Here is a 57,671-nt window from a genome sequence, read left to right as displayed (position 1 = left end):
CAGGCTCTCGCGGAAGACCAGCCCCTCGACCTCGACCTCCTGCGGCTCGTAGGCCGCCAGCCGGCCCAGCACCACCTGGGCGTCGTGGATGGCGTTGCGGCCCATCCAGGCCCGGGCCGAGTGCGCCGCCTTGCCGTGCACGGTCACGTCCACCCGCAGGGTGCCGTTGCAGCCGCCCTCCACCAGCCCGGACGTCGGCTCCAGCAGCACCGCGAAGTCCCCGGCCAGCAGGTGCGGCGCCTCACGGGAGATCCGGCCCAGGCCGTTGCGCGCGGACTCGACCTCCTCGCCGTCGTAGAACACGAACGTCAGGTCGCGGCTGGGCTCGGGGACCGCGGCGGCCAGCGCCAGCTGGACGGCGACCCCGCCCTTCATGTCGCACGTGCCGCGCCCGTAGAGGAGGTCGCCCTCGTACCAGGTGGGCAGGTTGGGCTCGGCGGCCAGCGGCACCGTGTCCAGGTGCCCCGCGAGCACGACCCGCTCGTCGCGGCCCAGCTCGGTGCGGGCGACCACCGAGTCGCCGTGCCGGGTCACCGTGAGCCAGGGCAGCCGGGACAGCGCCGCCTCGACGGCGTCCGCGATCGGGCCCTCGTTGCCGCTCACCGACTCGATGTCGCACAGCGCGCGGGTGAGGTCGACAGGGTCCTGGGACAGGTCGAGCTGGATGTCAGACGCACTCATGGGCATCGACCCTAGTGCCCGCTCAACCGCCGAGCCCGGCCGGTCGATACCCCAGGCATGCCTGACATCGACTGGGACCGCGTGCACGCGACGAGCCGGACCGCGGCGACCCCGACGAGCTTCGGCTGGCGGGGGCGGCTGGCACTGACCGCTCCGCCCTTCGTCTGGCTGCTGGCCTTCGGGCGGCAGTTCGTCGGCGGCGGCCTGCCGAGCGCGAACAACGCGTTCGCGTTCCTGTTCGGCGGCGCCGTCCTGCTCGGTGGCCTGTGCTGGGCCACCCAGGTCTGGGCGCCGTCCCGGGTGCTGGTTCCGCCGTCCGAGCCGGGCGGGCCGCCCGCGCCGCCCGACCTCGCCCTGGAGCCCCTGCGCCGTCCGCCGCACGCCACGCTCGGCTACCTGCAGGACACCCCGGGCGACGGTCCCGAGCCCAGCGGGCCGGTCCGCTGGTGATCGTCGGCCCCGTATCCTGGTGCATATGACCGACCCCCGCGCCGCCTGGGCCTACGGCCTCGCCACCACCTCGGACGACGGTCAGGTGCTGGACGTCTGGTACCCCGCCCCCGCGCTCGGCGAGGCTCCCCCGGACGCCGGACCGCACGACGTCCCGGCCGACCTGGCCGCGCTGGCCGGGATCGACCCGGCGCGTGGCGTCCGGACGTCGGTGGTGCGCACCGTCATCGACCTGGACGCCGCCCCCGCCGACCCCGCCGACGCCTACCTGCGCCTGCACCTGCTCTCGCACCGGCTCGTCCAGCCGCACGGCCAGAACCTGGACGGCCTCTTCGGCGTGCTCACCAACGTCGTGTGGACCAATGCCGGGCCGTGCGCCGTCGAGGGCTTCGAGGCGACCCGGCGGCGGCTGATGGCCCAGCACGGCCGGGTCACCGTCTACGGCATCGACAAGTTCCCCCGGATGGTCGACTACGTGGTGCCCAGCGGCGTCCGGATCGCCGACGCCGACCGGGTCCGCCTCGGCGCGCACCTGGCCAGCGGCACCACCGTGATGCACGAGGGCTTCGTGAACTTCAACGCCGGCACCCTGGGCACCTCGATGGTCGAGGGCCGCATCGTCGCCGGCGTGGTTGTCGGGGACGGGTCCGACGTGGGCGGTGGCGCCTCGATCCTGGGCACCCTGTCCGGCGGCGGCAAGGACGTCGTGTCGGTCGGTGAGCGGTGCCTGATCGGCGCCAACGCCGGCATCGGGATCAGCCTGGGAGACGACTGCGTCGTCGAGGCCGGCCTGTACGTGACGGCCGGCACCAAGGTGACGATCGTGGACGGCGAGCTGGCCGGGCGCGTCGTGAAGGCGCGCGAGCTGTCCGGCAGCGCGAACATGCTGCTGCGCCGCAACTCCACCACCGGCCGGGTCGAGATGGTCGCGCGCCCGGGGACCACCGTCGAGCTCAACGCCGTCCTGCACGCGAACTGACGGTCCCTCGTGCCCCTGTCCCACCGCGGTCGCGTCACCCGCAACGTCGTGCTCGCCGGCGTCACGGTGCTGGCGGTCGGCGTGGGCGCGTTCGCCCTGCGCGGGGGCAGCCACCCCTTCGGGTCGCCGTCCTGCCAGGCCACCGCGTCCGGCACGACGTTCGAGTACACCCCCGAGCAGATGGCCAACGCGGCCACGATCGCCGGCATCGCCATGAAGCGCGGGCTACCGGCCCGGGCAGCCACCATCGCGCTGGCCACGGCCCGCCAGGAGTCGAAGTTCATCAACGTCGACTACGGGGACCGGGACTCGCTCGGGCTGTTCCAGCAGCGGCCCTCCCAGGGCTGGGGCACCAAGGCGCAGGTGAGTGACCCCGTGTACGCCACCAACGCCTTCTACGACGTGCTGACCAAGATCGAGGGCTACCGGTCCATGGAGATCACCAAGGTCGCCCAGAAGGTGCAGCGCTCGGCCTACCCCGAGGCGTACGCCGACCACGAGCCGGAGGGCCGGGTGCTCGCGTCCGCGCTGTCCGGGAACTCCAAGGCGGCCCTGACCTGCCGGCTGGACCCCGACTCGACGTCTGGCGGGGCGGCCGCCGTAGCGCCGTACCTGAAGGCCCTGGGGCGCGAGCAGGTCGCCGTCCAGTCGTCCCGGCTGACCGGCAAGGTGCCCGGCGTCCGGCTGGACGCGCCCGGCGTCACGACCGCGTGGTCGCTCGCCCAGTGGTCGGTCGCCGGTGCGGACCGGCTCGGCATCGAACGCGTCTACGTGGACGGCAAGGTCTGGGACCGCGCCAAGCCGGACGACGGCTGGACGGCGTCCAGCGACGGCGGCGACGGCGTCGTGGTCACCTTCGCCCCCTAGCAAACCCGACGCACCATTCGCGCTTCACGTGGTTTTCGAGGCCGAATAGCCACGGGTAGCGCGAATGGTGCGGGATGGGGCTTGGGGTGGGGCTGGGTGGGTCAGCGGGAGGAGACGGGCTGCCAGTCGCGCTCGGTGGCTCCGACGTACAGCTGGCGCGGGCGACCGATCTTGGTCTCCGGGTCCTCGATCATCTCGCGCCACTGGGCGATCCAGCCGGGCAGCCGGCCGAGTGCGAACAGCACGGTGAACATCCGGGTCGGGAAGCCCATCGCCTTGTAGATCAGGCCGGTGTAGAAGTCCACGTTCGGGTACAGCTTGCGCTCGACGAAGTAGTCGTCGGCCAGCGCGATCTCCTCCAGCCGCAGGGCGATCTCGAGCAGCTCGTCGCCGCCGGCGAGCTGGTCCAGCACCTGGTCCGCCGTCTTCTTGATGATGGCCGCGCGCGGGTCGTAGTTCTTGTAGACCCGGTGCCCGAAGCCCATCAGCCGGACGCCCTGCTCCTTGTTCTTGACCTTCTTCATGAACGCGTCGACGTCGTCGTCGGAGTCCTTGATGCCCTGCAGCATCTCCAGGACCGCCTGGTTCGCCCCGCCGTGCAGCGGGCCGAACAGCGCGTTGATGCCGGCCGAGATTGAGGCGAACAGGTTGGCCTGGCTCGAGCCGACCAGCCGCACCGTGGACGTCGAGCAGTTCTGCTCGTGGTCGGCGTGCAGGATGAAGAGCTGGTCCAGCGCCTTGGTCAGCGTCGGGTCCACCTCGTACGGCTCGGCCGGGAAGCCGAACGTCATCCGCAGGAAGTTGTCGGTCAGCGACAGCGAGTTGTCCGGGTACAGCATCGGCTGGCCGACGCTCTTCTTGTACGCGTACGCCGCGATGGTCGGCAGCTTCGCCAGCAGCCGGACGGTCGAGATCTCGACCTGCTCGGGGTCGAAGGGGTTGAGGCTGTCCTGGTAGAAGGTGGACAGCGCCGAGACCGCCGAGGACAGCACCGGCATGGGGTGCGCGTCGCGCGGGAACCCCTCGAAGAAGCGCTTGAGCTCCTCGTGCAGCAGCGTGTGCCGGCGGATCCGCTGGTCGAAGTCGTCCAGCTCGGCCTGCGTGGGCAGCTCGCCGTAGATCAGCAGGTACGAGGTCTCCAGGAACGAGGACTTCTCGGCCAGCTGCTCGATCGGGATGCCCCGGTAGCGCAGGATGCCGGCGTCACCGTCGATGTAGGTGATCGCCGACCGGCAGGACGCCGTGTTCACGAAGCCCGGGTCGAGCGTGACGTGCCCGGTGTTCTTCAGCAGCGGGGAGATGTTGTACGCGTCCTCGCCCTCGGTCGCCGTCTCACCGGACAGGGTCAGCTCGCCGCCGGCGTGCTTGAGAATGGCATCGTCCGCCATGGTTCGTCCGCTCCTTCGTCCTCGTCGACCAGCCCACGGGTCACGTCGGGCCCAGCCGGCGGCCGACGCCTCGGGCGGCCGCACACGTCCCCGACGCTACCCGGCGGTACCCGACCTCCACCAATCAGGGCTCGCCCGAACGGAACAGCCGGGATCAACCGCTGCGGCTCGTCAAGCGCTGCGCGGCCGCCTCGACGCGCTCGTCGGAGGCGGTCAGCGCCACCCGCACGTGCTGGGCGCCGGCGGCACCGTAGAAGGTCCCCGGCGCCACCAGGATGCCGAGGTCGGCGAGCCCGGCCACGGTTGCCCCTGCCGGCTCGTCCCTGGTCGCCCACAGGTACAGCCCGGCCTGCGAGTGGTCGATCCGGAACCCCGCCTGCTGCAGGGCCGGCGCGAGCCGGTCACGACGGGCCCGGTACCGCGCCTTCTGCGCGGCGACGTGCTCGTCGTCGCCCAGGGCCGCGAGCATGGCGCGCTGCACCGGCCAGGGCACGATCATCCCGGCGTGCTTGCGGACCTCGAGCAGGCGCCTCACCAGCGCCGGGTCGCCCGCGACGAACGCCGCCCGGTACCCGGCGACACTGGACTGCTTGGACAGCGAGTAGACCGCGAGCAACCCCTCGTGCGAACCGCCGCAGACCTCGGGGTCCAGGACGCTGGGCACCGACCCCACCCCGTCAGCGGACCAGTCCAGCTCGGCGTAGCACTCGTCGCTCGCCACGATCGCGCCGCGCTCGCGAGCCCAGCGGACCACCTTGGCCAGGTGCTCGCGGCCGAGCACCCGGCCGGTCGGGTTGGACGGCGAGTTCAGCCACACCAGCCGCACCGGGCCTGCCGAGGACGCCGGGCCGAGCTGCGCCGTCCCGTCGGCCGGAACCGGTGTGGCACCGGCGATCCGGGCGCCCACGTCGTACGTCGGGTAGGCCACCTCGGGGTGCACCACGAGGTCGCCCGCACCGAGCCCCAGCAGGGTCGGCAGCCACGCCACCAGCTCCTTGGAACCCACGGTGGGCAGCACGCCGTCCGGGTCGACGTCTGGGACGCCGCGCCGGCGCGCGAACCAGCCCGCGACGGCCTCACGCAGGTCCGGCGTCCCCCAGGTCTGCGGGTAGCCAGGCGCGTCGGACGCCGCCCGCAGCGCGTCCTGCACCACCTGCGGGGTGGGGTCCACGGGGGTGCCGACCGACAGGTCGACGATGCCGCCGGGGTGCGCCCTGGCCCTCGCTGCGGCAGGCGCGAGCGAGTCCCAGGGGAAGTCGGGGAGCTGCACCCTTACTCGTCGTGCTCCTGCGGCGGCAGGGCGGTGATGATCGAGTGGTCCTTGGCGATGACACCGAGCTTGGCCGCACCACCAGGCGAGCCGAGGTCGTCGAAGAACTCCACGTTCGCCGTGTAGTACTCCTTCCACTGCTCGGGGACGTCGTCCTCGTAGTAGATCGCCTCGACGGGGCAGACCGGCTCGCAGGCGCCGCAGTCCACGCACTCGTCGGGGTGGATGTACAGCGAACGCTCGCCCTCGTAGATGCAGTCGACCGGACACTCCTCGATGCAGGCCTTGTCCTTGAGGTCGACGCAGGGCTGGGCGATGACGTACGTCACGTGCGATCCTCCTCGAACAGACGGCGCGTGCACGCCGTGGTACGCGGCCCGGTTGTCGACCAGGTCCGCACCTAGTATCGCGGACACGGTAGCCGTCGCGAACAGGGAGGGGTGGCGTGTCCGGTCGCATCGTCCCCCGACTGGGTCCCGAGCAGGTCGGCCAGCGGGTCGTCGTCCGGCGTCGGATCGGCAACGGACGGGTCGCGGACGTGCTCGGTGAGCTGCTGTCCTGGGACGCCGACGGCGACGGGACGGCCCGCATCCGCAGCCGGCACGGCGAGGTCGTCGTGCCGCTCGCGGACGTCGTGGCCGGTAAGCCCGTGCCGCCCCCGCCCGAGCGGCGCGGCGCGCCGCACCGGGCCATCGGATGGGAGGGGCTGGAGGACGTCATGGTCGACGGGTGGCGCCCGCTCGAGCTGGACTGGCTCGGCGTGCGCGGCCAGGGCTGGCGCCTGCGCGCCGCCGACGGCTTCACCGGCCGGGCCAACTCGGTGCTGGCCGTCGGCGACCCCGGCCTGCCCCTCGAGCAGGCCGTCGACCGGGCCGAGCAGTGGTACGCCGAGCGCGGACTGGGCGCCCGCTTCGCCCTGCCCTGGCCGCTGGCCGAGCGCGACAGCAAGCTCGACGCCCTGCTCGCCGAACGGGGTTACGAGGTGGACACCCCGACGCTGGTGATGAGCGCCGCCACCCGCGACGTCGCCGCTGCCGTCGCCCAGCCGGGCGGGCCGGGGTTCTCGGTGGGCCCCAGCTCCGGGGTGCCCGCCGGGTTCGAGCTGCACGACGCCGCCGAGCCCGACGACGGGTGGCTGTCGGTCTACCACTACCGCGGCCAGGAGCTGCCCCCGGTGGCGCGCCGGCTGCTGCTGTCCGCACCCGAGCAGGTGTTCGTCACGGTGCGCGGCACCGATCCACCGCTCGACCAGGTGGTCGCCGTCGGCCGCGGTGCGTCGTCCCGCGGCTGGACCGGGGTCACCGCGATGGAGGTGGTGCCCGCCCAGCGCCGCCGGGGCCTGGCCACCCTGGTGCTCGGCGCCCTGGCCGAGTGGGCGATGCAGCGCGGTGACCGGTCCATGTACCTGCAGGTCGCCGAGCAGAACCGCGGCGCGCGCGGCCTCTACGCCGGTCTCGGGTTCGCCGACCACCACGGCTACCACTACCGGGTGGCGCCACCGTCCTGACGGGGGCGAGCCGGCTCAGCGCAGGTGGGTGTACGCGCCGCGGTGGTAGAGCAGCGGCCCGTCCGGGCTGTCCGGCAGGTCGATGGACATCACCTCACCGACCACGATCGAGTGGTCACCGGCCGGGTGCAGGTCCGTCGTCCGGCACTCGATGGCCGCCAGCGCCGGGTCGACCAGCGCGACCCCGGTGACCGGGCCGCGGCGGTGCGGCACCCGGTCGAGCTGGCCGTGCAGCGGACGCCCGCGGGTGGACAGCCACTGCGAGATCGTCCGCGCCGACTCGTCCAGCAGGCTCACGCCCCAGTACCCGGACTCGGTGACAGCGTCGTGGAAGCGCGCCTCCCGCTCCACGCAGACCAGCACCAGCAACGGCTCCAGCGACACCGACGTGAAGGCGCTGGCGGTCATCGCGTGGTCCACCCCGGCCACCCGCGCGGTCACCACCGTGACCCCGGTCGCGAACCGGGCCATCGCGCGCCGGAACCGCGCGACGTCAGCGTCAGCCCGCAGGGGCTGCGGATCGGACGGCGTTCCCACGAGGCTCACTCCCCGACCCTAACCGCGGGCGGCGCGGGCCACCCGCCCAGGGAGCAGCAGCAGGGCCGCCAGCAGTACCAGACCGGCGAACAGCCACGCGTAACCGCGCCCGTTCGCCGGAACCAGCACGTCCTCACCGGCCGAGCCGCTCGAGACCCATGCCAGCACCAGCAGCCACCCACCCAGAGCCGCCAACCGGGCCGCGAGCGAAGGGCCCAGCGCGCGCAGGAAGGCACCGACGCACGCGGTCAGCGCGAGCGCCAGACCCAGCCCCACCGGCCAGCGCACGCCGCCCGGCCCGGTCACGGCGCCCTGGTGGGTCACCGTGGCGACGAACGCGGTCACCGCGGTGAGCAGCAGGCAGCCGAGCACGACCGCGGCAGCGCGCAGGGCAGCCGGGACGCCAGCACCCCGGCCCGACGTCGCACGCTGCCAGGGCACGCGGTCAGGGTACGCGGCGCTCCCCGTCGCCCCCGGCGCCCCCGGCGGGCCGGTCGGTCCGGTCGGCCGGGTCCTGCGTCAGGTCGATCACGACGTCGGCGAAGGCCACGCCGGGGCGACCGAGGTCGCCGTGGCGCGCGGCCGCCGCCTCCAGGACGTCGGTGATCTGCGGGCCGATCAGCTCGTGCCGCTCGAGCAGCGCGTCCCGCAGGGCCTCGACCAGGTGCTTGTTGTTGCTCATGAGGTCGCGCACGGCCCGCTTCTGCTCCTGCAGCAGGTCCTCGACCATGCGGCGCCCCTCGGAGTCCCCGAGCACGCGGCCGACCAGGTTCGAGTCGCTGAGCGCCGAACCGGAGATCGCGTTGTAGGACACCAGGGTGTCCACCATGCCGGCCGCGCCGACCATCTGGGCGGCGACGTTGGTGGCGTAGAGCAGGTCACCGCCGGGGCCGGTCGAGACGTCCCCGAAGAACAGCTCCTCGGCGACCTGGCCGCCGAACGCGACCTGGATCAGCCCGCGCAGCTCGGCCCGCGAGCGGGTGTACACGTCCTCGGCGTCACCGTGGGCGAGCAGGCCGAGGGAGTCCCGGCGCTTGATGATGGTGAGCACCTCGAGCCGGCGGGTGGGTGCGACCAGCCAGGCCATCGTGGCGTGCCCGGCCTCGTGGGTGGCGATGAGCCGCTCCTCGTGCGCGGTGTAGCCCACCGGCTGCCCGAGCCCGATCTCGGTGATCATCCGGGCGTGCTCGACGTCCGCCCAGGTCATCGCCGTCCGGCCGCCCTCGACGGCCCGGACCAGCGCCTCGTCCAACAGCCCTTCCAGCATCGCCGGGCTGTAGCCCTGGGTGATCGCGGCGAGCGCGTCCCGGCGGTCCTCGCCGTCCAGGGCAGCGTCGTGCGCCTTGCGGGCCAGGAAGTGGTCGACGATCTGGCGGCGGCCGGCCTTGGACGGCAGGTCGAAGGTGAGCCGCTGGTCGAACCGGCCGGGGCGCATCAGGGCCGGGTCCAGCCGGTCCGCCGTGTTGGTCGAGGCCAGCAGCATGATGTTGGCCCACGGCACGCCCGGGCCCTTGAGCTGGTGGTTCATCGGCAGCACCAGGTTGACCAGGTCGGTGAGCTTGCCGCGCAGCTTCTGCCCGCCCGTCGGCTGGTCGAACGACTGCATCTGCACCAGCAGCTCGTTGACGGTCATCTGCCCGTCACCGGGCCCGGTGAACGCGCTGTGCACGGTCCCCGCGGTCGAGCTGGACATCGGCAGGCCGGTCAGTCCCCCGCAGCCGAGCAGCTGGCTGGACGTCGCGGGCGCCGCGGTCATCGCGGTCGACGGGCGGCTCAGCGCGATCGCGTCGAACTCGTCGATGAAGCCGATGGCCCCGCCGTACTGGCGGGACGCCTTGCGCAGCGCCTTGAAGAAGCTGCGGATCTGGCGCTGCGAGGCGCCCTGCATGCTGGACTGGAACGACGTCGCGGAGGCCATCAGGAACGGGACGCCGGCCTCCTTGGCCAGCGCCTTGGCCGTGTGCGTCTTCCCGGTCCCGGGGGGCCCCTCGAACAGGACGCCGCGGCGCGGGCGACCGCCCATCTGCGCGGTGAACGTGCGGTGCGCCAGGAACAGGTTGAGCGTGCGCACGACCTCGGCCTTGACGACGTCGATGCCCACGACGTCGTCCAGGCCGACGTCGATCTGCTCGGGGCGCATGACCACGTGCGGCGAGCGACCGGTCATGGTCAGGCTCAGCACCGTCGCCAGGATGAGCACGAAGAAGAACAAGCCGGTCATCAGGTAGATCGGGTCCACCTGGGGCAGCTGCAGCATGCCGACCGGGTCGCCGGACAGCAGCCGCCACCACAGCCAGACCAGGACCACGCCCAGCAGCACGGCGACCTTGCGCAGCCGGCGAAGGCGCGTGCGCTCGCGGGTGACCGCGACGTCCGCGCCGCGCAGCGGCACCGTCCCGGACAGGTCTGCCAGCAGGTTCGTGTGCTCCGTCGTCCCAGCCACGGCCAGCCCCTTCGTCCGCGCGCTGACTGTCCAGCACGGTGAGAGGGCCAGCCTCGCCCATCGGAGGGCGGTTGGCGCGCCCGCTCACCCGCATGGGGTCGGTTCGCTCACCGAGCGTGACGTGCGATCAGGCCCCAGTCAGCGCTGCGGCAGGCCCAGGCCGGCGAACAGGTCGTCGGCCGGTCCGGCGACGCTGCTCTCGGCGATCGTCGCTCGCGGTCCCCGGACCCGGCGGAAGCCCTCACGCGCGGATAGCCGCTGCGCGACGTCGTTCGACAGCGCGAACCACGGCGGGCGCACCACCACCTGGGTGGCGTGGGCCTCGAGGGCCGCCGTCACCGCAGGCAGGTGCTCCGGGGCCTCCACGACCACGTCCAGCAGGTCGTCGTCGACCACGGCCGGCGGGTGCTCGGCGTAGTCCGGGGGGAGCATGCCGGCCGGCAGCCGGCCGTCCTGCGCGGCGGCCAGCACCGCGCGACGCTCCGCGCGGGCCCACGACGTGGCGACCTGCACCCAGTGCACGGCGAGCACCTGCCACCCGGGGCGGGCCCCGTCGTCCGCGGCGAGCTCGACCGCCCGCATGGTCACCCGGTGGGCCATCACGTGGTCCGGGTGGCCGTACCCGCCGTCCGGGTCGTAGGTCACCACGACCTGGGGGCGGACCTCCCGGAGGACGTCGGCGAGCAGGCCGGCGGCCTCGTCGAGGTCGGCGAGGGCGAACGCGTCGGGGTGCACGTCGCCGGCGACCCCGGCCACCCCGGGAGCCAGCCAGACCATCCCCGAGTCGCGCCAGCGCCCATCCCCGAGCAGTCGGTGGTCCGGGACGCCGAGGGCGGCCATGGCCCGGACCAGCTCGCCCGCCCGGTGCGCGCCGAGCGTGTCGTCGCGGTCGCTGGCGAGGTGGCGCAGCTCGGCGGGGATCACCTCGCCCTCATCGCCGAGGGTGCAGGTGACCAGCGTGACGCCCACTCCCTCGGCGGCGTAGCGCGCCATCGTGACGCCCGTGGTCAACGTCTCGTCGTCCGGGTGGGCGTGCACGAGCAGGAGCCGGCGGCCGGGCTCCTCGCCCACCACCGGCTCCTCCTCGATCGGGTAGTCGGCCGTCACCCGAGCGCGGGCTCGGCGTCCCTGGTCTGTGCGGCCTTCGGGTCGTGCTCCGGGAAGTGGCAGGCCACCGTGTGCCCCGGAGTCAGCTCGCGCAGCAGCGGGATCTCGGTGGCGCAGCGGTCCTGGGCCTTCCAGCAGCGGGTGCGGAACACGCAGCCCGAGGGCGGGTCGCTCGGCGAGGGAAGGTCGCCCTGCAGCAGGATCCGCTCACGCGTCTTGTCGAGGTCCGGGTCCGGCATCGGCACCGCGGACATCAGCGCGTTCGTGTACGGGTGCAGCGGACGGCCGTAGAGGTCCTCCGCGTCCGCGAACTCGACCAGGTGGCCGAGGTACATGACGGCGACCCGGTCCGAGATGTGCCGGACGACGGACAGGTCGTGCGCGATGACGATGTAGGACAGGCCGAACTCGTCCTGGATGTCCTCGAGCAGGTTGACGACCTGGGCCTGGATCGACACGTCGAGCGCGGAGACCGGCTCGTCCGCGACGATGATCTTCGGTCGCAGGGTGATCGCCCGGGCGATGCCGATGCGCTGGCGCTGCCCACCGGAGAACTCGTTCGGGTAGCGGTTGTAGTGCTCGGGGTTGAGCCCGACCCGCGCCATGATGTCCTGCACGGACGCCTTGACGCCGCCCTGCGGGACGACCCCCTGGACCTCGTACGGCGCCCCGATGATCGAGCCCACCGTGTGCCGGGGGTTCAGCGAGTTGTACGGGTCCTGGAAGATCATCTGCATCTTGCGACGCATCGGGACCATCTGCTTGCGCGACAGGTTGGTGATGTCGCGGCCCTCGTACTCGATCTTCCCGCCGGTCGGCTCGAGCAGCTTGAGCATGGTGCGGCCGGCGGTCGACTTCCCGCAGCCGCTCTCACCGACGAGACCGATCGTCTCGCGCTCGCGCAGACCGATGCTCACGCCGTCCACGGCCTTGACGTCACCTACCTGCCGGCGAAGGAGTCCCTCCCTGATCGGGAACCACTTCTGCAGGTCGGTGATCTTCAGGATCGGGTCGCTCACGCGCCCTCCTTCTGCGTGTTGGGCGCCACGGAGGCGAGCCGCTCGGCCGCGAGGCGCTGCTTGTCCGGCGCGGACAGGTGGCAGCGAGCGGAGTGGCCCTCGGCGACCTCGTCGAGCACCGGTCGCACGGTGTCGCAGCGGCCGTCGGTGACGAACTGGTGGTACTGGCAGCGAGGACGGAACACGCAGCCCTGCGGGAGGTTGATCAGCGACGGCGGCTGGCCGGGGATGGGCGACAGCCGTCCCCCACCCGCCTCGTCCAGCCGGGGCAGTGAGCTGAGCAAGCCCCAGGTGTAGGGCATCTGCGGACGGTAGAAGATGTCCCGCACCGTGCCGCGCTCGACCACCCGCGCGCCGTACATGACGGCCACGTCGTCGGCGGTCTCGGCGACGACGCCCAGGTCGTGGGTGATCAGGATGATCGCGGTGCCGAACTCGCTCTGCAGGCTCTTGAGCAGCTCGATGATCTGCGCCTGGACCGTCACGTCGAGCGCCGTGGTCGGCTCGTCCGCGATCAGCAGGTCCGGGTCGTTGATCAGCGCCATCGCGATCATCACGCGTTGGCGCATGCCGCCCGAGAGCTGGTGCGGGAACTCGCCCGCGCGGCGCTCGGCGTTCGGGATGCCGACCTTCTTGAGCAGCTCGACGGCGCGCTTCTTGGCATCGGACTTGTTGATGTCCCGGTGCACCTGGACGGCCTCGACCAGCTGCGAACCGATCGTGAAGAACGGGTGCAGCGAGCTCAGCGGGTCCTGGAAGATCATCGCCATCCGCTTGCCACGCAGCTCGCGCAGGCGCTCGGGGCTGGCGGTGACGATCTCCTCGCCGTCCAAGCGGATCGAACCGCTGACGTGGGTCCGCCGGGGGTTGTGCAGGCCCATGATGGCCGCGCTGGTCACACTCTTGCCGGAGCCGGACTCGCCGACGATGGCCAGCGTCCGACCCTTGTCGACGTCGAAGGTGACGCCGTCCACGGCGCGGACGACGCCGTCCTCCGTCGTGAACCGGACGTTGAGGTCCTCGACCTCCAAGAAGGCGCTCATGACAGTCTCACTCTCGGGTCGATCACCGCGTAGAGCAAGTCCACGACGAGGTTGGCCACGATGACGAAGGTGGATGCGAGCAGGACCATCCCGACAATCAGGGGCAGGTCGGACGTGACCGCCGCGTCGAGCGACAGCTTGCCCAGGCCGGGGAGGCCGAAGATCTGCTCGGTGATGACCACACCGCCCAGCAGCGTGGCCAGGTCGAGGCCGGCGGCCGTGACGATCGGCGTCAGGCCCGACCGCAGGGCGTGCTTGCCGATGACGACGCGCTCGGTCAGACCCTTGGCCCGCGCGGTCCGGATGTAGTCCTCACCCAGGGTCTCGAGCATCTGGTTGCGGGTGAGCCGCGAGTAGAACGCGGCGAACACCAGCGCCAAGGTGATCCACGGCAGGATGAAGGACTTGAACCAGGCCGTGGGGTCGTCCGCGAAGGGGGTGTAGGCGGCGTAGTCCATGATCTGGAACTTGAAGAAGACGAAGTACTGCAGGACGAGGCCGATGAAGAACGTCGGGAACGAGTACCCGATCAGTGCCGCACCGGTGGCTGCTCTGTCCTGCCATCGACCTCGTTTGAGGGCGGCGAGGATGCCGACGGAGACGCCGGTGATCAGCCAGAGGATGCACGCGCCGACGGCCTCGGTGGCGGTGACCGGCAGACGGGTCTTGATGAGGTCGGTGACGCAGGCCTGCTTGGTGAAGGAGTAGCCCAGGCTCGGCGCCGGGCACTCGAAGGCCACCGCGCCGGTGCCGTACGTACGGCCGACGAAGATGCCCTTCACGAACTTCAGGTACTGCTCGTAGATCGGCTTGTCGTACCCGAGCCGGATGCGGTTCTGGGCGATGACCTGCGCGTTGCACGACTTGCCGCAGGTGAGCGAGGCGGGGTCGGCCGGCAGGATCGTGAAGATCCCGAAGACGAGCATGCTCAACGCGATCAGCATGAGGATCATCGCGATCAGTCGTCGGATGATGTAGGTCCCCATGGAAGCCTCCGGATTCTGGGCAGCGGTAAACCGGGCGCGTGGCCCGGTCCGGTCCCCGGGGGCGGGTGGGTTGCACCCGCCCCCGGAAACCTGGTCGAACGGTGAAGCGGTCTCGGCTCAGGAGCCTTTCAGCTCAGGAGCTGAAGATCACTTCTTGACGTACAGGTCCCCGTAGCTCCAGGAGCCGTAGGGAGCCCACACGTAAACCTTGCCACCGTCACCGGAGACGTTACCCACCTTGGAGCCAGCAAGGCGCTGCTCGCGGCCGAACCGGGTCGGGAGGACCCAGGCCTGCTGCATGGCCTCCTTGTTGAGCTCCTTCCACAGGTCGCCCTGCTTGGCGCGGTCGGTCTCACCCTTGGCAGCGTCGGACTTGGCGGTGAACGCCTTGTCGTCCGCACGGGAGAGGTCGAAGCCACCGGCCTTGGTGAACAGCTCCGGGATGACCGTGGAGGCGTTCAGCCAGTCCGGGCCCCAGCCAGCGGAAGCAAGAGCCTCTTCCTTGGTCGGGTCCTGGACGATCGAGTAGTACTCGCCCGGGGGCAGAGCCGACAGCTTCAGCTTGATCCCGGCGCGGGCGAGGGACGACTGCAGCGAGGCAGCGGCCTTGTCGGCGACCGGGGTCTTGCCGTACTGGTAGGTGAGCGTCGGCATCGGAGCACCCGACTCGGAGATCAGCTTCTTGGCGAGGTCGGGGTTGCCGGTGTCCGGAACCTGACCGCCGTACATGCCGTCCCACATACCCGACTTGGCGTAGTCGGCGGGCAGGTTGGGCTTGATGACACCGTCGGCCAGGTCACCGGCGAAGGCACCGCCGGAGATGGTGCGCATGGCCGCACGGTCAGCAGCCACGACGATCGCCTGACGCTGCTTGACGTTCGGGACCTTGTTGACGTTGATCGCGATGTAGCGCGAGTACGGGTCGAACTCGTTGACCCGACGCGACTCGAAGCGAGCGTCGTTGAACACCGAGGTGAGCGACGCGGTGTCGAGGTTGTCACGCGAGATCGCGGTCTGGTCCTCGCCCGAGTCGGCCATCATGCGCTGGTCGATCGTGGTGGTCTCGATCGAGAACTTCACGACGACCTTGTCCGGCAGGGCCGGACGGTAGCTGTCGCTGGCGGCGCTCCAGTTGGTGTTGCGCTCCAGGACCAGCTGCTGACCCTTGGTGTACTCGGCGATCTTGTAGGGACCGTTCGAGACGACGGCGTCGTCGTACTTCTCGCCCTTGTCCTTGGCCTTCGGCACCGGAGCGAACGCGGAGAGGGTGACGGTGTAGTTGAAGTCACCGGCCGGCTTCGCGAGGTGGAAGGTGATGGTCTTGCCGTCGGCGGAGCACTCGACAGCCTTGTCGAAGGCCCCGGTGTCGTTCTTCGAGGTCTCGTACGGGCCCTTGTAGGTCGAGTTGCCGTCCTTGTCCTTCGGGATGTCCAGGAGGCTGATCGCGTAGGTCGGACCGTCGGTGATGACGGTCTGCGCGAAGGTACGGGACACGCCGTACTTGACGTCGGCGCAGGTGACGTCCGAGCCGTCCTCCCACTTGACGCCGTCACGCAGCGTGAAGGCCCAGGTCTTGCCCTCTTCGGTCGCCTTGCCGGTGTCCGTCGCGAGGTCACCGACGAGCTGGCCGGCGGCGTCGCCGTTCGGGCTCATCTTGTACGCGGTGAGCGTGCGAGCGAAGTACGCGCTCGAGAAAGCAAGGTCCTCACCGGTGTAGTTCCGCTGAGGGTCGAGGTGGTTGAACTGCTCAGCGTTCGTGAGGATGGTCAGGGTGCCACCCTTGTTGCCGCTGTTGTTCGACCCGGTTGCACTGTCTCCGTCGTCGCCCCCGCCGCACGCGGCCAGCGCCAAAGCGCCAACCGAGGCCAGGGCCACAAAGCGAAGACCGGTCTTGGCCTTGCCCATGTTTTCTCCTCCTGGTCGATGAGCCGAGACTTTTGCTCGGCCCGTCCGGCCCGCCGCGTGCGGTAGGCCGCTCCCGGCGAGTAGCCGGGGAGTTTGTGGATGGTTCGGGCTCTCGCCGCTAGGAGCGGCCCGCCCTCGGGTCGAGCGCATCTCGGATCGAGTCGCCGAGAAGGTTGAACGCGAGCACCAGCAGGAACAGCGCCATACCCGGGATGAACAGGTACAGCGGCACGACCTGGTAGTACTTCACCGAGTTCGACAGCATGTTGCCCCAGGTCACCGTCGGCTCCGCGACGCCGACGCCCAGGAACGACAGCGCGGCCTCCGCACTGATGTACGACGGCAGCAGCAGCGAGGAGTAGACGAGGATCGGCACCCAGAGGTTCGGGAGGATCTCCTTGAAGAGGATCCGCCGGGTCGAGGCCCCGATCGAGACCGCGGCCTCGACGAACTCCCGCTCCCGCAGGCTCAGCACCTGGCCGCGGATGATGCGGGCCAGGTACGGCCAGCCGAAGATGCCGAAGACGGCGATCAGGTAGATCAACCGGGCGGAGTTGCCGTCGATGCCGAAGCGGCTGTCCAGCGCGTTCAGCACCAGCGGGCTCAGCGAGATCAGCAGCACCAGCTGGGGAACGCACAGGATGAGGTCCATCGTGCGGCCCAGCAGGGTGTCGAGCCAGCCGCCGCTGTACCCGGCGACGATGCCGAGGACGACGCCGATGACCACGGTGAGCAGCGTCGCCGAGAAGGCGACCAGCAGGGACACCCGGCTGCCGTACAGGAGCTCGGCGAGGATGTCGCGGCCGGTCTCGGGCTCGATGCCCAGCAGGTGCGTGGTGGAGATGCCCTGGTTGAGCCAGGACGACGCCTTCGGCATGCCGCCGTCACCGATCAGGTCGGTGTGGTACTTCGCGTCGACGCCCAGCAGCCGGGTGATGACCGGCGCGAGCAGCGCGATGACGACGTACAGCGTGACGACGAGCAGGCTGATCATTCCCACGCGGTCGCGCTTCAGTCGACCCCAGGCGATCTGCGACGGCGACCGGCCCTCGATGCCGGCGGCACCCTCAGTGACATGCGTCTCCTGGTCAAGGGACTGCGACGCAATGGTCATGGGGAAGGTGCCTTTCCGTGGGGGACGCTCTCAAGCCGTGTGGACTCTATGCCAACCAGGCACGAGCGCTGCAACACGTGAGGGCCTACGTTGCCCAATCGTGACCGCGCCGCGACCTGGGTGCGCTCGTCAGGTTTCGTCGGGGTTCGGCTCGAGACTACGCCGACACCCGTTCGTGACCTGGTTCGACCACGAATGGGGCACCCCGAGATCGGACATCTCGGGCATCGACTGCCCCCGGCGGCCCCGCCGGCCGGCCGTTGTTGATCACTCCGGGCAGGACGCGGGGGCCTTCGGCCGGCAGGCTCGGTCAGGCGCGACGGGCGCGGCCGTGCGCCTTCTGGCGGTCATGGCCGTTGAGGATGACCATGCGGATACGGACCGCGTCGGGCGTGACCTCGACGCACTCCTCGTCCCGGCAGAACTCCAGGGACTGCTCCAGCGACAGCTTGCGGGCCGGCACCAGGCGCTCCAGCTCGTCCGCGTTGGAGCGGACGTTGGTCATCTTCTTCTCCTTGGTGATGTTGACGTCCATGTCGTCCGCCCGGGAGTTCTCCCCCACCACCATGCCCTCGTACACCTCGGTGCCGGGGTCGACGAAGAGCGTGCCGCGCTCCTGAAGGTTCGCCATGGCGTACTGCGTCGAGGAGCCGGCGCGGTCGGACACCAGGGAGCCGCTCGGCCGGGTGCGCAGCTCGCCGAACCAGGGCTCGTACCGCTCGAAGACCTGGTGGGCGATGCCCGTGCCGCGGCTCTCGGTCAGGAACTCGGTGCGGAACCCGATCAGCCCGCGCGAGGGCACCAGGAACTCCATCCGGATCCAGCCGGTGCCGTGGTTGACCATCTGCTCCATCCGACCCTTGCGGACGGCGAGCAGCTGGGTGATCGCGCCGAGGTACTCCTCCGGGGCGTCGACGGTCAGCCGCTCGACGGGCTCGTGGACCTTCCCGTCGATCTCGCGGGTGACCACCTGCGGCTTGCCCACGGTCAGCTCGAAGCCCTCGCGGCGCATCTGCTCGACCAGGATGGCCAGCGCCAGCTCACCGCGGCCCTGGACCTCCCAGGTGTCCGGGCGCTCGGTGGGCAGCACGCGCATGGAGACGTTGCCGACCAGCTCGCGGTCCAGCCGGTCCTTGACCAGCCGGGCCGTGACCTTGGTGTTCTTGGTCGGGCCGCGACCGGCGAGGGGCGAGGTGTTCGTGCCGATGGTCATCGAGATGGCGGGCTCGTCGACAGTGATCAACGGGAGCGGGCGGGGGTCCTCGGCGTCCGCGAGCGTCTCGCCGATCGTGATCTCCGGGATGCCGGCGATCGCGATGATGTCGCCGGGGCCGGCCTGCTCGGCGGGCAGCCGCTCCAGCGCCTGGGTCATCAGCAGCTCGGTGATCTTGACCCGCTGCTGGGTGCCGTCGTGCCGGCACCAGACGACCTGCTGACCCTTGCGCACCGTGCCCTGGTGGACACGGCACAGCGCGATCCGGCCCAGGAACGGGGAGGCGTCGAGGTTGGTCACGTGCGCCTGGAACGGGTGCTCGTCGTCGTACACGGGGGCCGGGACGGCCTTCAGGATCGTCTCGAACAGCGGCTCGAGGTTCTCCGAGTCCGGCATGCCGCCGTCCTCCGGGCGGGTCAGCGACGCCCGACCGGCCCGCGCCGAGGCGTACACGATCGGGAACTCGATCTGGTCCTCCTCGGCGTCGAGGTCCATGAAGAGCTCGTAGGTCTCGTCCACGACCTCGCTGATCCGCGCGTCGGGACGGTCGACCTTGTTGACCACGAGGATGACCGGGAGCCGCGCCTCGAGCGCCTTGCGCAGCACGAACCGGGTCTGCGGCAGCGGGCCCTCGGACGCGTCGATCAGCAGGCAGACCGCGTCCACCATGCTCAGCCCGCGCTCGACCTCGCCGCCGAAGTCGGCGTGACCGGGGGTGTCGATGATGTTGATGGTGACGCCCTCGGGCTTGCCGATGGCGGCGGCCGCCGGACCCTTGTACTTCACGCCGGTGTTCTTGGCGAGGATCGTGATGCCCTTCTCACGCTCCAGGTCGCCGGAGTCCATCGCCCGCTCGTCGACGTGCTGGTGCTCACCGAAGGCCCCGGACTGCCACAGCATGGCGTCGACGAGGGTGGTCTTGCCGTGGTCGACGTGGGCGACGATCGCGACATTACGGATATCGTCGCGGCTCTGCGTGGGCATGAAGGTACGTCCTGTCCGGTTCGGGGAGTCGACGCAGTCTACCGGCGCCGCGCCGTGCCACGGCACGCGCGAACAGGGATACGGCGGGCTACTCGGGCATCATGGACTTCGATGTCTCCTGCAGACCCGTCCAGCCGTACCGCGAGGCGACGAGCGCGCCAGCTGTCGCCGCGGTACCGCGGTGACATCGAGGGCCTGCGGGCGCTCGCCGTCGGTCTCGTCGTGGCCTTCCACGCCGGCGTGCCCTTCGTGTCCGGCGGGTTCGTCGGGGTCGACGTCTTCTTCGTGCTGTCCGGGTTCCTGATCACCGGCCTGCTGGTCGACGAGCTGCAGAGCACCGGGCGGATCTCACTGTCCGGCTTCTACGCCCGGCGGATCCGTCGCCTGCTGCCGCTGTCCGCGCTCGTCCTGGTCGCCACCACCGCGGCCGCCTTCTTCCTGGTGCCGGCCGTCGACCGGGGTGCGGTCGGCGGGGACGTGTCGAGCGCCGCCCTGGGCGTCGCCAACTGGCACTTCGCGATGGAGTCCACGCAGTACATGGCGGACACCGCGAAGAGCCCGGTGCTGCACTACTGGTCGCTGGCCGTCGAGGAGCAGTTCTACCTGGTCTGGCCGCTGCTGCTGATCTGCGTGGCCGGCGCCGGCGGGCTGGCCGCCCGGCGCTGGGTCGTCGCGCGGCGCCGGATCGTGCTCGCGCTCGCCGTCCTCGGCGGCGGGTCGCTGGCCGTCTCCTGGTGGGTCGGTGGGGACGGCTCGTTCGCGTACTTCGGTCTGCACACCCGGGCCTGGGAGCTGGCCGCCGGCGCCGGTGCCGCGCTGGCCAGACCCGCGCTGCCCCGGCTGGGTCGGCTCCCCGCGGTGCTCGCCGGCTACCTGGGGCTCGCGCTGGTGGTGGCCTCCGCGGTCGTGATGGACGAGCAGACCCCGTTCCCTGGCACCGCCGCGCTGGTGCCCGTGGTGGGGACCGTCCTGCTGGTCGTGTCGGGGGCACGGATGTACGTCGCCGCGGTGCCGCGCCTGCTGCGAATCGCGCCGCTGCGGTTCGTCGGCCGGACGTCGTACGCCTGGTACCTGTGGCACTGGCCGTGCCTGGTCCTCGTGGCGGCCCGCTGGGGGACGGTGCCGGCGGGCAGTGATGACGGCGCCCCGCGGCTGACCGCCCCGGTCACGCTCCTCGTCGTGCTGGTCTCGCTCGCCCTGGCCGTGGTGTCGCACCAGCTTGTCGAGCAGCCGGCCCGCGCCCTGCCGTGGTTGCGGGTCTCCCGGCTGCGGACCGCAGCCGTGGGCGCCGGGCTCGTCGTCGGCTCCTTGGTGGCGGCGGCCTCGCTGACCCTGCCCGTCGCCGCACAGGTTGAGGCCATCCCCACCGGGTACGGCCTCGCGGTGCCCGCAGCGACGCCGCCCGCGGCTGCGATGGCTGCCGCCTCCGCGACGGCACCGACGAGCGCCGGACGGCCGACGGCGACCGCCCCCAGCCCGATGACCGTGCAGGAGGCCCGAGCGGACTTCCCGCCGAACGGAAACGCCTGCTACATCGGCTACCCACGCGACCAGGTACCACCGACGACGGCCTGCCGGTACGGCGCACCGCACGGCACCAGGACCATCGCGCTGATCGGTGACTCGCACGCGGCCCAGTGGTTGCCGGCTTTCGTGCAGGCCGCCAAGGACAACGGCTGGACCCTCTACTACTTCGCGAAGAGCGCCTGCGCCCCGGTCGACGTGCCCGTCTGGTCGCCGTCGCTGCAGGCGGTGTACGCCAACTGCCCGACGTGGCGGCACACCATGCTCACGCGGCTGGCCGCCATCAAGGGCCTGGACGCCGTCTTCGTCGGCCGGTACATGATCTACACGAGGGACGCCCGGACGGCGTCCGGCGCACGGGTCCCCACCGGCCAGCTCGGTGCACGCTGGCAGGCCGGGATGGCACGCACGGTCGCTGCGCTCCCGGACGTGCCCCGGGTGGTCGTCCTGCAGGACACGCCTCGGCCCGGCGTCGACGTCCCGACGTGCCTGTCCAAGCACCCCGCGAACCCGGCCGCCTGCGCGTTCGCTCGGGCCGGGCACACGCACCTCGACGCCGAGCTGCTGCGCGCCGAGGTGGCGGCCAGCCCGCGCGTGTCCACGCTCGACCTCACCGACCTGGTATGCCCGACCGCCAGCTGCCCGGTGGTGACCCAGCAGGGAGTCGTGCTCTACCGCGACCACCACCACCTGACCGCGAGCTTCAGCAAGTCGCTCGCCCCGGCCGTCGGCCAGCGCCTGGCCCAGGCACTGGGCTGACGCCCGCCCACTAGGCTCGCCGGCATGGGAAACGCCTTCCTCGACCTCCTGCGTCAGCAGATCCGTCACGAGTTCACCGCGTCGCAGCAGTACGTCGCCGTCGCCGTGTGGTTCGACGACTTCGACATGCCCCAGCTGGCCGCGCACTTCTACGCGCAGGCCGTCGAGGAGCGCAACCACGCGATGATGATGGTGCAGTACCTGCTCGACAGTGACGCCAAGGTCCTCGTCCCGGGGGTGGACGACGTGACCAGCGACTTCGAGGACGTGATCGCCCCCATCGAGCTGGCGCTGAACCAGGAGCGCGTCGTCACCGGACAGATCGAGGCGCTCGCCCGGACCGCGCGGGACGAAGGCGACTACCGCGGTGAGCAGTTCATGCAGTGGTTCCTGAAGGAGCAGGTCGAGGAGGTCGCGTCCATGACGACGCTGCTCGCGATCGCCCGCCGGGCCGGCGACAACCTGTTCCACCTCGAGGACTTCGTGGCCCGCGAGATGGCCGGCGCGCAGGCCGACCCGACCGCCCCGGCCGCGGCCGGTGGCGCGCTCTAGGCAGCCAGATCCGTTCTGAGGCAAGCCTTTCCTTCGTGGCTGACGCTTCGACCACGAACTACGATGCCTCGGTGAGCAGTGCAGCGCAGCCCGTCCGAGCCCACCCCGGCGAGGAGCACAGCCAGTCGATCGGCGCCCAGCTCAACTGGTTGCGCGCAGCCGTGCTCGGCGCCAACGACGGCATCGTGTCGGTGGCCGGCATCGTCGTCGGTGTGGCGGGCGCCACCACCGAGCGCCAGACGATCGTCACCGCCGGTGTCGCGGGCCTGGTGGCCGGCGCCCTGTCGATGGCCGCCGGCGAGTACGTCTCGGTCAGCACGCAACGCGACACCGAGCTCGCGCTGCTCGAGCAGGAACGCCGCGAGCTGCGCGAGATGCCGGCCGAGGAGCTCGACGAGCTGACCGGGATCTACCAGGAGAAGGGCCTGTCGGCCGACCTGGCCCGTGAGGTCGCCGAGGAGCTGACCGAGCACGACGCGTTCGCCGCCCACGTGGACGCCGAGCTCGGACTGGACCCCGACGACCTGACCAACCCCTGGCACGCGGCGGCGGCGTCCGCGTCGTCCTTCGTCGTCGGCGCGCTGCTGCCGATGCTCGCGATCCTGCTCCCGCCGGTCGCCCTGCGCGTGCCCGTGACCTTCGTGGCCGTGGTGCTCGCCCTCGCGCTGACCGGCTGGCTGTCGGCCCGGATCGGCAACGCCGACCGGCTGCGGGCCATGCGCCGCAACGTGATCGGTGGCGCGCTGGCCATGGCCGTCACCTACGGCATCGGCCTGCTCGTCGGCGGCGTGCAGCTCTGAGCGGGGCCAGCCGCGCCCTCAGCTGACCCGCGGCTCGACCTGCACCGCCAGGGCACCGCTGTCGTCGCTGCTCGCGGTGTCCCACACCGCGAGCGACAGCCGGGTGTCCTGGGCGGGCACGTACGTGTAGGTGTACGTGTGGCTCGACTGGCAACCCGCGACGTCCGGCACGACGGCGGTGCCGTTCGCGAACAGGTCGTAGCTGTCCAGCGCCGGGTGCAGCGGGTCGGACGAGCGCTGCAGCGCCCACTGACCGGTCGGGGCCTTCGTGCACTCCGCGTCCGCGAGCAGTCCCTCGCCGGCCCGCCAGGTGCCGGAGACCGTGAGCGTGTACGGCTGACCGGCCCGCAGCCAACCGGCGCTGCGCCCGCCGTGGACGGCGTCCACCGGGACGGTCTCGGGAGCCGTCAGCTCCGGTCCGCTCGGGGCGGAGTACGCCGTCGTGGGTGCCTTCGGCGCGGCAGGGACGGTCGTCGTGTAGGCCGCCGTGGAGGCGCCGGCGCGCAGCACCCGCAGGGTCAGCCCACCGCTGTTGTTGGTCAGCAGCCCGTCATCGATCGACAGCGTCATCGGCGCCGTGACGGACGGCGTGTAGTCCCAGACGTACGTGTGCGACGTCGTGTCGCAGCGGCCCAGCCCGCGGGCCGGAGCCCAGCCCGCCGACGTACCGACCCTCAGCTTGAGCTTGGTGGTGGAGGTCGTCTGCTGGGCCTGGGGGGACCAGCCGAGGTCGTTGTCGTTGCGCCAGGAGCAACCGGCGTCGGCGAGCCTGGTGCCGGCCGCCGCGCGGTAGTAGCCGGTGGCGACCAGGCGGTACTTCGTGCCCTTGCGCAGCGCGAACTCGGTGTGCACGAGCTTCTCGGTCGCAGGCACCCGAACGGTGACCACGGGGTGCTTGACCTGGTTCAGGACCGGCCGCGGCCCGAAGGTGACGCCGGCGACGGTGCCGTCGAAGAACGAGGTGACCGCCTTGGCGCCGGACCAGCCCAGCGAGATGTGCATGTGGTCGCGGTGCCGCAGCGTCGAGCTGCACTTCGACAGCGGGCCCGGCGGGCAGGCGCCGTTGCGGTACGGGCGGGCGTGGAAGCCGTTGCTGGCCGAGTAGATCCGGTCGTTCCAGATGATGTACATGATGCCCAGCCGACGGGCGATGGCGTGCTGGTTGCCGTACCGGTCCGTGGCCCGGGCCAGGTTGAGGAACGCCAGCCCCTGCGCCTTGCCCTTCTTGGTGCGGAAGTCCACGTGCCAGTCGAACGCGCGCCCGTCCTTGTGCTCGCTGCGGGACCCGACGGTGCACCCGCGCATGATCCCGGACGACGAGCTGCCCGGGTAGCGCTTGAGCAGCCAACGGGACATCAGCACCGCACCCTTCTGGGCGCCGGCGGAGCAGGTCAGCTGGGGCTGGTACGGCGCGTACCCCTCGATCGCCTTGCCGAACGTGGGCAGCCTGCCCTCGCTCAACGGCGAGGCCGACGCGTTGGTGGTGGCCAGCAGCACACTGGCGCAGACCGCGAGGACCACGACCACGGCGTGCACAGGACGGCGGGCGAACGTTCGCATGCAGGGGCTCCCCAGGACTCAGATCCCGATGTCAGTCACATCTCCTTGTCCCGTCGGCGTCCGGGCCGCGAACCTGAGCGAAGTGCCCGATCTGCCCGTCAGGTCACCTTCATGACGATAGGTGCTCCAGCGCCGCCCAGACAGCCCCCCAGCTACCCCGGGGCCCTTCGCAGACGTAGATCCACGCCTCATCCCGTTCCTCGTTGGGCACGGGGCCGGTGACCTTGCGTCCCTCGTCGCAGCCGTCGAAGACGTCGTCCGGTCGGCTCCCCTCCGCCACCACGACGACCGGGCCCGTCATGCTCTGCGGCGGTGGACCCCACAGCCCGTAGCCGTTGTGCCCGCTGTAGGCGGCTGGCAGGCCGCGGGCCGCGCCCAGCTCATCGACCGCGCCAGCCTCCCCGTAGTTGCTGGTGAACACGACCGAGGACGCACGCTCGGCGGCCGGGATCGACTCGTAGGCACCGGCGACCTGGTCGACCAGGTCGGTCCAGCCGACGCTCTCGCGCTGCTGCTCCCCCAGGCCGCTCCACGGCGAGTCCGCCAACGTGGTCGCGGGCAGCAGCGGCAGCGCCGCCGGGAACAGCAGGGCCGCCGTCGCCACCACGATCGCGATGCTGCGCCAGCTGGCGCCGCGCGCCTCCAGGGCCACCGCGCCGGCCGCGATCAACGGCACGTAGGCGCCAGCCGGGTAGTACACCTGGCCGGCGGTCACGATGAACACGACGAGCACGATGGCGGCGATCCAGACCAGCGGCCGGTAGGCGCGGAAGTCCTTGTCCCGCAGCAGCATCCAGATGCCGGGGATCATCACCAGCGTGGCGCCGACGCTGAAGATGGTGAGCTGGATCGCGAGGAAGCCGATGCGCTCGCCCAGGACGCCGTACTCGTCGCGGATCTGCCCGGCCAGCTCGACCTGCGGCCAGCCGTGCCGGGCCTGCCAGACCAGCCCTGGCGCCCAGGCCAGCAGCGCGGCGCCCGCCCCGGCGGCGAGCCAGCCACTGGCCAGGAGCCGACGGGCGCCGGGGTCGATCGCGATCGCCAGGACCGTGGCGCCAGCCAGCGCGAGCGGCAGGTCCTTGTTCGTCAGACCCAGACCACACACCGCCCCTAGCACGAGCCACAGCCGGGTGTCCCGGGTGCGCAGGAGGCGCGTGGTGAGCCAGCCGATCACCACCCAGACCGTCAGGTCGGCGGTGGAGGTGGCCAGCAGGTGACCGGTGAGCAGGGTGAGGGTGCCGGTGGCCACGGCGACCGCGGCGAGCAGCTGGGCCAGCCGTCCCCCGCCGACCTCCCGGGCAGTCAGCCCGGCGGCCAGCACCGTGACGCCGGTGAGCAGCGCGGCCGGTGTGCGCAGGGCGAGCAACGAGTGCTGCGCGAGCTCGTCGGCCACCCGGGCCAGGGCCGGCGTCAGCACGCCCTGGTCGGGGTAGCCCCAGGCCAGGTGCCGGCCTGCGGCCAGGAAGTACAGCTCGTCGCGGAAGTAGCCGTAGTGCGGGGCCAGGACGAGCAGGACCAGGACCGTGAGGCCGGAGACGAGGGCCAGGGGAACGACCGCGACCGCGGGGAGCTCGGGGGTGCTGGTGGCGTCCGTGGGGTCGGCGAGCGGCGGCCGCTCGACGTCAGGCGCATCCGCGGCGCTCTCGTCCACCGACCCAGCATCCTGGACGGCGGCTCCAGCGTCCACGACGATTCGGCGTCACGACGATTCGGCGTCCGCGCGCTGGGGGCATCGCTACGCTCCGGTGGATGGGCGCGCTGCCGACCGCTGGTGCCGTCGTCGACGAGCTGCAGTCGCTGGCATCGGCTGACGAGCTGGCCAAGGTGCGACGGCGACTCGACCCGGCCGAGCCTGCCATCGGCGTCCGGATGAGGTCCGTGTTCGACGTCGCCAAGGCGGCGACCGCGATGCCGCTCGACGAGTGGGAGCGGCTCGTGGTCGAACCCACGTACGAGGCGCGGATGGTCGCGTTCAGCATCCTGGACTTCCAGGCCCGCAAGGACGTGGGGAGCCGGGTGCTCTGCTCGACCTACCTGGGCCACCACGACCGGATCACGACGTGGGACATGGTCGACCGCGCCGCGCCACGCGTCGTCGGCGCGGCCCTGGCCGCCGGCCCGTACGACGTCCTGCACGAGCTGGCGGGCTCGGTCGAGCCGCTGCGGCGGCGGTCCGCCATGACGGCGCCGCTGTGGTTCACCCGGCACGGCTCTCCGGCGGATCTCGCGGCCGGCTTCGACGTCGCCACCATTCTGTGCACCGACGCCGAACCGTCCGTGCACAAGGCCGCCGGCATCTTCCTGGCCCATGCGGGACAACGAGATCCGGCCGCGCTCAGCAGGTTCCTCGAGCAGCACTCGGCGGTGATGCCGGCCGCCGGCCGCCGGCTCGCCACCCGGAAGGTCACGGGTTGAAGGACGGGCGGCACGGCTCGGCTGGTGTGGTGCCACGCCGCCGGGACCTCACCCGAACCGGGGGAACGCAAACCGTGGCATTCGTCGGAGGCTGGGGACCAGCAACCAGTCTTCAGTCGACGGAAGAGGCGGGATCGTGGTTTCAGCTCGGAGGTCAGTTCAGCGTGGCTCGCTCCCGATCCCCGACCTGGCCTACACCGGCCCGGTCACGTACGACGCCACCGATCCGGATACCCACTTCCCGCCGATCGAGAAGCTGACGCCGCCCGAGGGTGCGCCCAACGTGCTGATCGTCCTGATCGACGACGTCGGCTTCGGTGCGTCCAGCGCGTTCGGGGGTCCGATCGACACCCCGAGCTTCGATCGGGTCGCGGCCGCCGGGCTGAAGTACACGCGATTCCACACCACGGCACTGTGCTCCCCCACGCGCGCGGCGCTGCTCGCCGGTCGCAACCACCACACGGTGGGCATGGCAGCGATCACGGAGCTCGCGACGAGCGCGCCGGGCTACAGCTCCATTCGGCCCAACAACTGCGCCCCGCTCGCCGAGACCCTCAAGCTCAACGGCTACAGCACCGCCCAGTTCGGCAAGTGCCACGAGGTTCCCGTCTGGCAGGCCAGCCCGGTCGGACCGTTCGACCAGTGGCCGAGCCCGGGCGGTGGGTTCGAGCACTTCTACGGGTTCATCGGCGGCGAGACCAACCAGTGGTACCCGGCGATCTACGAGGGCACGATGCCGGTCGAGCCCTGGGGCACGCCCGAGGAGGGCTACCACTTCATGGGCGACATGACCGACAAGGCGATCGCCTGGACCAAGCAGCAGAAGGCGCTCGCTCCCGACAAGCCGTTCTTCACCTACTTCGCGCCCGGTGCGACCCACGCCCCGCACCACGTCCCCGCGGAGTGGGCGGACAAGTACGCCGGGAGGTTCGACCAGGGTTGGGACAAGGTCCGCGAGGAGACGTTCGCCCGGCAGAAGGAGCTCGGTGTCATCCCCCAGGACGCCGTGCTCACCCCGCGCAGCGAGGGCATCCCCGCCTGGGACGAGATGAACCCCGAGCTGCACCCGGTCCTGGCCCGTGAGATGGAGGTGTACGCCGGCTACCTCGAGTACGCCGACCACCACACCGGCCGCCTGCTCGACGCCCTGGACGAGCTCGGCGTCCTCGACGACACGCTGGTCTACGTGATCATCGGCGACAACGGGGCCTCGGCCGAGGGCACGATGAAGGGCACCACCAACGAGAGCTTCCTGCTCAACCACATGATGGACATGGAGGACGACGCCTACCTGATCGACCACCAGGCTGACCTCGGCACGCCCAACTCCTACAACCACTACGCCATCGGCTGGGCGCACGCGATGGACACGCCGTACCAGTGGACGAAGCAGGTCGCCTCGCACTGGGGCGGCACCCGCAACGGCACCATCGTCAGCTGGCCCAACGGGATCCGGGCGCGCGGCGAGATCCGACACCAGTTCGCGCACTGCATCGACGTCGCGCCCACGGTGCTCCAGGCCGCGGGCATCCCCGAGCCCTCGACGGTGCACGGCGTCACCCAGCGCCCCTACGAGGGCACGCCGATGAACTACACCTTCGACGACGCCGACGCCGAGGAGCAGCACCTCACCCAGTACTTCGAGATGGTCGGCAACCGCGCGATCTACCACCGGGGCTGGACCGCCGTCGCGAAGCACAAGGATCCCTGGGCCGGCTCGACCCGGGGCCTGGACGACGACGTGTGGGAGCTCTACAACGTCGAGGAGGACTGGACCCAGTCGAACGACCTCGCCGAGCAGGAGCCGGCCCGGCTGGCGCACCTCCAGCAGCTGTTCCTGATCCAGGCGGCCCGGTTCAACGTGCTCCCCATGGACGTGCGTTCCGCCGAGCGATTCAACGCCGACCTGGTCGGGCGGCCGAAGATCTTGGACGGCGACACCCAGATCCTCTACCCGGGCATGAAGCGCCTCAACGAGAACTGCGTCGTCGGGGTCAAGAACAAGTCGTTCAGCGCGACGTCCAAGGTCACCGTCCCGGGCGCCGGCGCCAACGGGGTGATCATCGCGCAGGGCGGGGCGTACGGCGGGTGGAGCTTCTACGTCCACGAGGGCCGGCTCGCGTTCTGCTACAACACCTTGGCGATCATGACCTCGGTGATCCACGCCGACGAACCTCTGGGGCCTGGCACCCGGGAGGTCCGTGCGCACTTCGCCTACGACGGCGGCGGACTGGGCAAGGGCGGCACGGTCACGCTCTTCGACGGCGACACCCAGGTCGGCGAGGGCCGGGTGGAGCGCACCATCCCGTTCACGTTCTCGCTCGACGAGACCGTCGACATCGGCATGGACGTCGCCTCCCCGGTGTCCCCGGACTACGGACCGACCGGCAACGAGTTCACCGGCACCATCAGCTGGGTCAGACTCGACGCCGGGGACGACGACCACAGCCACCTGATCGAACCGGAGCACCGGATGGCTGCCGCGATGCTCAAGCAGTAGCCGGCGCGACGTCGGAGGGGTCGGCAAGCGGCGCAACCAGGCGACCTGGGTTTCTACACGTTGAAGCGGAACTCCACGACGTCGCCGTCCGCCATGACGTAGTCCTTGCCCTCGATGCGGACCTTGCCGCGGGACTTGGCCTCCGCCATCGACCCGGCCGAGATGATCTCCTCGAAGGACACGATCTCGGCCTTGATGAAGCCCCGCTGGAAGTCCGTGTGGATGACCCCGGCGGCCTGCGGCGCCGTCCACCCCTTGCGGATCGTCCAGGCCCGGGTCTCCTTCGGGCCGGCCGTCAGGTAGGTCTGCAGCCCGAGCGTCTCGAAGCCGACCCGCGCCAGCTGGTCCAGCCCGGCCTCGTCCTGCCCGATGCCGGCCAGCAGCTCGGCGGCGTCCGCCGGGTCCAGCTCGGCCAGCTCGGCCTCCACCTTGGCGTCCAGGAAGATCGCCTCGGCCGGTGCCACCAGCTCGCGCAGCGAGGTCATCAGCGCCTCGTCCGCCAGGCCGTCCTCGTCCAGGTTGAACACGTAGATGAACGGCTTCGACGTCAGCAGCGACAGCTCGCGCACGTCCGCCGGGTCGATGCCGGCCTTCGCGCCGCCCGCGTACAGCGTGGTGCCCTCCTCGAGCACCGCCTGCGCCGCCCGGGCCGCCTCGAGCACCTTCGCGTCGGTCTTGCGGCCCTTGACCTCCTTCTCCAGGCGCGGGATCGCGCTCTCGAGGGTCTGCAGGTCGGCCAGGATCAGCTCGGTGTGGATCGTCTCGATGTCGGACGACGGGTCGACCTTGCCGTCGACGTGCACGACGTCCGGGTCGCCGAAGGCGCGGATCACCTGGCAGATGGCGTCGGCCTCGCGGATGTTGGCCAGGAACTTGTTGCCCAGCCCCTCACCCTCGCTCGCGCCGCGCACGATGCCCGCGATGTCGACGAACGACACAGTGGCCGGCAGGATCCGCGCGCTGCCGAAGACCTCGGCGAGCTTCGGCAGCCGCTCGTCGGGCAGCGGGACCACCCCGACGTTGGGCTCGATCGTCGCGAACGGGTAGTTCGCGGCGAGCACCTCGTTCTTGGTGAGGGCGTTGAACAGGGTGGACTTGCCGACGTTGGGCAGTCCGACGATTCCGATGGTGAGGGCCACGAGGACGGGAGTCTACCGGCGGTGCACGGCCACCACGAACTCGCCGCCCGCCACCCAGGGGTCCCCGGACCAGCTGGCGTAGCGCGCCACCTCGACCAGACCCGCGTCGGCGCACCAGCCCTGGTAGGCGTCCGGGTCGACGTGCCGGTCCGCGGCGAACCCGACGACCAGGTGCCCGCCGGGCGCCAGCGCTGCCGCGAGCGCCATCACGACGTCCGGCTCGGTGCCGTCGGCGAGGTAGACCAGGACGTTGCCGGGCGCGGCGACCAGGTCGAACCCACCGCCGGCGAGGTCGGCGAGGTCGAGCAGGTCCCCCACCACCCAGCGGACGTCGACCCCGGCCTGGCGGCCGTCGGCCCGGGCTTCGACGACCATCGACTCGTCGACGTCGACGCCGGTCACGTCGTGGCCGCGGCGGGCCAGCTCGATCGCGACGCGGCCGGTGCCGGTGCCGGCGTCCAGGACGCGGGCCGGGGTGCGGCCCGCGTCGACCAGGAGGCCGTCGAGGAACCGGGCCTCGCCGTGCAGGTCCGCGCCGGAGGCCGCGAGCTCGCGGAACCGCGCCGCGTACGCCGGGCCGCGACGTCCACCGGTCTCGGCGATCCAGCGGGTCTGGGGTCTGGGCATGCTGGGCAGCCTACGGAGCGGCATGCGCGCACCGCGTGGCGACGGCGCCTTGTCGGTGGCCGCTGTCATGGTGATCCACATGGATCACGGGACCCTGCTCGCGCTGCTCGTCGGCCTCGCCCTCGGCGGGGTCGTCGGCGTGCTCGCCGCCCGCACCTGGGCCCGGGTGCGCACGGCCGGTACGACAGCCGAGCGCGACCTGCTGCGCCAGCGGGTGATCGACCTCGAGGCCGCGACCAGCCAGGACCGTGAGCTCGCCGCCGTGCTGGGGCCGTTGCGGGACAGCCTGACCCGGGTCGAGCGTCAGGTCGGCGTGCTGGAACGCGACCGGGTCGAGCAGTACGCGCGGCTGGACGAGCAGCTCCTCGCGGTCGCGGCGTCCGGTGAGGCGCTGCGGACGCAGACGGCCGCGCTGGCCGGCGCACTCCGCTCGTCGAACACCCGGGGCACCTGGGGTGAGACGCAGCTGCGGCGCGTGGTCGAGCACGCCGGCATGCTGGCTCGGGTCGACTTCGTCGAGCAGGCCAGTGCCTCGGGCCCGGACGGCGGGCAGCTGCGCCCCGACCTCGTGGTGCGGCTGCCGGGCGGCAAGCAGCTCGTCGTCGACTCGAAGGCACCGCTGACGGCGTTCCTGGACGCCGGGGCCGTCGAGGACGACGCGGACCGGCGGCGGCTGCTGCAGGCCCACGCGCGAGCGCTGCGCGGGCACGTCGACGTGCTGGCGGCGCGCGCCTACTGGCAGGCCTTCACCCCCACGCCCGAGATGGTCGTGTGCTTCGTGCCGGGCGACGCGATCCTGGCCGCGGCGCTGGACGCCGACCCCGGCCTGCACGAGGCCGCGATGGCGCGCCGGGTGGTGCTCGCCTCACCGGCGACGCTGCTGGCTCTGCTGCGGACCGTCGCGTACACCTGGCAGCAGGACGCGTTGTCCGGCAACGCCCGCGAGCTGTTCGAGGTCGGCAAGGAGCTGTACGCGCGCCTGGGCACCCTGGGCAGCCACTCGGTCAAGCTCGGCCGCACCCTGCACCGGGCCGTCGAGGACTACAACGCCCTGGTCGGCACGCTCGAACGCCGGGTGCTGGTCACCGCACGACGGATGAACGACCTGGACCTCACGGACGACCCGCTCGAGACCGTGCCCCCGGTTGAGGCGACGCCGCGGACGCTGACCGCGGTCGAGCTGCTGCTGGACGACACCGACCTGGTCAACGGGACGACGGCGGAGTCCTCGGCCCGCAGGGCCGCCCGCGACGCTGGATGAACGCGACGCTGGATGAACGCGACGCTGGATGAACGCGACGCGGGAGGAGCGCGACTCAGGTGAGCGCGTCGGCGCCCTTGGCGGCCTTTGCGGCCTCGGCGGCCTTGAGGTCGCGGCGCAGCTCGCGCGGCAGCGAGAACAGCAGGCTCTCCTGCGCCGACACGACCTCGTCGACCTCGCCGTACCCGCGCTCGGCCAACCACAGCAGGACGTCGCGGACCAGCACCTCGGGCACGCTGGCGCCGCTGGTCAGACCCACCGACGTCACGCCGTCCAGCCAGGCCTCGTCGATCTCGTCGGCGTAGTCCACGAGGTGCCCGTCCTTCGAGCCGTGCTCGATGGCGACCTCGACCAGGCGCACCGAGTTCGACGAGTTCGTCGACCCCACCACGATCATCAGGTCCACCTGCGGAGCGATCTGCTTCACGGCCACCTGACGGTTCTGGGTGGCGTAGCAGATGTCGTCGCTGGGCGGGTCCTGCAGGGCCGGGAAGCGCTCGCGCAGCCGGCGCACCGTCTCCATCGTCTCGTCCACCGACAGCGTCGTCTGGGACAGCCACACCACCCGCTCGGGGTCGCGCACGTTCACGTTGGGGACGTCGTCCGGGCCGTCGACGAGCTGGATGTGCGCCGGGGCCTCCCCCGCGGTGCCCACGACCTCCTCGTGACCCTCGTGACCGATCAGCAGGATGTCGAAGTCGTCGGCGGCGAACCGGACGGCCTCGTGGTGCACCTTGGTCACCAGCGGGCAGGTCGCGTCGATCGTCTTGAGCGACAGCCGAGCCGCCTCCTCGTGCACCGACGGAGCCACCCCGTGCGCCGAGAACACCACGGTCGCGCCCTCGGGGACCTCGTCGGTCTCGTCCACGAAGATCGCGCCACGCTTCTCGAGCGTCATCACGACGTGCTTGTTGTGCACGATCTGCTTGCGCACGTAGACGGGCGCACCGTAGAGGTCGAGCGCCTTCTCCACCGCGACGACGGCGCGGTCGACCCCGGCGCAGTAGCCACGGGGGGCGGCGAGCAGCACACGCTTCCTCGGTTCAGTCACCCGTCCATCGTAGGTGCCACACGGCGCCGCGCCGTCCGAGCGGCCCTGCGTAGGGTGGCCGGGTGAGCGACCAGCCACGCCGGGTGCCGGAGTTCGCCCGCGAGACCACCGCCGAGCACCCGTGGCCGGTGCGGCTGCTGAGCACGAAGATGGCCGAGTACGTGGCCAAGATGCCGCCCGTCTGGATCGAGGGCCAGGTGGTGCAGCTGACCCGTCGACCCGGTCAGAGCGTGGCGTTCCTCACCCTGCGGGACGCCGACGTCGACTTCTCGCTCCCCGTCACCACCAGCGTGCGCGTGCTGGACGGCCTCGGAGCCGACCTCGTCGACGGCGCACGGGTCGTCGTGCACGCCAAGCCCGACTTCTGGGTCAAGCGCGGGACGCTGCAGCTGAACGCCGACGCGATCCGGCCCGTCGGGGTCGGCGAGCTCCTCGCCCGGGTCGAGCACCTCAAGCGCCTGCTGGCCGCCGAGGGGCTGCTGTCGGCCGACCGCAAGAAGCCGCTGCCCTTCCTCCCCCGCCGGGTCGGCCTGGTCACCGGCCGCGCGAGCGCCGCCGAGCGCGACGTGGTCGAGAACGCCCGCCGCCGCTGGCCGGCCGTCGAGTTCGCGCTGCGCGAGGTCGCCGTGCAGGGCCCGAACGCGGTCAGCGAGGTGCGGGCCGCCCTGCTCGAGCTGGACGACGAGCCGGACGTCGACGTCATCGTCATCGCACGGGGCGGCGGCTCGCTGGAGGACCTGCTGCCGTTCAGCAACGAGGCCCTCGTCCGGGCCGTCGCGAGCGCCCGCACGCCCGTGGTCAGCGCGATCGGCCACGAGGTCGACACCCCGCTGCTCGACCTCGTGGCCGACGTGCGCGCCTCCACCCCCACCGACGCCGGCCGGCTGGTCGTCCCGGACGTCGGCGAGCAGCTCGCCGCGCTCGCGAACGCGCAGGAGCGGCTGCACCGGGCCGTCGTGCACCGGATCGACCGAGAGCAGGCGACGCTGTCGGCGCTGCGCTCCCGTCCGGTGCTCGCGAACCCGGAGGTGCTGGTCGACGTCCGGCTGGACGAGGTGGAGTCCGCCGTGCAGCGGGCCCGACGCGCGCTGGGTGGCCGGCTCGACCGGGCCGGGGACGCCGTGCGCCACCTCGCCGTCCAGGTGCGCTCGCTGTCGCCGCAGGCCACCCTCGACCGCGGCTACGCGGTCGTGCAGCGCGCCGACGGGGTCGTCGTCCGCTCCCCCGACGAGGTGGCCACCGGTGACGCGCTGCGACTGCGGGTCGCGGCCGGGGAGATCGCCGCCACCGCTGACTGAGCGGTCGGCTGAGCGGTCGAAGGTGAGGGCTGTCCCCGGTGCAGGTTAGGGTCACGTCGTGCCCAAGAAGCAGCCGGACGCCGCCGCGCCCGACACCGATGCGCTGACCTACGAGCAGGCCCGGGACGAGCTGGTGGACGTCGTGCGCCAGCTGGAGGCCGGCGGGGCGAGCCTCGAGCAGTCCCTCGAGCTCTGGGAGCGCGGCGAGGCCCTGGCCCAGCGCTGCCAGGCCTGGCTGGACGGGGCCCGCGAGCGCCTCGACGCCGCCCGCGAGCGGTCGGGCTCCAGCAGTGAGTGAGTCCGGACCCGTGAGCGAGACCCGCAGCGAGCTCGACCAGGCGGCGGAGCTGGCGGCGCACAAGCGCCTGCGCCGCGCCCGGGCGCCGTGGACGTCGATGGTGCTGTCCCTGCTGGTGGTCGTGGGCATCGCGTTCGTGCTGGTGCTGATCGTGCCTCGGGTCAACCAGGTCACCCAGCCGCCGGTCGACGTCCCGCTGGGGGCCCGCGCCGCGGCGTCCCAGGTGGAGTTCACCCCGTCCGTGCCGGTGGGTCTGCCGGACGGGTGGAGGGCGACGAGCGTGCGCACGACGCGCTCGACGGCCCAGGTGGTGACCTGGCACGCGGGGTACCAGACCCCGCAGCAGCAGTACGCCGCGCTCGAGCAGGGCAAGGACGCGCCGGACGAGTGGCTGTCCCAGCAGACGAACCGGGCGCCCAAGGTCGGCACCCAGCAGATCGACGGCGAGACGTGGCAGCGTTACGCGGGCGGTCGCGCCAACCAGAACAGCCTGGTGCACACCCGGGACGCGGTGACCACGATCGTGACCGGCACCGCGCCGTTCGACGACCTGACGCTGCTGGCCGAGAGCCTGCGCCCACCCGGCTGACCGGGCGGCTGACCAGGCGGCTGACCGCGCGGCTGACCGGGCGGCTGAACAGGCTCGGTGACCGATAGAGTCGTCGCTGCACCCGCCCCCGCCGCACGGCCCCACGCGAGGAGAACCATGCCCGACGAGCCGACCACCGCGGGCACGCTGCCGGAGAGCCTGCGCGTGTCCGCCGAGGAGCCGGACCGCAACCTGGCCCTCGAGCTCGTCCGGGTCACCGAGGCAGCGGCGATGGCCGGCGGTCGCTGGGTGGGCCGTGGCGACAAGAACGGCGCCGACGGGGCCGCGGTCAACGCGATGCGCAAGCTGATCGGCACCGTGTCGATGAACGGCGTCGTGGTGATCGGCGAGGGCGAGAAGGACGACGCGCCGATGCTGTTCAACGGCGAGCGGGTCGGCGACGGGACCGGCGCGGACTGCGACGTGGCGGTCGACCCGATCGACGGGACGAGCCTGACCGCGAACGGCCAGCCGAGCGCCATCGCCGTCCTCGCAGTCGCCGAGCGCGGCGCGATGTACGACCCGAGCGCCGTGTTCTACATGGACAAGCTGGTGACCGGTCCGGAGGCGGCCGACGTCGTCGACATCACCGCCCCGGTCGCGGAGAACATCGCGCGGGTGGCGAAGGCGAAGAACGAGGAGCCCGAGGACGTCACGGTGGTGATCCTCGACCGTCCCCGGCACCAGCAGCTCATCGAGGAGGTCCGGGCCACCGGCGCCCGGATCCGGCTGATCTCGGACGGAGACGTGGCGGGCGCGATCATGGCGGCCCGCCCGGACACCGGGGTCGACCTGCTGCTCGGGGTCGGCGGCACCCCTGAGGGCATCATCTCGGCGTGCGCGATCAAGTGCCTGGGCGGCACGATCCAGGGCCGGCTGTGGCCCAAGGACGACGCCGAGCGCCAGCGCGCCCTGGACGCCGGGCACGACCTGGACCGCGTCCTGCACACCGACGACCTGGTCAGCGGTGACAACGTGTTCTTCGTGGCGACGGGGATCACGGACGGCGAGCTGCTGCGCGGGGTGCGCTACCGGGCGGGTGGCGCGACCACGCACTCGCTGGTGATGCGCTCCAAGAGCGGCACCATCCGGGTGATCGAGAGCCACCACCGGCTGAGCAAGCTGCGCGCCTACAGCTCGGTGGACTTCGAGCACGGACGCTGAGTCGTGGCCACCGACGCAGGCCCGCTGCCGGGTTACGAGCCGGGCCAGCTGCCCGCGGGTCTGCCCGTCCCGCCGGACGACGGGGCGGCTGACCACCTCGCGTCCTGCCCGGTGCCCGGGCTCGCGCTGGGCTCGACCGGTGGCGGCAGCGTCGACCTGGCCCGGCTGCCGGGTCGTTCCGTGGTCTTCGGCTACCCGCGCACCGGCGTGCCGGGGGAGGCGCCGCTGGTGGCGGACTGGGACGCGATCCCCGGCGCCCGGGGGTGCACCCCGCAGGCGTGCGACATCCGCGACCACGTCGGCGACCTGCTGGCCGCCGGCGCGGACCACGTGTTCGGCCTGTCGACGCAGACCACGGCGTACCAGCAGGAGGCCGTGCAGCGGCTGCACCTGCCGTACCGGCTGCTGTCCGACCACGACCTGGCCTTCACCCAGGCGCTGCGGCTTCCCACGTTCGAGGCGGCCGGGCAGGTGCTGCTGCGACGGCTCACCCTGGTGCTGGACGACGGTGTCGTCGCCCACGCGTTCTACCCGGTGTTCCCGCCGGACTCGCACACGGCGGAGGTGCTGGCGTGGCTGCGCTCCAACCCCCGGTAGGGACCCCGCTGCTCGTGGTCGGCGAGGCCCTGGTGGACGTCGTCGTGCGGCCCGAGCGGGACGGCGTCGTCCCACCGGTCGAGCGGCACGTCGGCGGCAGTCCCGCGAACGTGGCGATCGGCCTGGCCCGGCTCGGGCACACGGTCACCTTCGCCACCCGCGTCGGGCAGGACGCGGACGGCGCCCTGGTGCGGGCGGCGCTCGACGAGGACGGCGTGCACCTGGCCCAGGGGTGGGCGTCGCGGTCGCGGACGTCCACGGCGACGGCGACCTTGGACGCCGCGGGCTCCGCGCGGTACGTGTTCGACCTGGTGTGGGACCTGCCTCCGCTCGACGTCTCGGGCGCCGACCACCTGCACACCGGCTCCATCGGCGCCGCGCTGGCGCCCGGCTCGGCCGCCGTGCAGGTCGCCGTGCACGCCGCCCACGCGGCCGGCGTCACGACGTCCTTCGACCCGAACCTGCGTCCGCAGATCATGGGCGGCGCGGACGCCGTACGGCCGGGGGTCGAGGCGCTGGTGTCCGGCAGCGACATCGTCAAGGCCAGCGAGGAGGACCTCGAGTGGCTCTACCCGGGGTCGAGCGTGCAGCAGGTGGGTGCCCGCTGGGCCGCCGCCGGGCCGGCCCTGGTCGTGGTGACCCGCGGCGGCGACGGCGCGAGCGCCTGGCGGTCGGCGGACCCGTCGTCCGCGATCACCGTTGCCCCGCAACGGGTCCAGGTCATCGACACGGTGGGCGCCGGGGACTCGTTCATGTCCGGGCTGCTCTCCGGCTTGGCGGATGCCGGGCTGCTGGGTCGCGGTCGCGGCCCGGCGCTGCGAGCAGCCGAGGTCGACGTCCTCGTGAGCGCGCTGCACCGAGCCACCCTGACGTCGTCCATCACCTGCGGCCGGGCCGGCTCGAACCCCCCGCGCCGCAGTGAGATTGCCGACGGCGAGATCGAGGTCGGCGAGATCAGCTAGCCAGCAGCGGGGTTGGCCGACGCCGGGGTGGCGGCCGCGCCGGGGATGGCCAGGACCAGCACGGCGACGTCGTCACGGTGCTCCTCCTGCGCCGAGAAGGCCCGGACGGCCGACACCACCTCGTGCACGATGTGGGCCGCCGGCGTGCCGGCCAGCCGGGACAGCAGCTCGATCAGCCGCTGCTCGCCGAAGGCGTCGGCGCCGCGGCGCGCCTCGGTCACCCCGTCACTGAACATCACCAGGGCCTCGCCCGCGCGCAACCCGAGCCGGACGTCGTGCAGCTCCGGGTCGTCGATCACGCCCAGCAGGCTGCCCGGCACCCCGACCTCGGTGACCACGCCGCGGTCTGTGACGAACATCGGTCGCGGGTGCCCACCGAGGGACAGCAGCACCTCGGCCGAGTCCTCCCCCGGTTCCACCGTGGCCAACGCCATCGTGCAGAAGCGGACCTCCTGTCCCGCCTCGCCACCCGAGTCGTCCTCGGCGATCGCGTGGCTGACCCGCTCCAGCACCCTCGACGGCAGCCAGCCCAGACCCGTCAGCGCGATGGTGGTGTGCCGGGCGAGCGCGGTCAGCGTCGCCGCCCCGGCGCCCTTGCCGACCACGTCGCCGAGCATCAGGGCCCAGCGACCCGAGCCGATCGACCGGACGTCCAGGAAGTCACCGCCGATGCTGGTCTCGGCCTCCGCGGGGTCCAGGGTCGCGGCGACCTCCAGACCCGGGATCTCGGGCAGCCGCAACGGGTAGAGGCCTCGGCGCAGGGTCTCGATGATGCCCGTGCGCTCGGTCACCAGCTCGCGCAGGCGGCGCTCGACGTCCCGCTGCTGGGTGACGTCGCGCAGCACGACCAGGCGACCGGACGGCGGCTCGCCGCCACCGGGCAGCGGGCTGACGGTCACCGAGAGGTCGACGACGCCGTCCGGCCCCGTGGCCCGGCAGGTGCCCGACGTCGACTCCTCGACCGGGGTGGTCTCCAGCAGTGCGGTCAGCTGGGTCAGCACGTCGAGCACCCGGCGTCCGATTAGCGCGTGCCCGCGGCGACCGGTCAACCGGGTGGCCGACGGGTTGGCGTCCACGATCCGGCCGTGCAGGTCGAGCACCAGGACGGAGTCCGGGATCTGCTCGACGACCTGACGGCGACCCATCTGCACCAGGTCGGACAGCTTGAACCGGAAGAAGCCCCAGACCAGCACGAAGCCGGCGATGCTGAAGCCGATCGGCGTCGGGTCGGCCGGGAAGTACTCGTCGAAGCCGACGTTGTAGGCGATGTTCAGCACGACGGGCAGCACGCACGAGGCGATCAGGAGCCAGGCGCCGAGCTGGCGCCGGGTGACCGCCAGGGTGGCAACCACGATGAGCCCGATGGCCACCACCACCAGCGCGTAGCTGTACAGCGCGTGCACCCAGAACAGCGGGCCGGCGACCGCGACGGCGTACTCACCGACGTGCGCGTCGGCCGGCAGGGAGCGGACCAGGTCGTGGGTCTGCGGGACCGTGAGCGCGGTGAGCACCACCACCGGCTCGACCGCGAGCAGGGCGAGCAGCGCGCCGCTGACCCGGCGGACCCGGCCGGTGTACTCGAGCGCGAACACGAGCAGGGCGGGCGGCAGGGTGACGATGCCGATGTACTTGATATCGCCCCAGACGATCTGGTCCGCGGGATCGGGCAGGGCGACCTCGACGGCGTTGCAGATCGTCCAGATCCCGGCCGACAGCAGCAGCACGGTCAGGGCGCGCCCCCCGGCGGCCCGCCGGTGCTGCCACACGTAGGCGGCCACGGCCAGGTAGACCACAGCCACCAGGCCGAGCACGACCGAAAGCCGGACCAGCTCGATGTTCAACGTCCACCCCTCCCGGACGCAAGGCTATCGGCGCCGAGGCCGCGGCCGCTTCCGGCGAAACGGTGAACTTGGTGACTCAACTGGCGGCAGCGGCCTCCTGCTCCCGCGAGCGCTCGAGCTGGCGCTTGCGCTCGGTCTCGTTGTCCTCGCCGATCTGCTTGGCGCGCTCCTCGTCACGGGTCAGGCTGTCCCCGGACTCGGGGTCGAAGACGTGCACCCGCCGCGGGTCCACCCACAGGTCGGTGCTCTCCCCGGCTCGCACGCGGCTCATCGGGTCGAGGGCCACGACGACCTGGCTGCGCATGCCCTCGCCGTCCAGGTCGCGGTCGAGCTCGTCCAGCTTGGCCTGCACGTCGGGGTCCGGGTCGAACAGCACGTAGGCGTACTGCTCGCTGCCGAGCCACTCGGTCTGGTCCACCGGCGCCGAGACGACCACGCCCCGGGCCTGCCGGGACTCGTCGACCATCGAGGCGTCCTCGAAGTGGTCCGGGCGGATGCCGACGATGACGAGGTCCTTGCCGGACAGCTTGCCGCGCAACGACTCCGGCGTGGGCAGGTCGAAGAACGGCAGCTTGAGCGTGTCGCCGTCCACCCGGGCCGGGAGGAAGTTCATCGGCGGCGAGCCGATGAAGCCGGCGACGAAGAGGTTGACCGGCTGCTCGTAGAGCTCGCGCGGGCTGGCCACCTGCTGCAGCACACCCTTCTTGAGGACGGCGACGCGGTCGCCCAGCGTCATCGCCTCGGTCTGGTCGTGCGTCACGTAGATGGTGGTGACGCCGAGCCGGCGCTGCATCCGGGAGATCTCCGTGCGCATCTGGCCGCGCAGCTTGGCGTCGAGGTTGGACAGCGGCTCGTCGAAGAGGAACGCGTCGGCCTGCCGCACGATGGCGCGTCCCATCGCGACGCGCTGGCGCTGGCCACCCGACAGGTTGGCGGGCTTGCGCTGCAGGTGCTCGTGCAGCTCCAGCATGTCGGCCGCACGGTTGACCTTGTCCGTGATCTCCTGCTCGCTGTGCTGACCCTTGGCCAGCCGCAAGGGGAAGGCGATGTTCTCGAAGACGGTCAGGTGCGGGTACAACGCGTAGTTCTGGAAGACCATCGCCAGGTTGCGTTCCCGCGGCGCCTTGTCGTTCACCCGCTTGCCGCCGATCATCATGTCGCCGGACGTGATGTCCTCGAGGCCGACGACCATCCGCAGCAGCGTGGACTTCCCGCAGCCGGACGGGCCGACCAGGATCACGAACTCCCCGTCCCGGATGTCGAGGCTGACGTCGTTCACCGCCGGGAAGCCGTCGCCGTACTTCTTCACGATGTTCTTGAGCTGGATCTCTGACATGTCGGCTCCTTCAGCCCTTGACCGCGCCGTTGGTGAGGCCGGCGACGATGCGCCGCTGGAACAGCAGCACGAGGACGACGACGGGGATGGTGACGATGACCGCGGCCGCCGAGATGGCACCCGTGGGCTCCTCGAACTGCGACGAGCCGGTGAAGAACGCCAACGCCGCCGGAACCGGCCGGGCCGCGTTGGTCGAGGTGAGCGAGATGCCGTAGACGAAGTCGTTCCACGCGATGAAGAAGGCGATGATGGCCGTGGTGAAGACGCCCGGCGCCGCCAACGGCACGATCACCTTGCGGAACGCCTGCCAGCTGGTGGCGCCGTCGACCTGCGCCGCCTGCTCCATCTCCCACGGGATCTCGCGGAAGAACGCCGACAACGTCCAGATCGAGATCGGCAGGGTCAGCGACAGGTACGGGATGATCAGGCCGGCCCACGTGTCGTACAGCCCGATCTCGCGCCACAGGTTGAACAGCGGCGTGACGATCGAGATGACCGGGAAGATCGACACCGCGAGCGCCGTGGTGAGGATGAGTCGCCGCCCGGGGAAGTTCAGCCTCGCGATGGCGTAGGCGCAGAACATCGCCAGGATCACCGAGATGAACGTGGCGATCAGCGCGATGCCGATGGAGTTGCGCAGGGCCGGCAGGAAGAGGTCCTTGGCGCCGCCCGTCAGGATCTGCTCGTAGTTGACCTTCGTGAAGCTCGTGGGCAGGAACTTCTTGTTGGTCAGGTCCGCCGGCGACTTGAAGGACAGGGAGACGATCCAGGCGACCGGGAAGAGCGCGTAGACGAAGATGACGAGCCCGCCGATGAGCCAGGCAGCCCGCTCGCGCCCGCTGATGGCACCCATCAGCCCTCCCCTCGGGCCTGGGCCAGGTTGATCCGGAACCCCTTGACGAACACGAAGCTGATCAGCACGACGCACAGGAAGAGCAGGACCGACACGGCCGACCCCATACCGATCTCGACCCGGGTGATGGTCTGGCGGTAGGCCAGCAGCGAGACCGTCTCGGTGCCCTGCGCTCCCGCGGTCATGATGAACACGTTGTCGAAGACCCGGAAGGCGTCGAGGGTGCGGAACAGCACCGCCACCATGATGGCGGCCTTCATGTTGGGGATGGTCACCTTGTACATCCGCTGCCACCACGTGGCGCCGTCGACCTGCGCGGCCTCCTGCATCTCCTCCGGCACCTGGGCCAGGCCGGCCAGCAGCAGCAGCGAGATGAACGGCGTCGTCTTCCAGATCTCGGACGCGCAGATGACCGCCAGCGAGCTCCAGAACCCGCCGAACCAGTCCGTGGTCTCACTGATGCCGGGCAGGAACGAGAACCAGTCGTTGACGAAGCCCGACGTGTTGCTGAAGGCGAACTGCCAGGCGAAGGCCGAGACGACCGTGATGATCGCGTAGGGGATCAGGATGACGGTGCGCAGCACGGGACGGATCAGGCTGAGCGCCTTGTTCATGACCAGCGCCAGGCCGAACCCGATCACCAGCTCGACGACCACCGTGATCACCGTGATCAGCAGGGTGACTCCCACGGCCCGCCACCAGATGGGGTCGCCCAGGATCACGACGTAGTTCTTCAGGAAGACGAACCGGCGGTTCGTCGGGTCGGTCAGCCGGTAGTCGAACAGGCTCAGCCACAGCGCGTTCGCGATCGGGTAGGCGGTCACCGCGAGCATCACGACGAAGGCCGGCCCCGCCAGCTTCCAGCCGAGCGAGCGCTCCTGCCTGGCGCGGTCGGTGGTGCGTGCGCGTCGGGGTTCGGCGGCCTGGGTCGGGGCGGGTTCGGTCACCGTGCTCATAGCAGCGCATCTCCCTTCAGGACCTCGAGCAGGTACTTCTGCGTGTCTTCGGGCGTCGTTCGCGGATCGACCTTGGACGGCGGGTGGAAACCGTCCTGGACGGCGAGCGAGACGTCGCCGTAGTACGCCGTGATCGGGCGGGGCGCGGCGGTGGCCAACGACGCGCGGATCTGGTCGGCCATCGGGAACGCCTTGCGGACTGCCGCGTCGTCGTAGGCCGCGTTGCGCGCCGCCGGGTTCCCGGAGTTGACCATGTACTCGATCTGGGACTTCGTCGACGTGATGCACTTGGCCGCCTCGAACGCGAGGTCCTTGTGCTTGCTCGCTGCGCCGACGGCGAGCTCGATGCCGCCGAAGGGCGGTCGGGACGTCTTGTCCGCCTCGGTCCGCGGGTAGCGCGTCCAGCCGATGTCGGGGACGACGTCCTTGGCCTGCTCGTTGGCCGCCGACCACACGTACGGCCAGTTGACCATGAAGCCACCGGTGTCGCCCTGGAACAGTGCGCGCGCCGCCTCCTCGTCCTCGGTGGACAGGGAGGGACCGCCGACCCCCGACTTGGCGAGGCCGCTGATCACCGTGGCCGCAGCCGTCCCGGCCGGACCGGCGATGCCGAGCTTGATCTGCTCCGCCTTCGCGGTCGGGTTCTCCACCATCGAGCCGCCGGCACCGGCGTACAGCGCGTTGATCCACACCGTGTAGCCCTCGTAGCGGTTGGCCTGCACGCCGACGGTCTTGCTCTCTGCCTTGGCTGCCGCGATGATCTGCGCCCAGGTCACCGGCTTGGACATGTCCAGGCCGGCCTTCTCCGCCACCGACTTCCGGTACCAGAGCAGCTGGGTGTTCGCCCAGAACGGTGCGGCGTAGAGCTTGTCCTTCCACGTGGAGGCGTCGATCGCTGGCTGCACCGTGTCCGCGGTGAAGTCGGCCTTGAGGTCCTCGGGGACCTGCTGGAGGAAGCCGGCCTGCGCGAACTCGGCGACGAACACCGGGTCCAGGCTCATCAGGTCGGTCGAGCTGTCGTCGGCGGCGAGCCGGCGCAGCAGCTGCTCGCGCTGGGTGCTCGCGTCGTTCGGCAGGATCGACGTGGTGATCTTGTACGCGCCGTTGCTCTGCGCCGTGCACTCGGCGGCCAGCTTGGCCTGGCTGCCGTTGTCCGGGTTGATGTACCAGGTCAGCGCGTTGGAGCCGGACCCGCTGCCACTGCCGCAGGCGGCGAGCCCGAGGCCGGCCAGCAACGCCGTCGCGACCAGGACGACGGTGGGCGGACCGGCCCGTCCTGCGCTGCCGTCGAGCCTGCCTCGCAGTCGCCGCACACCCATGTCGCACCCCAGTCACGTCGTCGTGCACCAGCGCTCGTGATCACCGCTATGTCATGCCTATACCTATTTGGGGAGGTCGGCCACAGCGGCGCCGCTTCGCGCCAGTCGGCGGTAGGTAATCTGGACGGCGCCCGCCTGAACCACCGATCCCGAGGTCGCTGATGCCCACGCCCGAGTTCCTCTACGAGGACCTGCTGCCCGTCGGCGGCGACACCACGCAGTACCGGCTGCTGACCACCGAGGGCGTGCGGACCGTCGAGGGTCCGGGCGGCCGGACGTTCCTCGAGGTGGACACCGAGGCGCTGCGGCTGCTCACCGACACGGCGATGCACGACATCGCGCACTACCTGCGGCCGGCGCACCTGACCCAGCTGCGGTCGATCCTGGACGACCCGGCGGCCAGCAACAACGACAAGTTCGTCGCGCTGGACCTGCTGAAGAACGCGAACATCGCGGCCGGCGGGGTGCTGCCGATGTGCCAGGACACCGGCACCGCCATCGTGATGGGCAAGCGCGGCCAGCACGTGCTGACGCCGGGCACCGACGAGCAGGCCATCTCGCAAGGCGTCTTCGACGCGTACACCCGGCTGAACCTGCGGTACAGCCAGCTCGCGCCGCTGACCATGTGGGACGAGAAGAACACCGGCTCCAACCTGCCCGCCCAGATCGAGCTGTACGCCGACACCGCGGCCGGGCACGAGACGTCGTACAAGTTCCTGTTCATGGCCAAGGGCGGCGGGTCGGCGAACAAGTCGTTCCTGTTCCAGGAGACCAAGGCCGTGCTGAACCCGGCCGGGATGAAGCGGTTCCTGGACGAGAAGCTGCGTGCCCTCGGCACCGCCGCCTGCCCGCCGTACCACCTGGCCATCGTCGTCGGCGGCACGTCGGCGGAGTTCGCGCTGAAGACCGCCAAGTACGCGTCGGCCAAGTACCTGGACGGGCTGCCGACGTCCGGATCGCTTGCCGCACACGGCTTCCGGGACGTCGAGCTCGAGCAGCAGGTGCTCGAGATGACCCGCGAGTTCGGCATCGGCGCCCAGTTCGGCGGCAAGTACTTCTGCCACGACGTCCGGGTGGTCCGGCTGCCCCGGCACGGCGCGTCCTGCCCGGTGGCCATCGCGGTCTCCTGCTCGGCGGACCGCCAGGCGCTCGGCAAGATCACCGCGGAGGGCGTGTTCCTCGAGGCGCTGGAGACGGATCCCGCGCGGTTCCTGCCGGAGACCACCGACGAGCACCTGACGACGTCCGAGCTGGCCCAGCGCGCCCGCGCCGAGTCCACGACCGGGGAGGACGTCGTCCGGATCGACCTCAACCGGCCCATGGACGAGGTGCGCGCCGAGCTGTCCCGGTACCCGGTGACCACCCGGCTCTCGCTGAGCGGCTCGCTGGTCGTGGCCCGCGACATCGCGCACGCCAAGATCAAGGAGCTGCTGGACGCCGGCGAGCCCATGCCGCAGTACCTGCGCGACCACGCGGTCTACTACGCCGGCCCGGCGAAGACGCCGGCCGGGTACGCGTCGGGCTCCTTCGGCCCGACCACCGCGGGCCGGATGGACTCCTACGTCGAGCAGTTCCAGGCGGCCGGCGGGTCCCTGGTGATGCTCGCCAAGGGCAACCGCAGCGGCGCAGTGACCGCGGCCTGCGCGGCGCACGGCGGCTTCTACCTCGGCTCGATCGGCGGCCCGGCCGCGCGGCTCGCGCAGGACTGCATCAAGCACGTCGAGGTGCTCGAGTACCCCGAGCTCGGCATGGAGGCGGTCTGGAAGATCGACGTCGAGGACTTCCCGGCGTTCATCGTGGTCGACGACAAGGGCAACGACTTCTTCGCGACCACCACCAAGCCGCTGGCCATGACCATCGGCACCCGCCCCTGACCCACCTGCCCGGGTGACCCTGGCGTCCGAATGGATCTCACCTGTGAGTGCGATCCGTTCGGACGTTGCGGGGTGGCAGGATGCCTGCGTGAGCGAAGCCACCCACAACACCGGCGACACCTCCGCCATCGATGACACCGCCGAGACCGACGGACGGCGTACGCCGCCGCAGGCGTGGCGCGAGCTGCAGGACGGCAACGAGCGGTTCGCCTCGGGCCGATCCGCCAACGCGGACAAGGACGTCGCCCGGCGGGCCGAGCTCGCCGACAGCCAGCACCCGTTCGCGCTGGTGTTCGGCTGCGGGGACTCCCGGGTGTCCGCGGAGATCGTGTTCGACCAGGGGCTCGGCCGCCTGTTCGTGGTGCGCACCGCCGGGCACGTGGTCGACAGCGGGGTCCTCGGCTCCGTCGAGTTCGGCGTCGGACACCTGTCCATCCCGCTGGTCGTCGTGCTGGGCCACGACTCGTGCGGCGCCGTGCAGGCGACGCTGGACTCCGTGCGCACCGGCGTCCTGCCCCCGGGCTTCGTCCGGGACATCGTCGAGCGAGTGACCCCCAGCGTGCTGGCCGCCCAACGGGCCGGGCTCACCTCGACCGAGGAGGTCGAGGCGGAGCACGTCCGGCAGACCGTCCGGCTGCTCGTCGACCGCTCCGCCCTGCTCTCGGGCGCGGTGGCCCGCGGCGAGCTCGCCGTCGTCGGGCTCGTCTACGCGCTGGACGACGGCCGGGTCAGCGTCGTCGAGGTGCTCGGCGACGTCGACGGGGCCAGCGACATCGAGGACTGAGCCGTATCAAGGACTGGCGCAGGCGCGCTAACCGAGGGGGACGACGAGGTCCGCTCGGGCCCGTCCGGCCTCGACCAGCGCGGCGTTGGCCTCGTCACTGCCCGTCGTGCGCCCCCAGGCGTCCTCGTCGGAACGCCCGAACCGGCGGTGGCGCTCAGCGAGTCGACCCTGGCGCACCTGGGGGTCCAGATCCAGGTACCAGACCTCGTCGAGCAGCCCGCGGGCGCCCGCCCAGGGCTCGTCGTCCAGCAGCAGGTAGTTGCCCTCGGTGAGGACGACCTCGACCGCCGGCCCGACGGCGATGGCACCGGCGACCGGCTCCTCGATCTCGCGGCGGAACTCCGGCGCGAAGACGACGTCGGACCCGTTCTGCCGCAGGCGGTCCAGCAGGGCCCGGTAGCCCGCGCCGTCGAAGGTCTGCGGCGCACCCTTGACGTCGGCCAGGCCGCGCTCGTCCAGCACTCGCTGAGCCAGGTGGTAGCCGTCCATCGGCACCAGCACGGCCACGATCCCGTTGCGCCGCAACGCCTCGATCAGCAGCTCGGCGAACGTCGACTTGCCCGCGCCGGGCGGGCCGGTGATCCCGACCAGCGTCCGCTGCCCCGCCCTGGCCGGGTCCGCAGCCAGACCCCTCACCCGTTCAACCAGCACGTCGACGTCCACCGCCCCATCGTGGTCGGCTCCGCAGGTGCTCGGCAAGCCGACCCGCGCGAGGATGGGGGTATGGCAGAGCAGAGCGAGCAGTCGGGGAACACGCAGTACCGGGTCGAGCACGACACAATGGGTGAGGTCCGAGTGCCGGTGGATGCCCTGTGGGGCGCCCAGACCCAGCGGGCCGTCGAGAACTTCCCGATCAGCGGCGTCCGGGTCGAACCGGCCGTGATCCACGCCCTGGCCCGGATCAAGGCCGCCGCAGCGGTGGTCAACGCCCGGCTCGGCGTGCTGGACGAGGACGTCGCGCAGGCGATCAGCGCCGCCGCCCAGCAGATCGCGGACGGCGAGCACGACGACCAGTTCCCGATCGACGTCTTCCAGACCGGCTCGGGCACCTCAACGAACATGAACGTGAACGAGGTGGTGGCCCGGCTGGCGAGCGAGCGACTGGGCCGCCCGGTGCACCCCAACGACCAGGTGAACGCCTCCCAGTCCAGCAACGACACGTTCCCGACCAGCCTGCACCTGGCCGCCACCTCGGCCGTCGTCCACGAGCTCGTGCCGGCGCTGGAGCACCTCGCAGAGTCGTTGCAGCGCAAGGCGAACGAGTTCGCGGACGTCGTCAAGGCCGGCCGCACCCACCTGATGGACGCGGTCCCGGTGACGCTCGGCCAGGAGCTCGGCGGCTACGCGGCGCAGGTGCGGTCCGGGGTCGCGCGGCTGCACTCGACGCTGCCGCGGGTGGCCGAGGTGCCGCTGGGTGGCACAGCCGTGGGGACCGGCATCAACACCCCGCCCGGGTTCGCCGCGGCGGTGGTCGAGGAGCTGGCCCGGACGACGGGGCTGCCGCTGGCCGAGGCCGACGACCACTTCGAGGCGCAGGGGGCCCGCGACGGCCTGGTGGAGCTGTCCGGTCAGCTGCGCACCGTCGCCGTCAGCCTGGTGAAGATCTGCAACGACCTGCGGTGGATGGGCAGCGGTCCCCGGGCCGGGCTCGGCGAGCTTCGGCTGCCGGATCTGCAGCCCGGGTCGAGCATCATGCCCGGCAAGGTCAACCCGGTGCTCCCGGAGGCCACGCTGCAGGTGTGCGCGCAGGTGATCGGCCACGACGCCACCGTCACGTTCGCGGGCGCCTCGGGAAGCTTCGAGCTCAACGTGATGATGCCCGTGATGGGGCGAGCGGTGCTGGAGTCGACGAGGCTGCTCGCGGCGTCCACCCGGCTGCTCGCCGACCGGTGCATCGACGGGCTGGAGGCGGACGTCGAGCGGTGCCGCGAGCTCGCGGAGTCCTCGCCGTCGGTGGTCACGCCGTTGAACCGGGTGATCGGCTACGAGGCGGCCGCCAAGGTGGCGAAGAAGGCGGTCGCTGACCGCACGACCATCCGGCAGGCGGTGCTGGACCTCGGCCACGTCGAGCGCGGCGACCTCACGGTCGAGCAGCTGGACGAGGCGCTGGACGTGCTGGGCATGACGCGGCCGGCCCCCTGAACGAGGGGCCGGCCGGGTCGAGCTGGTGAGGCTGGTGGCTCAGTACCAGCCGCTGGACTGGCTGTGCCCCCAGGCCGCGCACGGCGAGCCGTAGGAGGTGCGGATGTACTGCAGCCCCCACTTGATCTGGGTTGCGGGGTTCGTCCGCCAGTCGCTGGCGACGGTGCCCATCTTGCTGCCCGGGAGCGCCTGCGGGATCCCGTAGGCGCCGGACGACGGGTTGCTGGCGTGCAGGTTCCAGCCGCTCTCCTTCTGCCAGAGCGAGTTGAGGCAGCTGAACTGGCCGGAGCCGAAGCCGTAGTCACCCATCAGGGCCCGCGCGATGGAGCGCGGGTCCATGGACAGCAGTCGCGCCCGCTCCTTGGCCCGGCTCGCACGTGCCTTGGCCTCGGCCCTGGCCCGGACGGCCTTGGCGCGGGCCGCCTTGGCCTTGGCCAGGGCACGCAGGTGCGCCCGGTACTGCGCGGCGTCCGCCTGCAGCTTGTGCTGGGCGACGATGGGGCGGGGGTCGATCGCGGCGGGCTCGGCGATCATGTCGGCGGTGACCTGCATACGCGGTCCCACCGCCGCGGCGGTTTCGGGCTCGTTGGCGGCGATCCCGCCGGCGACCGCAGCGGTCGCGGCGAGAGCGGTCATGCTGGACAGCAGAGGTCGGCGCAGGGCGCGTCGAATCACGAAGTACCTTTCATCGGCCGTACCCCGCGTGCAAGCGGCACGGTCTGCGTCACCCCGGCCTGGGCCCGCCGGGCGGACCGGGCAGGTCCGCCCCAGGGTGCGCACGCGGGCGCCCGGCGAGCAGCAGGTGCAGGTCATTGCACCCGTCGCTCGAGACAGGGGTGATCTCAGTTCGAGCCCCACCCTGCGCACAGGCCGAAGGGGATCGCAAACCGTGCACACACAATCATCACGAGTCGGTCGACGCAGCGTGCCGATCGCACACGCACGGTCAGATTCGTGACCCGTCACACACGGGTGACTACCCGTGTGTGACGGGTGTGACGCAAGGGATCAGACCTCGAGGCCCTCCAGCAGGTCCGTCACCAGCGCGGCGATCGGCGAGCGCTCCGAGCGGGTCAGCGTGACGTGCGCGAACAGCGGGTGGCCCTTGAGCGCCTCGATGACTGCAGCGACTCCGTCGTGCCGACCGACCCGCAGGTTGTCCCGCTGGGCGACGTCGTGGGTGAGCACGACCTTGGAGTTCTGGCCCACCCGGCTGAGCACCGTGAGCAGCACGTTGCGCTCGAGAGACTGCGCCTCGTCGACCACCACGAACGCGTCGTGCAGCGAGCGCCCGCGGATGTGCGTGAGGGGCAGCACCTCGAGCATGCCGCGGTCCATGATCTCCTCGACGACCTCGCTGCTGACCAGCGCGCCGAGCGTGTCGAACACCGCCTGACCCCAGGGGCCCATCTTCTCGGCCTCGGTGCCCGGCAGGTAGCCGAGGTCCTGGCCGCCGACCGCGTAGAGCGGGCGGAACACGATGACCTTGCGGTGCTGGCGCCGCTCCATCACGGCCTCCAGCCCCGCGCACAGGGCCAGGGCGCTCTTGCCGGTACCCGCCCGACCACCGAGGCTCATGATGCCGATGTCGGGGTCGAGCAGCATGTCCAGGGCGATCCGCTGCTCGGCGCTGCGCCCGTGCAGGCCGAACGCGTCCCGGTCGCCGCGGACCAGCCGCACCTGCTTGTCCGGCGTCGTCCGGCCCAGCCCGCTGCCCCGCTCGGAGACCAGCACGACACCGGTGTGGCACGGCAGCTCGGCGGCGGCAGCCAGGTCGAGGGTGCCCTGGTCGTAGAGGGTGGCCACGTCGTCCGCGGTGACGTCGATCTCGGCCATGCCGGTCCAGCCGGAGTCCACCGCGAGCTCGGCCCGGTACTCCTCGGCGGTCAGGCCGACGGCCGAGGCCTTGACCCGCAGCGGGAGGTCCTTGCTGACCAGCGTGACCGCGGCGCCCTCGTCGGCCAGGTTCTTGGCCACCGCGAGGATCCGGGTGTCGTTGTCGGCGAGGCGGAAGCCGGCCGGCAGGCAGGCGGGGTCGGTGTGGTTCAGCTCGACCCGCAGGGTGCCTCCCCCGCTGAGCTCGAGGGGCGCGTCGAGCCGACCGTGCTGCACCCGCAGCTCGTCCAGCAGCCGCAGCGCCGTGCGGGCGAAGTACCCCAGCTCGGGGTGGTGCCGCTTGCCCTCCAGTTCGATCACGACCACCACGGGGAGCACGACCTCGTGCTCGGCGAAGCGCAGCATGGCTCTCGGGTCGGACAGCAGCACCGAGGTGTCGAGCACGAACGTCCGTCGATCAGTGGTCACGTGGACTCCCCCGGACCGGGGCGCGCACCCCGGCCACGCTCGCGGGTCAGGTGCCGGGACCGGGCCCCCATCGGGGCCGAGATCCGGCCCTCCCCGCAACCCTGGGGTCGCGTCACGTGGGCCTCCCGGACGAACTCGCAGGGAGCGGGTCCGCCGTCTTCGACGCTACGCCGGGAGCCGGTCGGTCCCGGTGCAACACGCCGCACCGAACGGGTGAACAGCGGGTACTCCAGTCGGGTGCGTTTCGTGCCGAAGCATCTCGAGGGGGCCCGCCCGATCACGACTGCCAGGAGTCAACTCACCATGCAGGCCGCGCCCAAGGTGAAGTCCAGCGCGAGCTGGGCCTTCGACCTGATGGTCATGAGCGTCGGCGCCGCACTCGCGGCCGGCGCTGCGGTGGGTTTTGCCTTCTCCGGGAGCGTCGACGGGGTCTGGTTCGCCGCGTGCGCACTGTCCGTCCCGCTGATCGTGCTGCTCTCGCTGTTCCCGTTGCGCCTGTCCCGGCACGGCGTGGGCATCGAGGTCGGGTTCGAGTCCGCCGTCCTGGTCGCCCTCGTGGTGCTGCTCGGCCACCCGCTGGGCGCGCTGACCATCTGGGCCCTCGGTCAGACCGTGGCCCAGCTGTCCAAGCGCAAGCGGCTCGACGTGCGGCTGTTCAACGTCGCCATCACGGTGATCTGCGGAACCGCGGCCGTGCTGGTGATGCGGCTCGGTGACGGCCTCGGTCGGACGTCGCCCGCCGAGCTGCTCGCGGTGGGCGCCGGCTGCGTCGTGTTCTTCGTACTCGACCTGATCATCTCGGCCTTCTCCGTCGCGGTGGAGGAGGGTACGTCGCTGTGGGAGCAGGTGCGGCACAGCGGCGGCCTGCTGGCCGGCCTGGTGTTCGTCGGCATCGACAGCCTCGGCTACCTCGCCGCGCTGGTGGGCCGGGCGCTGCCCCCGTGGGCGAGCCTGCTGCTGGCCGTGCCGCTGGCGACCATCCTGATCGCGAGCCAGGCGCTGAGCCGGGCCGCCGAGCAGCGACGCCGGCTCAACAGCCTCTTCGACGCGTCCGGCGCGATCTTCGGGGCGTCGTCCGGCGAGGAGGTCCTGAGCCTGCTCGCCGAGCACGCCGAGGCCGTGCTGGACCGTCCGCAGACCGGCCTGCGGGACGAACCGCCGGGTGACCGCGAGATCGGCGCCCCGGTGACCGGTCTGGAAACGCCGTACTGGCTGGTCACGCCCAGCGCGACCCTGCGCCGCACCGACGGCGAGCTGGACCGGCAGGCCCTGGAGTCGCTGGCCGGGGTCGGCGCGCAGACCTTCGCCCGGCTGGACCTGGTGGCCGAGCTCGGACGCCAGGCCCGCACCGACCTCCTCACCGGGCTGCCGAACCGGCTGATGTTCACCGACCGGCTGGACTCGGCCCTGCTCGGCGCGAGCGCTCGCCGGCAGGTCGCCGTCCTGTACCTGGACCTGGACGGCTTCAAGTCGGTCAACGACCGGTTCGGCCACGCCGCGGGCGACGAGCTGCTGCGCACCGTGGCCGAGCGGCTGACCCAGGTGGTCGGGCCGCGGGACTGCGTGGCGCGGCTCGGCGGCGACGAGTTCGCGGTGCTGCTCAGCGACGTCGGGCACGTCAGCGTGGTCAAGCAGCTGTGCACGGACGTGCTGGCCGCGGTCCGCCGCGAGGCCGTCGTCGCCGGGCACGGCGTCATGGTGGGCACCAGCGTGGGCGTCGTGCTGTCCAGCGGCGGGGACTACGCCGCCGAGGTCATGCGCAACGCCGACATGGCCATGTACAGCGCCAAGAGCCGGGGCAAGAGCCAGTACCAGCTGTACGAGGAGTCGCTGGGCGCCGACCGCATCCTGCGCCTGGAGCTGATCGAGGCGCTCCGCACGGGCATCCGCGACGACCTCGTCGTGCACTACCAGCCCGTGGTGAACCTGGACACCGGTCGGATCGGCGGCGTCGAGGCGCTCGTCCGCTGGCGTCGCGACGGCGCCCTGGTGCCGCCGGACCTGTTCATCCCCGCCGCGGAGGACAGCGGCCTGATCGTGCCGCTCGGCCAGCGGGTGCTGCAGCAGGTGGTCGCGGACTCACCGCAGCTCGTCCGGGCCGCGGGTGGCCCCATCGACCTGGCGGTCAACATGTCCGCGCACCAGCTGCACGACCCGACGTTCGTGCCGGCGGTGCGGGCGGCGGTGGAGGCGTTCGGGGACTCCCGGCTCGTGCTGGAGATGACCGAGACCGTGCTCGTCCAGGACGACCCGCACACGGCCACGACGCTCGAGCGGCTGACCGGCGCGGGGGCCCGGCTGTCCATCGACGACTTCGGGGTGGGGTTCTCCTCGATCGGCTACCTGCAGCACCTGCCGGTGGACGTGGTGAAGATCGACCGCTCCTTCGTGCGGGACATCGACCACCTGCCGCGTTCGCGCGCGCTCGTCGACGCGATCCTGGTGATGGCGTCAGCGCTGGACCTGGACGTCGTCGCCGAGGGCATCGAGCGCGAGTCGCAGGCCGACGTCCTGCGGATGGCCGGCTGCAGCGACGGCCAGGGCTACCTGTACGCGCGGCCGCAGCCGCTCGCCGAGGTGCTGGCCACCCTGCGGGACCAGAGCTCGCTGTCCCGCCTGTCGTCCTGAGCCTCGGCCGTCCTGCGTCCGCCGCCCCCCCGTTGTTGATCACGTTCAGTGGGTCTACACCCGCTTCTCGAGGGTCGTTCGCCTCGAGAAGCGGCGTGTCGCCCACTGAACGTGATCAACAGCCGGCGAGGAGAGGGCCGGGTCAGGTGCCGAAGCGGCGCTCGCGCTGGCCGTAGGCCCGCAGGGCGCGCAGGAAGTCGACCTTGCGGAAGTCGGGCCAGTACGCCTCGCAGAAGTAGAACTCGCTGTGCGCGCTCTGCCAGAGCAGGAAGCCGCCGAGCCGCTGCTCGCCGGAGGTACGGATCACCAGGTCGGGGTCGGGCTGGCCGCGGGTGTAGAGGTGCTCGCTGATGTGCTCGACGTCGAGGATCTCGGCCAGCTCCTCGATCGACGTCCCCTTCGCGGCGTGCTCCTTCATCAGGGACCGGACGGCGTCCGCGATCTCGCGTCGTCCGCCGTACCCGATGGCGGCGTTCACCGTGCGGCCCTGGACGTGCCGGGTGCTCTCGTCGAGCTCCTTGAGCCGGCGCTGGGTGTCGTCAGGCAGCAGGTCGAGCGCACCCACCGGGTGCACCCGCCAGCGCCCGGTGGCTGCGATCCGCGAGGTGAGGTCCTCGATGATCGGCATCAGCGCCGCGAGCTCCTCGGGGGGGCGGTTGAAGTTGTCGGTGGACAGCAGCCACAGGGTGACGACCTCGACCCCGACCTCGTCGCACCACTCGAGCAGCCGCTCCATGTTGTCCGCGCCCGCCGCGTGGCCGGCCGCCGTGCCGGCGCCGGCCGCCCGCGCCCAACGTCGGTTGCCGTCGACGATGACGCCGACGTGCCGGGGGATCGAGTCGGCCGTCAGGGAGGCCGCCAGCCGGCGTTCGTAGACGCCGTAGGCCAGATCCCGCAGCCCCACTATCGTGCCCTCCGTCGTTCACGTTCGCGATACCCGTCCGGGCAGCCGCCGTCACGCTACTCCCGTAAGGTGGGCCTCGGCCGTCAGCGAGCCCTCGCTCGACGCTCACGCACGGCATCTTCACAACTGGCAGGGGCGAACGTGGTGCGGACCACTCAGGTTACGCGCTAGTAACTTACGCAACCGTAGGTTAGGGTGGAGCGCATGAGCCAGCAGCCCAGCGCCACGAACCAGAACCCTGGTGACGAGTCGCAGCGCGCCGGCATGGGCGAGACCGTCGGCGACGCGATGAGCGATGCCATGACGGCCGTCTCGGACGCCGTCGCCGCGGTGAAGCCCAAGCTGCGCGGCTGGTTGCACGCGGGCACGTTCCCGCTGGTCGTCGCAGCCGGGATCGTGCTCATCGCGCTGGCCCCCAGCCCGGCCGGCCGGATCACCGCGACCATCTTCACGTTGAGCGCCGCCCTGCTGTTCGGCACCAGCGCCCTGTACCACCGGGGCAACTGGTCGCCGCGCACCGCGATCCTGCTCAAGCGCATGGACCACTCGAACATCTTCCTGATCATCGCCGGCAGCTACACGCCGTTCGCGGCACTGCTGCTGCCTCCGGGCAAGGCGCGCACGCTGCTGCTCGTGGTCTGGATCGGCGCCCTGCTCGGGGTGCTGTTCCGGGTGTTCTGGGTGGGCGCCCCCCGCTGGCTCTACACCCCGGTCTACATCGCCCTCGGCTGGGTCGCGGTGTTCTACCTGCCGGCGTTCCTGCACACCGGGGGCGTCGCGCTGATCGTGCTGATCATCGTCGGCGGCGGCCTCTACACCGCCGGCGGTGTCATCTACGGCATCAAACGCCCGAACCCGAGCCCGCGCTGGTTCGGCTTCCACGAGATCTTCCACGCCTGCACCGTCGCCGCGTTCGTCGTGCACTACATCGCGGTCTCGTTCGCGGTGTACTCGCACCCGAGCTAGTCCAGGCCTTCCGCTCCCGGTCCAACGAACGCGCGCAGCCGCGCCGGATCGGACGTCGGGAGGTCGCAGACCATCGCGCGGCAGGCATAGGCCGCCGGGCGTCCGTCGACCAGGTCACGCTGCTCCAGCAGCGGGACCGCGGGGCGGGTGCCCGGCTCCCCCGCCGCCACCACCAGGCCGGGGGCGGTCCCGTGCAGTGCCGCGTCCCACAGCTCGCGCGTCGCCGGGTCGTCCAACGGGCCGACGACGGCGACCTCGCGCGGACCGTCCAAAGCCGCCTCGGCGACCGCTAGACCCCACCCGGCGAACCGCGGCGAGCTGGCCGCGACGCGGGCGATCAACGCGAGCGCGCGCTCGGCGGCGTCCCGGCTCGCGGCGTCGCCGCTGAGCGCGGACCACGACAGCAACGCCCCCGCGGCCGCCGCGACGCCGGAGGGGTACGCGTTGTCCGCCGGATCGGCCGGACGCCGGCCGCCGGCCGCCGCGAGCAGCGGGTCCGGAGCGTCGTACGCGGTGTCGCTGAAGCCGGTCGCGCCGTCCCAGAACCGTTGGCGCACCTGGTCCACCAGCTCGGACGCCGCCTGCGCCCACCGCGGCTCGCCGGTCGCCGCGTAGAGCGCCAGCAGGCCCTCGACCACGTCCCCGTGGTCCTCCAACGTGCCGGCCGGTGCGCCGGCCCGGCCACCCAGCGACACCCGGCGCAACCCGCCGTCGACCACGTGGACGTCGAGCAGCAGGCCGGCCGCACGAGCGGCCGCCTCCACCAGGTCCGGCCGCTCCAGCAGCGCGCCCGTCTCGGCCAGCGCGGCGACCGCCAGGCCGTTCCAGGCCGCCACGACCTTGTCGTCGCGGAACGGCTGCGGGCGGGTGGACCGGCTCTGCCGCAACGCGTCGCGCGCCGCCTGCCAGCGGTCGACGTCTTCCGACGGGGCGTCGACGTCGTCCACGTCGACCAGCAGCCGCAGCGTCGACGATCCGTGCTCGAACGTGCCCGCGTCGGTCACCCCGAACGCTTGCGCGGCCCAGGCCCCGTCGTCCGGGCCGAGCACCTCGACGAGCTGGGCCGGGGTCCACACGTAGGTGAGCCCTTCGACACCGTGGCCGTCCTCGCCGGTGGGGGTGTCGGCGTCGAGCGCGCTGGCCAGTCCGCCCTCGCCCGTGCCCAGTCGCTGCAG

General features: G+C 71.6%; 50 protein-coding genes (2 of these 50 cut by a window edge). 21 read left to right on the top strand and 29 right to left on the bottom strand.

Translation table 11 applies throughout. From position 1 onward, the window contains the following. Positions 1-687, bottom strand: the 5' portion of a protein-coding gene (gene dapE, locus ABEB17_RS14815) for a succinyl-diaminopimelate desuccinylase (RefSeq protein WP_345717506.1). 396 nt of this gene lie to the left of the window's left edge; only the first 687 of its 1,083 coding nucleotides appear in the window; its start codon is at positions 685-687; its stop codon lies off the left edge, out of view. Positions 688-738: 51 nt separating this feature from the next. Between dapE and ABEB17_RS14810 the strand changes: the two genes are divergently transcribed. From ABEB17_RS14810 to ABEB17_RS14800, 3 genes are read left to right on the top strand one after another with little or no spacing between them, the layout of a single operon-like run. Then, the gene (locus ABEB17_RS14810; RefSeq protein WP_345717505.1) at positions 739-1,131 is read left to right on the top strand and encodes a hypothetical protein; all 393 of its coding nucleotides are present in this window, start codon (positions 739-741) and stop codon (positions 1,129-1,131) included. Positions 1,132-1,156: 25 nt separating this feature from the next. After that, the gene (gene dapD, locus ABEB17_RS14805; RefSeq protein ID WP_345717504.1) at positions 1,157-2,110 is read left to right on the top strand and encodes a 2,3,4,5-tetrahydropyridine-2,6-dicarboxylate N-succinyltransferase; all 954 of its coding nucleotides are present in this window, start codon (positions 1,157-1,159) and stop codon (positions 2,108-2,110) included. 15 nt (positions 2,111-2,125) lie between these two features. Beyond that, entirely contained in the window at positions 2,126-2,977 is an 852-nt protein-coding gene (locus ABEB17_RS14800; protein WP_425551683.1) for a hypothetical protein, read from the top strand. 101 nt (positions 2,978-3,078) lie between these two features. On the opposite strand, the gene ABEB17_RS14795 is transcribed toward ABEB17_RS14800, so the two are convergent. The 3 genes from ABEB17_RS14795 to fdxA form a co-directional block, all read right to left on the bottom strand. Continuing rightward, positions 3,079-4,365 (bottom strand): citrate synthase, encoded by a 1,287-nt coding sequence (locus ABEB17_RS14795; protein ID WP_345717502.1) that lies wholly within the window; start codon positions 4,363-4,365, stop codon positions 3,079-3,081. Positions 4,366-4,519: 154 nt separating this feature from the next. After that, positions 4,520-5,635, bottom strand: coding sequence for a succinyldiaminopimelate transaminase (gene dapC, locus ABEB17_RS14790; protein WP_345717501.1), 1,116 nt, complete (start codon positions 5,633-5,635; stop codon positions 4,520-4,522). Between the two features lie 2 nt (positions 5,636-5,637). Continuing rightward, a complete protein-coding gene (gene fdxA, locus ABEB17_RS14785) occupies positions 5,638-5,964 on the bottom strand; it encodes a ferredoxin (RefSeq protein WP_345717500.1) in 327 nt (108 codons plus the stop codon). 116 nt (positions 5,965-6,080) lie between these two features. On the opposite strand from fdxA, the gene ABEB17_RS14780 reads away from it, so the two are divergent. Further along, entirely contained in the window at positions 6,081-7,142 is a 1,062-nt protein-coding gene (locus ABEB17_RS14780; RefSeq protein WP_345717499.1) for a GNAT family N-acetyltransferase, read from the top strand. A 15-nt stretch (positions 7,143-7,157) separates the two neighbouring features. Here the strand turns inward: ABEB17_RS14780 and ABEB17_RS14775 are convergent, their stop codons facing one another. The 10 genes from ABEB17_RS14775 to typA form a co-directional block, all read right to left on the bottom strand. Beyond that, positions 7,158-7,688 carry a flavin reductase family protein gene (locus ABEB17_RS14775; RefSeq protein WP_345717498.1) on the bottom strand — a complete coding sequence of 177 codons (531 nt, stop codon included), beginning with the start codon at positions 7,686-7,688 and terminating at the stop codon, positions 7,158-7,160. Positions 7,689-7,697: 9 nt separating this feature from the next. Further along, positions 7,698-8,120, bottom strand: a complete 423-nt coding sequence (locus ABEB17_RS14770; RefSeq protein ID WP_345717497.1) for a hypothetical protein — start codon at positions 8,118-8,120, stop codon at positions 7,698-7,700. Between the two features lie 4 nt (positions 8,121-8,124). Next, complete coding sequence (locus tag ABEB17_RS14765) at positions 8,125-10,122, bottom strand: AAA family ATPase (RefSeq protein WP_345717496.1); 1,998 nt, start codon at positions 10,120-10,122, stop codon at positions 8,125-8,127. Positions 10,123-10,260: 138 nt separating this feature from the next. Continuing rightward, on the bottom strand, positions 10,261-11,229 hold the full coding sequence (mshB, locus tag ABEB17_RS14760) for an N-acetyl-1-D-myo-inositol-2-amino-2-deoxy-alpha-D-glucopyranoside deacetylase (RefSeq protein WP_345717495.1): 969 nt from the start codon (positions 11,227-11,229) through the stop codon (positions 10,261-10,263). Continuing rightward, a complete protein-coding gene (locus ABEB17_RS14755) occupies positions 11,226-12,248 on the bottom strand; it encodes an ABC transporter ATP-binding protein (protein ID WP_345717494.1) in 1,023 nt (340 codons plus the stop codon). The genes mshB and ABEB17_RS14755 overlap by 4 nt, the downstream gene beginning before the upstream one ends. After that, complete coding sequence (locus tag ABEB17_RS14750) at positions 12,245-13,291, bottom strand: ABC transporter ATP-binding protein (protein ID WP_345717493.1); 1,047 nt, start codon at positions 13,289-13,291, stop codon at positions 12,245-12,247. The genes ABEB17_RS14755 and ABEB17_RS14750 overlap by 4 nt, the downstream gene beginning before the upstream one ends. Continuing rightward, on the bottom strand, positions 13,288-14,277 hold the full coding sequence (locus tag ABEB17_RS14745) for an ABC transporter permease (protein ID WP_345717492.1): 990 nt from the start codon (positions 14,275-14,277) through the stop codon (positions 13,288-13,290). Before ABEB17_RS14745 ends, ABEB17_RS14750 begins: the two co-directional genes overlap by 4 nt. Before the next feature lie 147 nt (positions 14,278-14,424). After that, positions 14,425-16,182 carry an ABC transporter substrate-binding protein gene (locus ABEB17_RS14740; protein WP_345717491.1) on the bottom strand — a complete coding sequence of 586 codons (1,758 nt, stop codon included), beginning with the start codon at positions 16,180-16,182 and terminating at the stop codon, positions 14,425-14,427. A 118-nt stretch (positions 16,183-16,300) separates the two neighbouring features. Next, on the bottom strand, positions 16,301-17,296 hold the full coding sequence (locus ABEB17_RS14735) for an ABC transporter permease (RefSeq protein WP_345717490.1): 996 nt from the start codon (positions 17,294-17,296) through the stop codon (positions 16,301-16,303). 310 nt (positions 17,297-17,606) lie between these two features. Next, a complete protein-coding gene (gene typA, locus ABEB17_RS14730) occupies positions 17,607-19,493 on the bottom strand; it encodes a translational GTPase TypA (protein ID WP_345717489.1) in 1,887 nt (628 codons plus the stop codon). Positions 19,494-19,604: 111 nt separating this feature from the next. Between typA and ABEB17_RS14725 the strand changes: the two genes are divergently transcribed. The 3 genes from ABEB17_RS14725 (at position 19,605) to ABEB17_RS14715 (ending at position 23,128) form a co-directional block, all read left to right on the top strand. After that, positions 19,605-21,776: an acyltransferase family protein gene (locus ABEB17_RS14725; RefSeq protein ID WP_345717488.1), complete on the top strand. Its 2,172-nt coding sequence runs from the start codon at positions 19,605-19,607 to the stop codon at positions 21,774-21,776. 24 nt (positions 21,777-21,800) lie between these two features. After that, positions 21,801-22,328, top strand: a complete 528-nt coding sequence (locus ABEB17_RS14720; RefSeq protein ID WP_345717487.1) for a ferritin — start codon at positions 21,801-21,803, stop codon at positions 22,326-22,328. Positions 22,329-22,399: 71 nt separating this feature from the next. Then, positions 22,400-23,128, top strand: coding sequence for a VIT1/CCC1 transporter family protein (locus tag ABEB17_RS14715; protein WP_345717486.1), 729 nt, complete (start codon positions 22,400-22,402; stop codon positions 23,126-23,128). 18 nt (positions 23,129-23,146) lie between these two features. Here ABEB17_RS14715 and ABEB17_RS14710 read toward each other — a convergent pair whose 3' ends face one another. Further along, positions 23,147-24,688, bottom strand: a complete 1,542-nt coding sequence (locus ABEB17_RS14710) for a VldE C-terminal domain-containing protein (RefSeq protein WP_345717485.1) — start codon at positions 24,686-24,688, stop codon at positions 23,147-23,149. Between the two features lie 109 nt (positions 24,689-24,797). Then, positions 24,798-26,339, bottom strand: a complete 1,542-nt coding sequence (locus ABEB17_RS14705) for a glycosyltransferase family 39 protein (protein ID WP_345717484.1) — start codon at positions 26,337-26,339, stop codon at positions 24,798-24,800. Between the two features lie 98 nt (positions 26,340-26,437). On the opposite strand from ABEB17_RS14705, the gene ABEB17_RS14700 reads away from it, so the two are divergent. After that, positions 26,438-27,103, top strand: a complete 666-nt coding sequence (locus ABEB17_RS14700) for a DNA alkylation repair protein (protein ID WP_345717483.1) — start codon at positions 26,438-26,440, stop codon at positions 27,101-27,103. Between the two features lie 136 nt (positions 27,104-27,239). Continuing rightward, on the top strand, positions 27,240-29,603 hold the full coding sequence (locus ABEB17_RS14695) for an arylsulfatase (protein WP_345717482.1): 2,364 nt from the start codon (positions 27,240-27,242) through the stop codon (positions 29,601-29,603). Between the two features lie 53 nt (positions 29,604-29,656). On the opposite strand, the gene ychF is transcribed toward ABEB17_RS14695, so the two are convergent. Beyond that, positions 29,657-30,742: a redox-regulated ATPase YchF gene (gene ychF, locus ABEB17_RS14690; protein WP_345717481.1), complete on the bottom strand. Its 1,086-nt coding sequence runs from the start codon at positions 30,740-30,742 to the stop codon at positions 29,657-29,659. A gap of 12 nt (positions 30,743-30,754) precedes the next feature. Next, positions 30,755-31,369: a class I SAM-dependent methyltransferase gene (locus ABEB17_RS14685; protein ID WP_345717480.1), complete on the bottom strand. Its 615-nt coding sequence runs from the start codon at positions 31,367-31,369 to the stop codon at positions 30,755-30,757. A gap of 79 nt (positions 31,370-31,448) precedes the next feature. Here ABEB17_RS14685 and ABEB17_RS14680 point away from each other — a divergent pair, with 79 nt between their 5' ends. After that, a complete protein-coding gene (locus ABEB17_RS14680; RefSeq protein WP_345717479.1) occupies positions 31,449-32,630 on the top strand; it encodes a DNA recombination protein RmuC in 1,182 nt (393 codons plus the stop codon). Positions 32,631-32,685: 55 nt separating this feature from the next. On the opposite strand, the gene ABEB17_RS14675 is transcribed toward ABEB17_RS14680, so the two are convergent. Next, entirely contained in the window at positions 32,686-33,681 is a 996-nt protein-coding gene (locus ABEB17_RS14675) for a 4-hydroxy-3-methylbut-2-enyl diphosphate reductase (RefSeq protein WP_345717478.1), read from the bottom strand. A 62-nt stretch (positions 33,682-33,743) separates the two neighbouring features. On the opposite strand from ABEB17_RS14675, the gene xseA reads away from it, so the two are divergent. The 6 genes from xseA to ABEB17_RS14645 all read left to right on the top strand — a co-directional run bounded on the left by xseA (position 33,744) and on the right by ABEB17_RS14645 (position 38,589). Beyond that, positions 33,744-34,979, top strand: coding sequence for an exodeoxyribonuclease VII large subunit (gene xseA / locus ABEB17_RS14670; protein ID WP_345717477.1), 1,236 nt, complete (start codon positions 33,744-33,746; stop codon positions 34,977-34,979). Positions 34,980-35,037: 58 nt separating this feature from the next. Then, on the top strand, positions 35,038-35,277 hold the full coding sequence (locus ABEB17_RS14665; RefSeq protein ID WP_345717476.1) for an exodeoxyribonuclease VII small subunit: 240 nt from the start codon (positions 35,038-35,040) through the stop codon (positions 35,275-35,277). Beyond that, on the top strand, positions 35,270-35,866 hold the full coding sequence (locus tag ABEB17_RS14660; protein ID WP_345717475.1) for a DUF4245 domain-containing protein: 597 nt from the start codon (positions 35,270-35,272) through the stop codon (positions 35,864-35,866). The genes ABEB17_RS14665 and ABEB17_RS14660 overlap by 8 nt, the downstream gene beginning before the upstream one ends. 117 nt (positions 35,867-35,983) lie before the next feature. After that, complete coding sequence (gene glpX / locus ABEB17_RS14655; protein ID WP_345717474.1) at positions 35,984-37,030, top strand: class II fructose-bisphosphatase; 1,047 nt, start codon at positions 35,984-35,986, stop codon at positions 37,028-37,030. Between the two features lie 3 nt (positions 37,031-37,033). Then, a complete protein-coding gene (locus tag ABEB17_RS14650; RefSeq protein WP_345717473.1) occupies positions 37,034-37,627 on the top strand; it encodes a peroxiredoxin in 594 nt (197 codons plus the stop codon). Beyond that, entirely contained in the window at positions 37,603-38,589 is a 987-nt protein-coding gene (locus ABEB17_RS14645) for a carbohydrate kinase family protein (protein WP_345717472.1), read from the top strand. The genes ABEB17_RS14650 and ABEB17_RS14645 overlap by 25 nt, the downstream gene beginning before the upstream one ends. Here ABEB17_RS14645 and ABEB17_RS14640 read toward each other — a convergent pair. From ABEB17_RS14640 to ABEB17_RS14620, 5 genes are all read right to left on the bottom strand, one after another. Then, positions 38,586-40,430, bottom strand: coding sequence for a histidine kinase N-terminal 7TM domain-containing protein (locus tag ABEB17_RS14640; RefSeq protein ID WP_345717471.1), 1,845 nt, complete (start codon positions 40,428-40,430; stop codon positions 38,586-38,588). The two genes, ABEB17_RS14645 and ABEB17_RS14640, sit on opposite strands and share 4 nt — an antisense overlap. A gap of 76 nt (positions 40,431-40,506) precedes the next feature. After that, positions 40,507-41,766: an ABC transporter ATP-binding protein gene (locus tag ABEB17_RS14635; protein WP_345717470.1), complete on the bottom strand. Its 1,260-nt coding sequence runs from the start codon at positions 41,764-41,766 to the stop codon at positions 40,507-40,509. Between the two features lie 10 nt (positions 41,767-41,776). Further along, on the bottom strand, positions 41,777-42,619 hold the full coding sequence (locus ABEB17_RS14630; protein WP_378227128.1) for a carbohydrate ABC transporter permease: 843 nt from the start codon (positions 42,617-42,619) through the stop codon (positions 41,777-41,779). Then, positions 42,619-43,575, bottom strand: a complete 957-nt coding sequence (locus ABEB17_RS14625) for a carbohydrate ABC transporter permease (RefSeq protein WP_345717469.1) — start codon at positions 43,573-43,575, stop codon at positions 42,619-42,621. Before ABEB17_RS14625 ends, ABEB17_RS14630 begins: the two co-directional genes overlap by 1 nt. After that, a complete protein-coding gene (locus ABEB17_RS14620; RefSeq protein ID WP_345717468.1) occupies positions 43,572-44,894 on the bottom strand; it encodes an extracellular solute-binding protein in 1,323 nt (440 codons plus the stop codon). Before ABEB17_RS14620 ends, ABEB17_RS14625 begins: the two co-directional genes overlap by 4 nt. Before the next feature lie 161 nt (positions 44,895-45,055). On the opposite strand from ABEB17_RS14620, the gene ABEB17_RS14615 reads away from it, so the two are divergent. Both ABEB17_RS14615 and ABEB17_RS14610 read left to right on the top strand, forming a co-directional pair. Further along, entirely contained in the window at positions 45,056-46,768 is a 1,713-nt protein-coding gene (locus ABEB17_RS14615; RefSeq protein ID WP_345717467.1) for a fumarate hydratase, read from the top strand. A gap of 127 nt (positions 46,769-46,895) precedes the next feature. Continuing rightward, on the top strand, positions 46,896-47,552 hold the full coding sequence (locus ABEB17_RS14610) for a carbonic anhydrase (protein WP_345717936.1): 657 nt from the start codon (positions 46,896-46,898) through the stop codon (positions 47,550-47,552). A 27-nt stretch (positions 47,553-47,579) separates the two neighbouring features. Here ABEB17_RS14610 and ABEB17_RS14605 read toward each other — a convergent pair whose 3' ends face one another. Then, on the bottom strand, positions 47,580-48,215 hold the full coding sequence (locus ABEB17_RS14605; protein ID WP_345717466.1) for a nucleoside/nucleotide kinase family protein: 636 nt from the start codon (positions 48,213-48,215) through the stop codon (positions 47,580-47,582). Positions 48,216-48,275: 60 nt separating this feature from the next. Between ABEB17_RS14605 and ABEB17_RS14600 the strand changes: the two genes are divergently transcribed. Next, a complete protein-coding gene (locus tag ABEB17_RS14600; protein WP_345717465.1) occupies positions 48,276-49,694 on the top strand; it encodes a class II fumarate hydratase in 1,419 nt (472 codons plus the stop codon). Positions 49,695-49,733: 39 nt separating this feature from the next. On the opposite strand, the gene ABEB17_RS14595 is transcribed toward ABEB17_RS14600, so the two are convergent. Together ABEB17_RS14595 and phoH2 are read right to left on the bottom strand one after the other, a co-directional pair. Continuing rightward, complete coding sequence (locus ABEB17_RS14595) at positions 49,734-50,330, bottom strand: aggregation-promoting factor C-terminal-like domain-containing protein (protein WP_345717464.1); 597 nt, start codon at positions 50,328-50,330, stop codon at positions 49,734-49,736. A 372-nt stretch (positions 50,331-50,702) separates the two neighbouring features. Then, positions 50,703-51,998, bottom strand: coding sequence for an RNA 5'-3' helicase PhoH2 (phoH2, locus tag ABEB17_RS14590; protein ID WP_345717463.1), 1,296 nt, complete (start codon positions 51,996-51,998; stop codon positions 50,703-50,705). A 246-nt stretch (positions 51,999-52,244) separates the two neighbouring features. Between phoH2 and ABEB17_RS14585 the strand changes: the two genes are divergently transcribed. Then, a complete protein-coding gene (locus tag ABEB17_RS14585; RefSeq protein WP_345717462.1) occupies positions 52,245-54,626 on the top strand; it encodes a putative bifunctional diguanylate cyclase/phosphodiesterase in 2,382 nt (793 codons plus the stop codon). A 142-nt stretch (positions 54,627-54,768) separates the two neighbouring features. Here the strand turns inward: ABEB17_RS14585 and ABEB17_RS14580 are convergent, their stop codons facing one another. Next, on the bottom strand, positions 54,769-55,530 hold the full coding sequence (locus tag ABEB17_RS14580; RefSeq protein WP_345717461.1) for an isoprenyl transferase: 762 nt from the start codon (positions 55,528-55,530) through the stop codon (positions 54,769-54,771). A gap of 204 nt (positions 55,531-55,734) precedes the next feature. Here ABEB17_RS14580 and trhA point away from each other — a divergent pair, with 204 nt between their 5' ends. After that, on the top strand, positions 55,735-56,496 hold the full coding sequence (trhA, locus tag ABEB17_RS14575) for a PAQR family membrane homeostasis protein TrhA (RefSeq protein ID WP_378227126.1): 762 nt from the start codon (positions 55,735-55,737) through the stop codon (positions 56,494-56,496). Here trhA and ABEB17_RS14570 read toward each other — a convergent pair. Continuing rightward, positions 56,493-57,671: the 3' portion of a thioredoxin domain-containing protein gene (locus ABEB17_RS14570; RefSeq protein WP_345717460.1), read on the bottom strand. Its footprint extends 924 nt past the window's final position; the window shows 1,179 of its 2,103 coding nt (coding positions 925-2,103); its start codon lies off the right edge, out of view; it ends in the stop codon at positions 56,493-56,495. The genes trhA and ABEB17_RS14570 overlap by 4 nt on opposite strands.

The organism is Angustibacter luteus, assembly GCF_039541115.1.
Lineage (GTDB): Bacteria > Actinomycetota > Actinomycetes > Actinomycetales > Angustibacteraceae > Angustibacter > Angustibacter luteus.
The sequence above is the reverse complement of the archived record's forward strand: the minus strand, read 5'-3'. Positions and strand labels throughout refer to the sequence as shown.

Excerpts from the sequence above, each read along its gene's own strand:
- ABEB17_RS14810 (WP_345717505.1), top strand. The coding sequence starts at position 739 with ATGCCTGACATCGACTGGGACCGCGTGCACGCGACGAGCCGGACCGCG.
- dapD (WP_345717504.1), top strand. The coding sequence starts at position 1,157 with ATGACCGACCCCCGCGCCGCCTGGGCCTACGGCCTCGCCACCACCTCG.
- ABEB17_RS14795 (WP_345717502.1), bottom strand. The coding sequence starts at position 4,365 with ATGGCGGACGATGCCATTCTCAAGCACGCCGGCGGCGAGCTGACCCTG.
- ABEB17_RS14750 (WP_345717493.1), bottom strand. The coding sequence starts at position 13,291 with ATGAGCGCCTTCTTGGAGGTCGAGGACCTCAACGTCCGGTTCACGACG.
- ABEB17_RS14745 (WP_345717492.1), bottom strand. The coding sequence starts at position 14,277 with ATGGGGACCTACATCATCCGACGACTGATCGCGATGATCCTCATGCTG.
- ABEB17_RS14740 (WP_345717491.1), bottom strand. The coding sequence starts at position 16,182 with ATGGGCAAGGCCAAGACCGGTCTTCGCTTTGTGGCCCTGGCCTCGGTT.
- ABEB17_RS14735 (WP_345717490.1), bottom strand. The coding sequence starts at position 17,296 with ATGACCATTGCGTCGCAGTCCCTTGACCAGGAGACGCATGTCACTGAG.
- typA (WP_345717489.1), bottom strand. The coding sequence starts at position 19,493 with ATGCCCACGCAGAGCCGCGACGATATCCGTAATGTCGCGATCGTCGCC.
- ABEB17_RS14725 (WP_345717488.1), top strand. The coding sequence starts at position 19,605 with ATGTCTCCTGCAGACCCGTCCAGCCGTACCGCGAGGCGACGAGCGCGC.
- ABEB17_RS14720 (WP_345717487.1), top strand. The coding sequence starts at position 21,801 with ATGGGAAACGCCTTCCTCGACCTCCTGCGTCAGCAGATCCGTCACGAG.
- ABEB17_RS14710 (WP_345717485.1), bottom strand. The coding sequence starts at position 24,688 with ATGCGAACGTTCGCCCGCCGTCCTGTGCACGCCGTGGTCGTGGTCCTC.
- ABEB17_RS14700 (WP_345717483.1), top strand. The coding sequence starts at position 26,438 with ATGGGCGCGCTGCCGACCGCTGGTGCCGTCGTCGACGAGCTGCAGTCG.
- ABEB17_RS14685 (WP_345717480.1), bottom strand. The coding sequence starts at position 31,369 with ATGCCCAGACCCCAGACCCGCTGGATCGCCGAGACCGGTGGACGTCGC.
- ABEB17_RS14680 (WP_345717479.1), top strand. The coding sequence starts at position 31,449 with ATGGATCACGGGACCCTGCTCGCGCTGCTCGTCGGCCTCGCCCTCGGC.
- glpX (WP_345717474.1), top strand. The coding sequence starts at position 35,984 with ATGCCCGACGAGCCGACCACCGCGGGCACGCTGCCGGAGAGCCTGCGC.
- ABEB17_RS14635 (WP_345717470.1), bottom strand. The coding sequence starts at position 41,766 with ATGTCAGAGATCCAGCTCAAGAACATCGTGAAGAAGTACGGCGACGGC.
- ABEB17_RS14630 (WP_378227128.1), bottom strand. The coding sequence starts at position 42,619 with ATGGGTGCCATCAGCGGGCGCGAGCGGGCTGCCTGGCTCATCGGCGGG.
- ABEB17_RS14625 (WP_345717469.1), bottom strand. The coding sequence starts at position 43,575 with ATGAGCACGGTGACCGAACCCGCCCCGACCCAGGCCGCCGAACCCCGA.
- ABEB17_RS14620 (WP_345717468.1), bottom strand. The coding sequence starts at position 44,894 with ATGGGTGTGCGGCGACTGCGAGGCAGGCTCGACGGCAGCGCAGGACGG.
- ABEB17_RS14615 (WP_345717467.1), top strand. The coding sequence starts at position 45,056 with ATGCCCACGCCCGAGTTCCTCTACGAGGACCTGCTGCCCGTCGGCGGC.
- ABEB17_RS14600 (WP_345717465.1), top strand. The coding sequence starts at position 48,276 with ATGGCAGAGCAGAGCGAGCAGTCGGGGAACACGCAGTACCGGGTCGAG.
- ABEB17_RS14595 (WP_345717464.1), bottom strand. The coding sequence starts at position 50,330 with ATGACCGCTCTCGCCGCGACCGCTGCGGTCGCCGGCGGGATCGCCGCC.
- trhA (WP_378227126.1), top strand. The coding sequence starts at position 55,735 with ATGAGCCAGCAGCCCAGCGCCACGAACCAGAACCCTGGTGACGAGTCG.